Source organism: Roseibium sp. FZY0029 (genome assembly GCF_036350355.1).
Classification (GTDB): Bacteria; Pseudomonadota; Alphaproteobacteria; order Rhizobiales; family Stappiaceae; genus Roseibium.
This window is the reverse complement of sequence record NZ_JAZDVZ010000017.1, coordinates 1-40,932: the sequence shown is the minus strand read 5'-3', so window position 1 is coordinate 40,932 and position 40,932 is coordinate 1. Positions and strand designations below refer to the sequence as shown.

The window sequence follows — 40,932 nt, the reverse complement described above, 5'->3', positions numbered from 1 at the left end:
CTTCGCCAACGAAGTCCCCGGCATTGTCGACCACGTAGGTGTCGTTGCCACCATAGCCGAACATCCGGTCTGCACCGGCGCGGCCGTTCAGTGTGTTGACACCAGCATTACCCAGCAGCGTGTTGTCGAGTTCATTGCCCGCCAGGTAAAGGTTGCCAGAGCCAAGAAGCTGGCCATTCTCGACATTAGGCGAAAGGGTGTAACTCACCGCACTTCGAATAATATCTGTTCCTTCGTTGGTGGCTTCAACGACCTTATCGGCGGTGTTGTCAACAACATAGTTGTCGTTTCCTCGCCCACCATACATCGTGTCAACTCCACGACCACCATTCATTATATCGTCGCCGTTTCCGCCAACAAGGCGGTCCTTGCCGTCCAACCCAACAAGTACATCATCACCGCCACCAGCTTCGAGGAAGTCATCAGACGTCGACCCTTTCAAGTGGCGCGACAAATGATAAATTCTTTCCTGAATTCCACCTGCGGTCTGCCATGCCAGCAACCAACCGTCATCGTCAGTTGCTGAGACAGAATGGTGCTGTCCATAATAGCTAAAGCTGTATCTTCCGGTCATCACATAGGAAACTGTGACCACGTCTCCTTGCGCTGTGCCATCTGCTTCGTAAACACGGAAATTTAGATAATCCGCCCATACTCCACGGATGAAATATGCTTCACGCCAAGTAACAACCCACCCGCCTCCAGAGAGTTCAATTGTTTGAACTGCTACAGGATCTCGAGCGCCGGCATCATCACTCGCCCGAACAATGTCACTACGCTCGGATCCATCTGAGTTGAAAATTTGAAAAAATGCGCCGCCAACTCCGTCCTCTGCACCGGTCCATGAAACGACCCAGCCACCATCTTTAAGTCCACAAACATTCGAATTTTCACTGAACCCATCGGGGCTGCTAACAAGTTGCCGGGGTGAAATAATATCACCGACCGAGTTCATCCGGATTTGATAGGTATATTTATCGGTAGTATTGTCTGAAGCTGTTCCCGCCCATGTGACTAAAACGGTTCCGTCAATAAGGGTCGCAGATGAGAGGTCGAAAACCAACAAACCAGCATATAAGCTGTTCGATGACACAACTGAACCGTTTGCATCGTACGTCTGAAAAGCAATTTGCCCACTATCGTGACCTGCGATCCAGCATCGGGTCCAACCGCCACTCACCTGCGCTATCGTGTAGAACCAGTTTGACGCGGGGATAGTTCCCGAAGCAACTACCTGCCCTTCAATGACTGCAAATTGCATTGATTGGATCGCATCATTGTTCCACTCAAGCCAGGTTGTAACGTGTCCCCCACCATCAAGTGCGGTTACATTTGCGCTGCTTATTTCGGTCCAGCCACCTCCCGCTGGAGTTAAGTTGGAGCGGCTACCTACCAGATTTCCGGTCTTATCGAATAGCTGATAGAAAATTTCAGAAGCAGTTCCCTCGCTGCGAATTTCTCCCCAATGCAGAAGCCAATTGTCATCGGATAATACCTCGACTCCAACGTAACTAAGGCCTTCGGCAAGTGGCGTGTCCAAAGTATACTCCGCAACCATAGAGCCGTCTGCTTCCCGAACGACAACACCTATGCCGGAAATTCCATCAGCTGACGCACCTCCGTCACGGTATGCAGTGACCAAAAGACCGCTTTCCAAGACGGTCGTAATAGGCTGATTAACGACAGGGTGAGCATCTCTCAGCAAATCTCGGTGATAGGTAGAGCGATAACCAATAACTGACATTTATATGCAACCCAAAAAAATCGACCCTTGGTGAAGTTAACTTATAAGGGTATATTTCTAATAATTTTGTTATAACCCTTTGGCGAGATTGTCTGATCTCGCCGACGTCAGCCAAGATACGACGGTGTTGAAGGTGATCCACTATTTATATCGAGAATTCATGAATTCAGCCAGTACTTCCTATGTAGGACTGAATAGCCCCGAGTTCCGTAGACACCTATTGGTTCATGATTGATGTCTGTTTTCGAAGTCGACTGGCGACAGCATGCCGTTTCGGGCGTGCTTGCGGGTTGGATTGTAGAACATCTCGATGTAGTCGAACACATCCTGGCGTGCTTCGTCCCGGGTTCGATAGGTCCGTCGCCGTATTCTCTCTCGTTTGAGCAGGTTGAAGAAACTCTCGGCCACGGCATTGTCATGACAGTTTCCGCGTCGGCTCATGGAATGAACCAGATTGTGGTGACGTAGAAAGCTGGCCCAATCCATGCTCGTGAATTGGGAGCCCTGATCGGAATGGATGAGCACCATGTTCCGAGGTTTTCTTCGCCACACGGCCATGTGCAGAGCCTGGAGGACAAGCTCGGTTGTCTGCCTATTTTGCAAAGACCAGCCAACGATACGACGCGAGAACAGGTCGATGACCACGGCCAGATAGGCAAAGCCCTCCATGGTCTTGATGTAAGGTGATATCGGTCACCCAGGCTGTGTCCGACGCATCAACATCGAATTGCCGGGCCAGGGTGTTGTCGACCACCACAGACGGTTTTCCGACATAAGAGCCCGGTCGACGACCCCGATAACCGATCTGGGCCTTGATCCCGGCCAGCCTGGCCAGTCGTGCGACGCGGTTCAGGCAGCAGGCCTCACCCTGATCCAGCAGATCGTCATGAAGCTTGCGATGTCCATAGACCTTGCCGCTCTCCTTCCAAGCTTCCTCGATCAACCGCGTCTGACGGATGTCTTCTTGGGCCCGATTGCTCAGCGGATGCTTTAGCCAAGCGTAGAAGCCGCTGGGATGGATGCGCAGGCAGCGGCACATCGTCCGCACCGAAAATATGGAGCGATGCTCGGCGACGAACGCGTACCTCACTTTGCATCCTTGGCGAAGTACGCGGCCGCTTTTTTTAAGATGTCACGTTCCTCGGTGACCCGTGCCAGTTCCCGCTTCAATTGCCGGATCTCATCGGACTGATCACTGCTTTGGGAGGTCTCCGACGCGTACTTCTTGCGCCACGCATAAAGAGAATGCGCGCTCACACCCAGCCGCTGTGACACTTCCGAAACCGGATACCCACGCTCGGTGATCTGACGCACGGCGTCGCGCTTGAAATCTTCAGTGAAATTAGCTTTGCCCATGAAGGCCTCCTTGCCTCAAATTTAGGAAAGAAGGCGTCTACAAATCTAGGGGCTATTCAGAATTTGGATTGCACCTGCCAGTTGAGAGGCTATTGTGCGTTATTATGATTGGATGATCCTTCGAAGTTCATGACATTATGTTCGGTTGTGGGGTTACATTTATGGGTTTCGTATTATTCGCCTTGCGCAAGACTCTATACTCTTTCGCTGTTTTGATGATGTTATTTTTGATGTTTATGTATGGTATGATAATGTTTGGACTGTTTACAAACTCATCAGAAATAATGAATTCAAGATATCCAGGTCTAAAAGTTATTCTATATACACTTACGACCTTTTGGATGTTGCCGTTAATTTTGTCGGTATTCTATAACCGGTACTCTCCAGGTGAAGAAAAAGAAAAGTTTCCCATCGCCATGGCAATAATTTTATTGACTACAACTATATTGGGCGGTGTGACGCCTCTATTTCACACTTGGTTGTAATATAGGAAATTGCGTTGAACTCAATCAAACAAATCCATAGGCAATGCAGCAAGGGTCCAATCGCGATCAGACAGCAATATCATTGACCAGTTAATTATGCTTGGAGCCGATCGCGGCGTCACTGCAGATCTCTGCCACCAGAACTGATTCTTCCCCCCGCTTTACGTTCGCCGCCTTCTGCGTATCCGAAAACTTCGATGCCTTCATCAATTCCGCTCCTTCCCAGCCAGCAAACTCGTCGCGGAAAACTCTAACCCAAATCGAGGGAGTTTAACGGGAGCACATCACGTCGCTGAAACCTCACGACACCAGCCCATGCAGGGACTTGTGGAGGTGCAATTTGCCCTCCCCAGCCCTGTCGATCATGGCGCGGAAGTATCCACCTGGGGATGCGATTTGTTCGGGAGCGCGCAAGGCTTTCTCGGCAACGACGACAAGGCAAGCAGCAGCCAGGAATTTTCCCTGTCGTTCGACGGCGTTTTGATAGCCGGCCGGACTGAGGCCGATCAAAATCCGCAAGTGATCCGCGGCCTGACACAGCCGTGACCAGTCGGAGAACGAAAGCCCGATTTCACTTTGCACCTGGGTACAGGCTGCCCGAATAAGACCGATGGACACTCCATCGAGGTTTGTTTCCGGTAATTTGCCTCCCGCCGACCTTGCCGCTTGCGGTTTAGGCAGTTGCAGTTCTGTGCGCCCGCCGCAAGGCTTTCTTTCAAGAGCCATTTCAACGGCGAAGCCGTTGTCAGTAGTTAGGTTAGTGTCTTGCTCGTTAGAGCAAGTCCGTTCGTTATTACTTCTTAGTGAGTCGGTTTGGGTTGTAATAGATATAGGGCTGACATCAATGTCACCCGCGCATGACATTTTATCACTAGATTTGTCGGAGTTGGCTTCGTAGAGGGCCAGAGCTTCTTCATAAAGTCTCCGCAACATCTCGGCCCGTTCTGCCGAGGTCAACTGATCGCGTTTGACGACACTCTGCGCGCTCGTGAAAAAGTTGTGAAACGATGCAGGATCCTCTTCTGCCATGTCGGCGATTGCGCGTGAAAGCCGCGTAATGGTGCGCTTTGCTTCCTGCTCGGCCTTGAGACGACGCTGAAAGGCATCTGCCTGCAGCTTGAAGGCCTCCAGATTGAAACATGCCGGGGTGAAGTCCAGGCCATAGGCTTGCTCGGCCTCCCCTGCCCGGCCGCGATAGACAAAACGACGCCCTGTGGGACTATCACGGTACGCGAGGATCCCCGCTTCAACGAGTTTCTTCAGGCAACGTGTGACTGTGCGCGTGGTTTTGCGAGTGTAGTCTGCAAGACGCTGATTGGAGATTGCCACGACGGGACGCCGACCGGCCTTGAAGTCGTCGCCTTGGACGAGCCCCAAAAGGATATCGAGCACGTGGTAGGCTGTTCCGTCGATGCCAAGCGCCGGCGCAACGCGCTTGAGAACCAGCGAAACATCCTTTTTCAAAACTACAGGTCTATCGTCCCGGGCGGCCAAACGCGCACTTGCAAGTATCCCATGCGTCACCTTTCTGAATGAAGAGACGTTCGAAACAGTAGGCATATAAACCTCCGTTCGCCGGCGCGATTTCGCATCCGGCGTCTATCAATTTGGGAGGTTCAGGTTTGGAAAATCGGCAGAAATCCACCGTTCACGCGAGAAGCCTCTTGCGTGGTGATTCGGGATGCACTACAACGGGATTGCTTAGGGTTCCCGTTGGGACTTTCCCATCTGAACCATGGAATTAGGGGCTATCTGGTTGCAGCCAGATGGTCCCTTTTCATTTGGTCTACGCTCTCTTGCATTCCCCTTTCTCTCAAAGCCAGGCCATCCAGAAGCCCGAAAACTAATTCTGATCACCATCTTGACGAAGGAAATCAGCATGCAACTCCGGGAGCTTCTCGCTGAGCCATCTCGCAAAACGAGCTTCAGCTTTTGGAAACGTCACCATCGATGACGATGTCGTCTCCTTGAACTTACCCAAGAGCTTGCCGGCAGACCTGATCTCGATTTGAGTAGATTTCATCGAGTCTGACTTTTGTCTTCCCTTTGCTGCATGAGAAGCAAGCTTCATACGCTCCGCGCCATCCCCTTCCAGAAAGGACCGATCCTTAACGATCTTGCGGATGCGATCAGCTACCTTTTGATCATCGAACAGCTTTGAAAACTCCACCCATGCCGGTCGCCCTACCCCCTTTGCACGGCCTATTGCATGTACGATATCGTCCGGGATTGCATTGGCGACCTTAAGAAGGACCGAAATATTCGTCTCCTTTTGGCCGAGGATCGGTTCCATGTCGCGCTGCTTGATACCGGCGTTCTTCAACTGAACGGCCCAGAGCGCTTGTTCAATCCAGCTCAAATTTTCACGAACGCCGTTCTCGAGAGACTGCTCCCTGATCAACTCGGCATCGGTGAGATCACGGACATATGCGCGAACTCGGACAGTTTCCGGTCTGTCCGCTTCTCGATGCAATTCCTGGAGAGCCGCCGTCCTGCGATGGCCGTACGCTAATTGGTAACGGCCCTCTTCATTAGGATGTGGGCGGACAAGAACGGGCAATTTCTGCCCTTCTCTCTCGATAGACACTTTCAATTCTTGCAGCGCTGCTGTTGCTTCCGCGTCTGTTTGAAATCGATCGCTGAATGGAGACGGGTCTATCTTGTCAGGGTTCAGCGAGAGCACTGTGTCACCTGACAGACTCGTAAGCGCCTTGCCGACGTTGCCAACTACCGGGGAGCCCATGCGGCGATGGCGTGGCGACTTTGGCACGACTTCGGCCGTGCTCGTCCCCTCACCTTCAGCCATCTGCTGGAGAATGGATTTCTTCATGCCTCTCGTCCCCAAACTCGCTTGATGATGTCGAGAATTTCGTCATTGACCCGGTCGGAGCTCTCACGGGCACGCTTGTAGGCGTCCCTGCCCACTTCTCCAGTCTCCAACTCGTAGAGCGACTTCTTTGCTACGCCACCCGCAGCGATCGCAGTGGACTCCCAGGCCTCGGCAACCAGTACATCTTCTGCGAAGAGACGTCGGATAATGCCACTCATGTATTTTTGCGGTCCGTCATTTGGGTTCACTCTTGTAAGCAGGAACCGTATCCATTCGTGATCGAACTTTGCCCCGAAAGCCTCCAACGTTTCAGCCAGCTCGGAAATCATGATCAGGAACTGATTGCACGACGCGACATCGAGCATCGCCGGATGGACTGTAATTACGAGTGCAGTTGCTGCGTAGAGAGCGGCAAGTGTCGAGTATCCCAGCGACGGAGGCGTGTCCAAAACGACTACATCATAATTACTCTCGACAGAGGCAATCGCGTTTCGCAGGCGTTCGAAGAAAAGTCCGAGCTCATCCCTGTGGTTGTTCGCAAGATAGGAAGGTGTATCAAATTCGAAATCCATCAGTTCCAGGTTTCCAGGAACGATGTGAATTCCGGGGAAGTAAGTCGCTTGGATAATCTCTGCGAACGCCTTGCGGTCGTCGTCATACCGAAGGGCAGCGTAGGCGGTCTCGTTCGAGTCGAGGTCGAATTCGGGCTGGATCCCAAATGTTGAGGTCATCGAGGCCTGTGGATCGAGATCGATGCACAGTACACGGTATCCCTGGATGGCGAGATAATGCGCCAGATGAACCGAGGTCGTTGTCTTGCTGGACCCGCCCTTGAAATTCGCCGTCGCAATCACTTGAAGGCGCTCGCCTACCCGGCGGTGCGGCAGTAGGCGAAGTGCGTCTTCGGGCCGCTGTTCCGCTAGATACTCCCGCAGTTCCCAGACTTGTTCAATGCTGTAAATGCGCTTGTTGTTATCGGTTCTAGTTGGCTGGGGCCCTTTGCCTTCTAGAGTCAAAGACCTAAGAGTGCTTTCCGGAATCCCCAGCAGCTTCACCAGATCTAGGGTCGAGAATGTGCGCCCGAAGACTTTTTGCGACTCTGGTGGATACATCCGCGCACGCATGGAATTCAACTCTGCAGAGAGCTGGCGCGTATAATCCTCAATCTTCTTTGCCGTATCCGGCTTGGGAAGAATGTGTACTGGATTGTCGCTTACTGCCATTCGGCACTCCTGACGGCAAACACCTTGTTGGTGACCTATTTGCCGTCAGGAGTGAATGAAGTCGCCAAAAATTGCAAGGAATATTAGGTTAATGAGAGGTTAACGATGACCTTGTCAGATGTGGCACTCCGAAAGCTCAACGATGCTATATTTGGTAACCGACCTGCCTGCGTAGCAACGTGGCATAACAGACGCAACTGAAATTCTTTCGATATTACAAAAGATTGCCTGATACCTTCGAGTGTTATTGTCGAACAATATGCCAGATCGATTTCTCTACCAAATTGCCGACAAGTCACTCGTTTGCTCGCGTAGGCCGCGTACGAATTCCACAGCTTGAGCCTACTAAGCTCTTATTTGCTCTCTGCGATTGGTGGCCAAGCTGATTCTTTGGCCGGTGTTCATCTGGATCCCGCAGTGAGTCGCCCTTGCTTGCCTACGGCAGGAGCTTCGATATCTCCGATCATCAAACACGCTGCCGAATGGCTTCCTGCGACTACACACGCTCTATCAGGTCAACGAGATGCAAACGGAGAAATGGACAGAAAGGGAAAAAGTTGGCGGGTGGACGTGAGTCCTCGCGGCCGCATGACCAAGCACACGAAGCCGCCGCAGGCCATGTGTACCCCCTTCCCCCGAAATTAAGTGCGAGGGCTCTCACGCCTACTTAGCGCCGGTTAAAATTTTATTCTGGTGCAGCAGCTGTTAGATGTCAGCCCCCTTGCGTGTGCGCGCCAGCCTAGCTTGGCAACATGACGAAGCAGACTGCCTCTTCTTCTGGCATTGCCCACGGTGCCTTGACCACCGAAATCGCCACGGCAGCACCGCCCCACCGGCACAGACATTAGCACGACTAACGCTCCGAAATGCATCAAGATCCTTCCGGTCGGCAAGGTAACAACCCGCGACGGGCGCTTTTGCATTTTCCACGCCGAGGCGTCTGCTGCCAGGTTCAACCCCGACGGCATCGACAGTCCTGTCGACCACGTCCATTACATCTCGAAAAACGACAAGCCGGCTGCAGTTGGCTGAATCAAGAAAATGACAGTCAAAGCGGATGAGTTCCATGGCCGGGTCGACTGGTGGAATGCTTGCAAGGACGTATCGACTGTAAAGTGCCGACATTTCATTTTCCCGCCTTTCCAGATGAGAAGCCACCTGGCTCCATTCCGTCGCTCTTGTGGTGGCAACGGCACGCGCTATGGCGCTTGCCTATGCTTCTCCCGAGACTGAAATAGGGGAAGACCCAATTAAGTCTTTTGTCGAGGCCCTTGGCCAGGGCACGGATGCGGATCAGGCTGCCTGCCTTGCCGCCAGCACGGCTTGTCGACCGGCAAGGTGGATAAATCCGTTCACGACGCAACACTGGCAATACTTTCGGCTGCCATTGAAAAGTGGGGGGGGCTGAGAGCGAATAGCCGTAAGAGGGATATTCACGAGCCGATTGAAGGCGCGCTTGCAGACAAGATTTACTACCCGTGGCAAGTAACAGGCGCTTCACCCTGTTTCTATGTTCTGTTCGCGAGCATGCCCTCGCGCTTTTCTAAGCGGCCGGCATAATCCAACGTATTCGTTTTGATCCGCTGTTGTTGGTTCCTAATATCGCAATCCATCCACAAGCACCGCAATATCCTAGTGTTTACTGGAAATATTGAGGACGGCGCTCATGCAAATTCGATCTAGTGGGGCGCAGGCTTGTTGCGTTCGATCATGCAGCTAAGGCGACTTATCAATTGATAAGCCCCCCAAACAATCGCGAAGCGCACTTTAAAATACATCATGCCGTCATGTTCGCTACTGCTACTTTGAAGCAACCCCAAGAGACGGCACATGAGGCTTGCGGTTCGGGAGTTCGCCGGACTTGAGAACCGCGCCTACTGCGTGCCGTGACCGGGTTGCTCAAACACTTCGACAAATAGGCAAGAGATTGCATTTTGCTGAGCACCACTTGGGACACGAGCAAGAGGCCTTGTCTGCAAAAACTTATCAGCTGATAAGCTTGATCAGCGCGACTGAATGAAAGCCAGTGCACCCAAAAGCTTCGCAGGCCCGACTAATTCAAGCTCAATACGGCTTTGTTTTCGCCAATTATACAAATGTGCTTATACGAAATTGAACCCACTACCGTACGGGTAACGCCCCTCCCCAGGATCAGCCCGGCCCGTCAGGGCTGGTCCGGTCCAGCAGCGGCGATCCTCAATTTCGAAATGTGCAGACTGGCGGCAGTGTTCCTGCCGCCAGTGCTTTGCGCGTTAGGCTGCGGCTCTCAAGCCTTTCAGGTCCGCCATCTTTTCAGAAAGCGTCCAAAGGGCCTTGTTCAGTTTCACATCCTGATCGATGCCTTTGACCGCTCGGGAGGTGGAGCGGCGAAGGCGGCCATGTTCATCGCGGAAACGTGCCTCCAAGCCGCCCCGGATGGCGTTTTCCTGAACGACGTTAAAAGTTGTCCAGAGGTCGTTTTCCCGGTCGCCCGTGCGGCGGGTGTTCAAAAGCTGGCTCGGCTGAATGTGGGTCGCGGTTTCCCCTTCGTTGTCTCCGAAGCGGGCAATGTGCGCAGCCTCCGCAAACACCTGCTTTTCGTCACGGTCGAGGATCAGGCCGCTCCAATCGGCTGGCGCGGCAAGGGCCTTTTCCGCTTCCTTCAACACACGGAACGTGCCGTCAATCACCTTGTGCCGCACGTCGCCGCTGTGACGAACCTTCACGCTTTCGAGGGTGGAGGTCTGGGCGACAAGGGAATTTAGGCACCGGATGCGGAACAACCCGGCCATGATGTCGAACGCGGACGTTCCGTCATTTGCGTTCTTGAGCAGGATTTCGCAAACGGTATCACCAACACAAAACTTGGCATCGTGGTCGAGGCGGCGAAGCCGGATCAGATGCTTGGTGAAGTCCTTCTTGCTGGCATCGCGGGTGCGGCCTTGCTTCACACCAACCGGCATGAATCCTTCGTCTGTCAGCGCACGCAGAACTTCGATGGTAGGGATCGGCTGGAAACGTTCGGAACGGCTCTCATGGGCTGAGACTGCGAAGATAGACGGAGCGCTCCGGCGCATTTCGTCTTCGCTGAGAGCGCGGGCGGAATCAAAGCGTGCGGTGCTGGCATATACTGAGTTCATTGGTTTGCTCCTGTTTCCTGACTTGGCCGGGGTGGTTCGTTTCATTTTCCGCGTCGTCGGAAACGGGGGCGGCGGATCAAGGACCGGAAGCGGGGAGGGGGATCACCCGCGCGCACAAGGCGAGAGCCGCGGAGCGTGGGGACACCCCGCAGGAGGCCGCGCAGCGGTTTATCCTTGATCTAACGGGGGGCGGAGCCCCTACTTTCAAGAGAAAAGCCCGGCTTCTCTGCCGGTCGATCTTTCATGGGGTAGGCGCGCGGGTCAGGTTCGGAGAAGGAACGCGATCGGGCCGGTGGGCCGGCGCGACCCTGTTGCATTGGAGGACCTGGGCCGCGCGCCGTAGGGGCGAAGCCCCTCCCCAGGATCAGCCCGGCCCGTCAGGGCTGGTCCGGTCCAACGGCCTATCGGCAAGCCTTCATATTGATTTTTCGGCTGAAACTGCTAACATCTTTCTAGGAAAAGGGACGACAGGTTTCCCTGTCGTCCCTTTTCCTAGATAGTGAATTGGACCCGGATCACGATTTGCAAGGTCGTCCGGGTCTTTTTCATTTCTAGGGTAACGCTAATGGGTATGAACCACATCGCATTACCTCCGATTTGAAAGCAAGGCTGTTGCCTCAGCCGGGTAAGCCCATCCCACCCGGTCGCACCGCTTGCCCGGCGCTGCTGCTTCCGCCCTCAAAACTGATTGGCTCACCGATAGCACATCTGGCGGTCAATAGATTAACGAGAGGTTAACCTCTCATCCCACCATACAAGGACTCGTGCGCCTCTTGGATCGCGTCGAACGCCTCTGTCTGGATGACTTCGTCATTGCTGCAAAGCTCGGGCATTCCAAAGCGTGCAGCGGCCAACTCCCGAAAGTCCCGATAGTCGTCTGCGGCGAGGATTTGGCACTGGATGGCGACCGAGCGCACCATACTGGACACCTCACCCACCCACGCCTCTTAGATCCGTCCCACGCGGATGCTATCGAAGCGCTCAGCTGCGAGCCGCAAGGCATTGTTGAATTTCGCTTTCCGGCGCACTAACGGCCAATAGTCTGCGGCGTTTGCATCGACGCTAGGGATCGTCTTCGTTTTCAGCATGTCGAAACCTCCTGTCGATGGATTAGCGGAACGCAAAGCCGGGTTGACTGGCTTGACCGAAAATCGAGATTTCGAGCCGAACAGCTTCTTGCAATTCCAGCCGGTACGTACGCGCGCTCCGCAGAAGTCCAAGGCGGGACGAACACCCCTCAAGCATCCGGCAAGAGCCGAACAGGGAGAACAGGACGGCCCGGCCAGTAACCGGCTTCACGCCCATTTTTCCGACATAGTATTTCCGCCCGTTGGCGTTGACGGCCTCCGGCTCCTCGCTTGCCCTGATTTGTCGATAGAGTTTCTTCCAGTCGGTGCGGTTCATTTTTGTGCTCTTCGTTCGCGGCGTATCGCCTTTCATTTTCCGCGTCCTCGGAAACGGGGGAGCCGGGTCAAGGACCATGGCAGGGGAGGGGGATCACCCGCACACACAAGGCGCAGCTGCGGAGCGTGGGGATACCCCTGCCATGGCCGCGCAGCGGTTCATCCTTGACCTGGCGGGGGCGGAGCCCCTTTCAGCAAGCAAAAGTCCGGCTCTGGCCGGTCATTGTTCCAGGGGTAGGGGAGCGGGTCACGTCTGAAAAAGGAACGGGGTCGGGCCGGTGCGCCGGCGCGATCATGTTGCTTCGGAGGATCTGGGCCGCTCACCGTAGGGGCAACGCCCCTGCCGAGGATCAGCCCGGCCCGTCAGGGCTGGTCCGCTCCCGAAACAGGGGGCAGGGGCATCCAAAGCGTTGCATCGGAGCCGTACCCGTTGAGCATCTTGCAGCCGGTTGTTCCTAGGATACCCGAAAAGGAGCGATTTCTGTTCTAGTCGAACGCACTCGAAACCGGGGCCGCTTTCGAAGGAAAGCGGCCCCGTGTTGTCCGGATGCATGTTCAGATTCAGCCGGGCCCTCGCCGAGACGTGACGCCAGATCGCCTTGTCCTGCTGCTTCTGACCCGCTCAGATATATTCGTCACCGGGAACGCAGACCGCTCTCCGGTCGTCAAACAGAAACTCGGAAATGTGCCTCATCATGTTGGCACGCCCACCATTTGTATGGAATCCCAATTTGTTCAGGCCGTTGGCATACTGTTTGAACGTGGGGTCCGGCATGTGGGGATTGGGCGTCAAAAAGAGCTCCTGATAGCGGAAAACCGGTTTGTATCCGGCAAACGACAGTCCGATCAGTTCCCGGGCCAGCACCTTCGGAACTTGGTGGTGCTGGTTCCACAGCATTCCAATATTCCGGTTCATGAATTCCTGCCAGGCCCATGTGGGATAATCGATCCGGATGCCCTGTTTCTGGGCCTCCCATTGCCTGGCTTCTTCCTCGCACTCACGCCAGATGGCGGCTTCGCGTGCTTCAAGCGCAATGTGGACTGTCTGATGGCCCGTCGCCGCACCGATGATCAGGGCGTCATTCAGAATCGGAGTCCAGGCCTTTTCGCTCAGAATGCTTCCTACGCCTTGCACCGCTACCGGGTTTCTTACCACCGGTCTCTTTGCCCCGCCCTGGCCCTCGCCCCTGCCTTTCCTTCGCCGGTATTCTTCCTGCTGTGCAATCCAGACCGTTTGCTGATCCTGAATGCCGTTTGCCGCTGTTATCCCGAAATTGGCGATCAGTTCCTTGCAAGTCCGGATACTGGCCCCCCCGAGAATCGTCATCTTCAACTGATCCCGTGCGGTCGTCTGGTAAAGCCGGAAAGCGGCATCGATATAATAGTCCATGTGATTGGGTTGGTCCCAGCGCGTCCAATGGGCAATCCAGGCATTATCCGCCCTGTAGACGTCTACGACCTCATTGATCTCTTGTCTGAATTGCTGAAAGTTAAGTGGCATATCAGGTCTCTTCGAGAAGTTCGGGATGTCCTTGAACCACATGCAAGCCTATGAAGGGAAGGGGCCTGTGACCTGCGACACAGCAGACGTAGGCTGTTGGATTATTTAAACAAAAAGCTGTTGATGCGCTTTTCATACGTCGAACTTGATGGGCATCACGACGAGGAAGGTATGGGTGGCCGAACCAATCATCACAACGGCGGTTCGGAGAAATTGGGGCAGACCGGCACGTCGAAAATCAGTCGTGATATCCCACGTGATCACTCTAGGTGGTCGACCCGAAGCTGATCGCCAAACACCCGCACCGTTTCCCGGCTTTTCTCGGCAAGATTTTCTCCACCTTGGCGCGGAGCAATAGGGAGCGCGAGGTCCGGGACCATCTATGGATCGGAAGACACGATACCGGGTGAGGGGCCATGGAACCGTTCGAAACCTGCGATGGGAGCAGCTTAACCCGGCGATCGCGCTAAGCTGGCAGAGCAAATAGATCCATCTGATCCCATTCTTCGCCTCTCCCGAAAGCGTACGGCGGATCCGCTAAACCCAGAACGCCATCGAGGCGCTGAACTCGAAGTTGCTGTATCTGGTTCTCAATTACACGGCCGCGGAATGGAAGTAGCTGCCTCGCAAGTGGTTCGGGGCCGAGACCAAATTCGCCGTCAAATTCGGCAAACGGTTCGTCAGATAGTGAGGGAGACAGGCCTCAAGCACAAATTAACCGACAGTCCGTCGCACGACCCGCTCGAGAAATAAAATCGAAGAAATCTTTGTATAGGTCACATTGCACAAATAATAAATGGCATGTAAGACGCTTCATCGTATTATTATCAGAACAACTATTGGCCTCCTCTCCCACAAGAGAGCCTGCCCATAAGGATAACCATGACCAATACACCAGAGAACGACATCGCCCTGGAGGCGGCCTGTATTGAACTCACCAGCGATATCGTTTCGTCATACGTGTCCAACAACACGGTTGCCGCTGCTGATTTGGCGGGCCTGATAGCGTCCGTGCACAAAGCACTCGTTTCTGCCGCGCAGAAGACCCAGGAGCCGGAAGTTGTTGAGGTCGTGCCGGCGGTGCCGATCAAGAAGTCCGTCGGAGGCGATTTTATTATCTGCCTGGAAGACGGCAAGAAGTTCAAATCGCTGAAGCGGCATCTTCGGACCCACTACGACCTGACGCCGGAAGAATACCGGGCCAAATGGAACCTTCCGGCGGATTATCCGATGGTTGCGCCAAATTATGCAGCGGCCCGTTCAGAGCTGGCCAAGCAAATGGGACTAGGTCAGCAAAGAGCTCAAAAAGGCAGGAAACCGACTAAAAAGTAGCTCTAATAGACAAGGCCTCGAACTGAAGCGCCTGAACTTGATGCGGGTTCGGTCAAACACTGCATGTGCCGAGGATCTTGACTTTAATGCTACTGGGTAGCACTTTCTTGTAGAAGGAGACCACCCGTGAGCATTAAATCCTCCATTTCATTGACCGAACAGCAGGATGCCTTTGCGCGCTCTCTTGTTGAGTCCGGTCAGTATTCAAGCCTGAGTTCGGTTCTGCAGCAGGGCCTTGAGCTTCTGCGCCAGAAAACCGAGTTGGAGTCCCTCGAAACACAGGCTCTCCGCGAACTCATCGGACAGAGGACGAATGGTCCTGCTGTATCTGCAGCAGAAATGGAAACCCGCGTGGAAGCGATGGTCGAGCGAAAGCGGCGTGGCCTGCGTGTGGACCCTTGAGTATTCGAACGCCGCTGAGCGCGACTTTGAGCTGATCTTCGATCACCTGTTTCAAACCTATGCCGATCTCGGGGAAGATCAAATCGCAGCCTTCGAACGCGCGGCCGAGCGCGTCAGGTCCATCCGGTCCACCATCGATCGGCTCGCGGAAACTCCGTTCATAGGCACGCTTCGGCCGGACATCCTGCCGGGCCTGCGGTTCGTGCGCCGCGATCAGGCCGCAGTGTGGTTTCTTGCCGATTCATCCGACAACAAGATCTTTGTTGCCGCCATTTTCTTCGGGGCTCAGGACCACATCTGGAAAATGCTGACCCGCCTGCTGTCTGACTGACCGCCGATCTTGTGCCTGTCCGCACCCGGTCACCCGAGCATTCAGACGGACCAACGTCTGCTCCGACCCACAACATTGTAACAGCTGGAGGCCGGGCGAGGGAGCGGAGCAGGAGGCCGACCACCTGATCAAGCCCACTTAGAGCATTGCCTGAAGCACTTCGGCTGTTGCCGGCATACGCTTCAGACTTGCCAGGATTCTCGTTCGCCACGCTGGACCGGTCTCGCTCGCCAACTGATAAGCTTCGATCAGATCGTCGGGTCTGGTTTCGCTCAAGGCTTCGATCAGAAATGCCGCCTGTGCACGGTCCTTATGGGCTTTGAGTGCGTCCGGTCCACCCTGTCTTCTGTCGGCGACAATCAGCTTGTGGATCGCGAAACGTTCAGGTCGCGGGACCTGCACCAACACTCCTGATCTATACAGAAAGGGAACACGAATTGGCTCGGCAATCAGGTAATTGAGGAAATGTAAGCTCTGTGCATTGACCCCAAGCGCAGGAAGATCGCGGATCCCCTCATCCTCTTCAAAGGAAGGCGTCAGGAATTCCACCAGCGTCTGGCGATTTGACTGTCGCCAACGCCAGGTTTTGTCGCTCTCAAGTGTTGGCAGCGGATCAAATTGAAGTTCGGAAAAAACCTCTGCCAACGGAGGTTGGACCGTATCAGCGAGAGCGAGGGATAAGCGCTCGAAACTCGCAATGTCGATATCGTCTGTCGTTGCCGATTGATCGAAGCCGATCCGAACGCCAAGCTCACCTTCATAACTGCGAAAGGCGTGCGTGCCGACGATCGTTCCCCCGAGACGAAAGACACCGGCCTTCGCCATTGCCGAGACGACCTGACCGGATCCCACATCCGCAAACAGATACCCCTCGGCCCGCAGCACGCGCATCAACCTGGCGCGCTCGCGATCCGCCTGCTTGGCAGCCTCCGCGATTTCAGATTGCCTGTTCAACCGGCTGCGCAGTTCCGGAGTGTCTTCACCGATGTATCGGTCGACAGTTTTGTTGCCGATGCGGAAGTGATCATACCAGTAGGTTTTTGCGCCAACCGTTTTGGATCTCGGTACGCCCCGGAGGTCCGAAACGACACCGTCGATCAATGAGCGTCGCAGATCCGTCCAGGCTGCGATACCGATTGGGCTATGGTAGCTCACCGACATTCTTACCCCACATACCTTTTTTCGTGGGGTAATCCTAACATAGAAAATACCCCACAAACTAATTATTGTGGGGTAGGTTTCAATTAAAGCTTACACGTAAATTTTTCCAAACATAGGTTTCAATCTACTTGTTCGGATGAAGCAGAACACTGCCGCCATATTCAGGAATAAATAACACTGAAAAGTCGTCAGAGAAGGAATTGGCGTCATTTTCCATTTTTGAGATTACTTTGTAACATTTCCCGCATTTACGGCCCGCTCTACTCTCACCACATCGACGAAATTCATGTCGGCGTTATCAAGTTCAAAAAAACAACTACAAGGAAAAATTCTTATTACGCGTATAATAACATCTTTTTATTACTTAAATTTTCTCGCAGTTCGCCAATTAAACGCGTCGGTTTAATTCACTCTCAACCAACGGTTTCTTTTCTCTCCCTACGTAACGATGTAAAATAAATCTTTATTTAATTGATTTTAACGGTCGATGGGTCCGTGCATTCATTGCAGCAAATAGAACTGGTCGGATGTCGTTCAACATCCGGCCAGATCGACGTAGATCCGTATTTCACCCGAGCATTCTGGCAGACCGGCGTCTGCTCCGTCCCGCATCATTGTAATAGCTGGAGGCCTGGGCGAGGGAGCGGTGGCGGGACTGCTGCATGGCGTCCTGAATGGGGATATCGCGGTTGGCGGCCTCGGTCAGGAAACCGGAGCGCAGTCCATGGGCGGAAAACTCCACCGGGTCGAGCCCGGCCAGAACGCAACGGCTTTTCACGATTGAATTGACCGATTGGGGCGTGAGACCGCGCGCCTTGACATTGCCCCAGCGATCGATCGCCCGGAAGACCGCGCCCTCGTCGATATCTGCCGCTTCCAGCCAGGTTCTCAGCGCCTCGACCGGACGCCCGATCAGCAGCACCGCGTTGTCGTCGGAAGCGTCTTCGGTCTTGGTGCGTCCAAGCCGCAGGCTCGCTGCCGGCAGCAGGGGACTGTCTGGGTCGGCGGGATCGGCGGGCAGGGGATCTTCCCAGACAACCTGGCTGAGGCGCAAACCAGCGAGTTCGGACCGCCGCCGCCCACCGGACGCAAAGCCTGCCAGCAAAAGCGCCTTGTCGCGCAGATCTGCAAGAGAGGGTGCGGCAAGATCCGACCCGTTGCAGGTCGCAAGCAATCGCTCCAGCAGATCCGCGGTCACCGCCCGCCGGCTTTTTCGCGCCTTTGGCCGGCCGGCAACGCGGCTGGCCAGTCGCAGGGCCGAGCGCACGTCGGGGGCAGAGAAGGCAGCTTCAAGTCCGCGCCAGCGATGCAAGGTCGACCAGGAGGCAAGCCGCCTTTGAACTGTTGCGAGCGCGTGAGGGGACCGGTGCGCGCCGTCCCCCTTTGCCTTTCTGAGAAGCTTCAAATCCTCCAGAGCAAGGGCAACGTTCTCAGGCATGCCATGGGCTGGATCGATTTTCCGCCGTTCCGGGTCCCACAGGTGATGTGCGATAAACTTCAGGATCAGCGGCACCGGCGCCGGCCAGGGCAGGGGCTCTCCCGTGGCCGCCAGGCACCAACCTTCCAGATAGGAACAATCGGAGGTGAGGGCCCTGAGGGAATTTTCGCCAATGCCTTCCCGTGCCAGGTGGCGCAGGGTGGCGATGTCCTCCTCGCTGAGCAAGGCCACCAGCTGATCGGTGCGATCCGGACCGGCAAGGGCCGGCAGTATGGCGGCAAGCGAATCCAACGCTTCCGTCTTGCGCGCTGCGCTTTCGTCAAGGGATGCGGAAGGGGAGGGAAGGGAACGATTGGGCATGGGCTGTCAGGCTCGAAAGGATGGACCGGAGCCTTCATTCTGGCATGCGGCCTCGCAAAAGTCTAATCATCGATAATAGGTTCTTATCACTGCTTATAATCTGACTCTCGAAGATATCCATGTGATGATACTTTTTTGCTTGTTGATTATCGTTAATGAAATATTATCAGCCGATGTCAATGGTTTACGATCTCCACAAGTCCCTGAAATCACTGGATTGGCTCGATCTGGCCGACCCGCTCGATCGCGCCAGCCGGTCACTGACCCGAGCCGACGAGAGATTGCGCCGGACACATGCGCTGGAAGACGGCGTGCGCAGCCGGTCCCACCTGTTTGAGACATGTGCCTCCATGGCCCTCGATGGAGACCTCGTTCATCTGGAGGACCTTGTCCTGCACGACGCCGGCACCGACAGACGCGCACCCACCCACGAATTGACCCGGGCTGCCAGGTTCCTGGCGCTCCGCAGACGGGTCGACCGGCAAACCCCGGACAGTGTCTTGAGCCGCGACGGTCTACTGGCACTTGTGGGTCGGCCGACAGAAGACACCGAGTTCGAGACGACGACAATCAGAAACTCGGGGGAGGGGAGGGGAGGGGACCTGCCGCCTCAGCCTCGCGCCAACAGGACACTGCCGACACGGAAAAGAATCTCTTTGCCGAAATCGACGCCGTTCTGGAACGCTCCAGACAGCTGGCACAGGGTACCGTCCCGGAAAGACCTGTCTCGTCCCGCCAATCCGGAGACATACCGTCCGTACACTTCTCTCGGTTTTCGGAACGGGGTGACCGTCTGGACGACTGGCTCACTGTCCAAAAGGAAGCTGAAGTCCTGAAATTGCCGCCCGTTCTGGCGGCGGCGATTTTGCTTGATGCATGGCAGGTGCTGCAGCCGCTGGACGGATGGCCGGAACTTGGCCGCCTGCTGTCGGCTGTCTTCCTGAAAGCACAGGTGACCACGTCTCATTTGCCGAGCCTGTCAGCGGGATTGCGAAAGTCGCCCTTTCGCTGGCGCCGCAAGGACACGTTCCAGGTGCGTATCGCCGGCTTGCTGTCCGGTTTTGAAAAAGCCGCCCAGGAAACCATGGATCAGCTGGACCGGCTATCGATTGCCCAGGAGCAATTGGCACGCCATTGCCAGTCTTGCCGAAGCCACTCCAGGCTGCCGGAGTTTGCCCGGATGTTCCTGTCCCGCCCCCTGGTGACCATTCCCATGGCCCGCCAGGACCTCGGCGTCACCGCCGCCGCCGTCGACCGCATGATCCGCCAACTCGGCCCCGCGCTCCCCCGCGAGCTTACAGGCCGAGACAGATACAGGGCCTGGGGTATCCTGTGACGTCTGATTGAGTGATCTTCCCGAGGAAGATCCCATGGAACAGGGATCAGGCACAACGCCACAGCCTCATTCCGGGCGATACCCGCGCTTATGCTTTAGTGCCGCCAGCTTCTGCTGATGCGCCAGAGCCGATGACACATCCGCAAACAGATCAAGCCGCGTTCGACCCCAGGTGCCCAGGCGTCCCCATGTCCGGCGAACGGCAAATCCGCCGAACAGGGTGCGCTCGACCGACAGGTGGTAGAACCGGTTCATGTTCCGGCCCGGGTCCACGCGTTTGAGGAGAAGGAGATCGTCATCTGGTTCCATGACCGCAGTGTCGAAGATCGCCGAACTGCGGTCCAATGAATCATTGGAATCGATGCGTAGGAACGGATTCATTACTGCGATGGTTGGAATAGATACCCAGCCACGCAGTCGTGACAATCAAAGCCGTCCTTGCGTGACCAGAGCGCGGGTTCGCTTCAACGTGGACTTAAGTCCGGCGCTGTAGCCGTTTTGTTGGCGTCAAACTGCGCCTGTTCTGCTTGCTGTCAACGCAGTCACCAAGCTTTGCGCCCTCGATCCAGATCTCAGTCTGTCGATCGCCGTTAACATTCTAAAGGAGTATCGGATAGACTGGACCTACTGGCAAGTTACCCCCAATCCGCCTGGGCGGTTTATCGCAGGGCGGTAAGTAATCTATCCGCTTACAGGAAAAACCACCAACCCAAAGACCGTCCGAAAATTTGCGATGATGCGCATATCGCCATAAGCTTGAAATTCTACCATCTGCTGAATGACTTCATCCATTTGCAGAAGCTGGATTCGATACCCTCACAGCTAGACCTGTTTTGATTGGTAGGAAGGGCAAGTCTCTTGCCCTTCTGCCACATGGCGAATGTGGGGGACGCGGGAAAGCGAATGAGCGCAAGGCTCCGCCTAAGCTTCGGTTCCCGGTGTCCCACGAGGGGGCAACGCCGCAAGTCTTTAAGCCGATTTTGTCCGTTGGAGCAGCCAAAATCGGCTTACCCGTTCCCGCTAAGGTGCAGGAGACGGGATCTGGCTACGCCAGTGCAACTCGGTCTGGATAGCGGCGAGCTTGGCGCAGATTGCAGGTAAAGCCTCAGGATCAATTTGCGGGCAGGTCAGGGCGCAGAAAAGCAATCTCTGCAATCCATGAAGCGCTTGATCACTGAGCCTTCTAAGTTCATTTCGTCCTATTCATCCATTCATGTGAGCCTCCGTTTAAGCTTCGGACCCAGACCATCCGGGTCGCCTTGCTGATCGGAGACGCGCATGCCTCTGAACGGCGATAACACCCATCAGGGGCGCAACATCCAACGTGGAGCAGGAAGGCACCGTATTCCTTGTCTTTCGCAGATTCAGTGCACGCCAGAACCGATATCGCCATAGACCCAAGGGGACAGGGGCAACAGAAACGGCGCGTTGTTTCAGATGGTTTGGCTTCGAGTGCTTGAGAAGTTGGTGATCAACTTTAGATGGCGAAACATCGCCTAAACACCACGCCTTCTCAGTGGGAATAATAGCCAATTGACAATTATGGACGCGCGATTTGGTGTATTATATGTATTTTATAAAACTTCATCTGCAGGCATAGGCGCATAAAAAGCGATAACCAGTTTTTTACTTTCTTATATTTAGCACTTTTGAGAAAAACTCTCAATTTTAAGAAAAGAATTTGCAATTCACAAAATATTTAAGTAAAATAGTCCTTGGTATTATCAACAGAATTTTGATTTTGTAGAAACGGTAACTCAATATGCGCATTGAAACTGAGGTAGACTTTCCGCAATATGAGGTTGCGTGATTCGGCAGGTCTTAACAATGAGTTAACTAGGTGCGTCTATGTTGACATGGTATTGCATGGCAACGTGACGATTGTGCTAACTAAAGGAGACAGCAAATGGAAAAACGTGAGAAAAAAATTGAAGATGCGGCAAATGACTACAGTAAATATTTTTCAGAATTAATTAAAGACAACGGCGCAAAAGTAAACGAAGAAAACATTCGTGAGATAAAAAAGATTGTATCTGAGGAATTTGAACAAACTTACGCTCTACGTTAAACTGAAAATGAGAGTCGGCATGTAAATAAAGAATATGTATGCGCTCAATAATAGAGATACCGCATATAGGGTTCCGGTAAAATATCTTGTTTTTGGTTTTGCCTTTAGTTTGCTTGCCCAACTGCTGGCCGAGTTTGATATAATTCTTGAATGATTTTCCACCAAGCTTTTTGTCGCTTCTTCTTTGGCGATTTCATGGATAAAACGTTCAATTAGTGAACGGTTAAGATCGCTAATCTCTAGCGCTTCGCTCGCATCCTTTTGTTCGTCTTTTTCCAAGTTCTGAATTACGTTTCGCATTCCGAAAATTTCATTTCCGCTCTCAACTAGAAATGCATGATAGGCCTTGTAGGTCTCGTGTTTCCTAATATCTGCAGGACAGAGTAATAATACTATTACTGTCGAAATAGAGAATAATAGTGCAGACAAATAAGCAATAAGCATTGATAAAGGAATGCGTAATTCAAGAATACTAGGATAATGCTCCAAAAGTCTCACAAAAAATAGGCCCTTGAGAGTTGAAAGAAATATTCCAAATAACGGAATAATAATAGTTGCGTAAATACCAATCGCGGACAGAGGTGTTTTACTTAATTGATCGAGAGTGTCCCAGTCAAAAAAGCGTTTGTCACCAATGCGTCGTGCTGTTTCGGTCATGAAACGGGGCGCTGAGAAACTCAATTGTCTGCGTTCTCAAGCTCAAAATGGGCTTCAATATGTTCAATAATTGCAGGAATATTGTCGATCTTTTTAGGGTCTACATCCTTCGGATAGGAGCGAATTTTTTCAGCAAATTCTTTTGAAGAATAAATATTCGCAATTTGGTGAGCGATATCACGGGCAAGCTCCTCAAGGTCAACGCCTATTTCATGGGGATGAATGCTTCCTTGAGAAACTGTTTCTAGCAATTTCAGGGTTTTAGTTTCAGACTTTCTGCGAAAATTCTTTTTTTGGCGCCCATTCGACCATTTTCGCTGCGTGGAAATTTTTGTCATCATCAAACTCCATAAAAACGTTCGATAAATTTAGCGAGTATTTCCTTGTTCACATAGTCCTTCGTCGCGGCCTCGATCTGATCGATCGATGCGGCAGGATCAGAAATGATGCACAATGTTGAACCATTGTAAGCGTGATGGCGGTCAAATCTTCCAGCAGCTTTGTCACTTTCGAACTGAACGACGATTGCATTAAGTTGGCTCTTAGTTAGTTTGAGTTTCTTCATTGACGAATTCCCAGCATGTATCTCAATCAAGACCGACTCTATTTGTGCAAAAAAACAACCAGAGGGCAAGGATTGTTTACAGCGCAATTGAATCAGCCCTTCCGTTGCAGAGCTTGAAGGCACCTATATGCGAGGTTGTGGGTTTAGCGCATGCCGTTGAATTTCTTTGGCAATCATCCCCGAAAACCAATGGGTTGAAAATTAGACTTCTCCGGCCTTTGATGCGCTTGGAGAACGAGATGAAGAAATCAAGCTTCACGGAAAGCCAGATCCTGGCAATTTTGAAGCAGGGTGAGAGCGGCGTGCCGGTTGCCGATCTGTGTCGGGAGCACGGGATCAGCAACGCGACCTATTACAACTGGCGATCCAAGTACGGCGGTATGGACGCGTCTTTGTTGGCTGAAATGAAGGCCATGGCTGAGGAGAACCGCTGCCTGAAGAAAATGTATGCCGAGATGGCGATGCAGAACGAACTGCTGAAGGACGCTCTTGGAAAAAAGCCTTGAGGCCGTCTCAGCGTCGGGAGATGGCCATGAATGCAATTCATCTGCGAGGTGTAAGCATTGCGCTTGCCTGCCGCACGTTCCAGATCAGCGAAAGCTGCTATCGCTATGAACGCAAACTGGGCGTCGAGAATGCCGAGATCACGGACTGGCTGGTGCGGTTGACGACAACACATCGCACCTGGGGCTTTGGATTGTGTTTCCTTTATTTGCGCAATGTCAAAGGCTTCGCGTGGAACCACAAGCGGGTCCGGCGGATCTATCGTTCGCTCGAACTGAACCTGCGCATCAAGCCGAAGAAGCGTCTGGTTCGGGAAAAGCCGGAGCGGTTGACTGTTCCCGATGGCCCAAACATGACCTGATCGATGGACTTCATAGCGGATCAATTGGCCGACGGGCGCAGCTTCAGGACCTTGAACGTTCTGGACGACTTCAATCGTGAGGGCCTGGGCATTGAGGTGGCCATTTCCATTCCATCCCTTCGGGTTATCCGCACTCTGGAGCGGATTATCGAATGGCGCGGCCGGCCGTTGAATATTCGGGTGGACAATGGCCCGGAAAACGTCAGTGCAGCACTGCAGATATGAGCCTCGAGACGTGGCATTGGGCTGGAGTACATCCAGCCCGGTAAGCCGCAACAGAACGCCTATGTAGAACGCTACAACCGAACTGTCCGCCATGAATGGCTCGGATAGTACATATTCGAAACGATTGAGGTGGCACAGCACCAAGCCACGCGCTGGCTATGGACATACAACAACGAGCGGCCCAACATGGCCATCGGTGGCATTACACCCGCAAAGAAACTGAAAACAGCGGCCTGAATTCCAGTTTTAAAACCCACAAAAAATGGGACGATTACCGTAGACCCGGTTCATGTTCCGGCCGGGGTCCACGCGTTTGAGGAGAAGGAGATCGTCATCTGGTTCCATGACCGCAGTGTCGAAGATCTCCGAACAGCGGTCCAATGAATGATTGGAATCGATGCGAAGGAACAGATTCAAATGGATGATGGGCGGGTGGCAGCTGTGAACAAAAAATATCTTGGCCCTCAGATCGCCAATTTCGGTCACAATATTCGCTTCATTAGAAAATTTACACTCAACGTGAGAACACGTTCTACACGAATACTGACACGCGGCACCAACACGCCACCATGAATCATTAGTATTCTAGTAATTCCTCGAGAATATGCATGTTAAAAAGATCTACTTTTAGCTTTCTCTGTCTCATCGCTCTTAACATAGCGAGCGCAAATTCTAGCGAGATTAAATATTGGCACTCGGAACACTACAGAGGATTTGAGCGCAGCAACTTTCGCAAATTGACAGATGACAATTCTAAAACTGATATAACGGAAATAAGACTATGCTTCGACAATCGTCCATTGTCAGAAAATCAGTCAGGCCTTGCTACGAGAAAGGACAAGGCAGATTTCTGTCAGCATTTCAGAGATGATCCGCTCTTAGAAAATTCAATTGACCCATCAGTCAGCAAACAAATCCGCACGGGCGTAACAATCACTAAAAGCGAAGACAAAATCTATACTTGCGAAGCAGTCTTCACGTCCCTGTCCGTGATTACGATGTTGGAGCATATATCCAGAGACACCACTTTAAGCGAAACTGATATAAAACCCTATTTTACGTCAGGCAATACGCTGAGCAACTTTCAAAAGGTGCAAAAAGTGTTGCTGGGCGATGATTATATAAATCTTCATTGGAACTATGCTGGAAAGCCTCGTGTTTCGTCAGCATCTATTCCAGAGACTAGCCAATGTTTTCAAAAGGCTTTCTTGTTTTATTGGGAAAAGCTCGAAAATAGCTGTATTGACGGCGTTCTTTCTATGAGAAAAAAAGACCCCGGCAGCATCGAATACCGGCCCGTTCTAAAGGCAAATTACAGCGACCTAAGAGACATGTTAAAATTTTGCAAGAAAACATGAATATTCATTGAAGATAAAAAAGCACTGCATCTATAGATATAGATACGCTTCCCCAATCCTTTGTCCAGCTTGACGTAGACTCAAGGGATTGCATTGGCCCTGTTGAGCCTGACGGAAGACGGGAGCCAACCTGCTTCAGCTGGTCGGTCCAGATGAAGGATGCGAACTGGCTGTCCTAATCTATATTCAAGGTCTCGGGAGGTGACAAACCCAGCACCCAACAATTTTGTTGGTTTCGGTATGTCGGTTAGATCAGGCCGCCAAACGTCTCAAGATTGGACAATCGACGGTTTATAGATTGAACACAAAGCAGTGGCGGAACAAATGAACTCAACAGGCAAAAACGCAACGTCAACTCAAGAAAAACGATTTTTGCAGAGGACCTGACATCTCACGCCATGGTAGCATAATCCAGAATTTCTAAGTTTTGCTTCTTAAAAACTTAACAAGTGCTTTTCAGGCGATTTATCGCAAATCATATGTTTTTCCGCGAGAATTCGGCGTTTACAACCTAGTCCAGCCGTGTAAATTTATCTCCTAAAAGTTGCAATCAAATTGGGAATTGGGTGGGTGAAAACTTCGGACATCGTGGGATGGTGATAGGGATATGAAAGCCAGCACCGTGCTTTTGTGCCCAGCATCACGGTCTTCATTTATTGAAGGCAATCACACACCTCGAAGCGCATGAACTCCCAGCCAAATGAAGGAACAGGACATTGGATATGAGCACCGCGAACGGCCCCGGCACAGGAAAGGGCCGAAAAGCAACGGCGTCCAAGACAAGCCCCTCAGACAACCCCGGTGCTCACCAGAAAGCCGCCGAGACCCTCGAAAGCGCCAAGCAAAACGTTGTGCGCATGACCGCAGTTGGCCACGCCTGCTGGTTGATGAGCCGGTCTCCTTTGCACAAGCATATGATGATCACCGATATCGAATGGCTGGTACTACCGCCAATCATGCTGAACCAGTTCCGGCTCTGGCAACACAACGGTATGCCGATAGGTTTCGCCAGTTGGGCTTATCTAGGTGAGGAAGCCAGCGAGCGAATTGTCGAAAAAGGTATTCGCCGGCTAATGCCGACCGATTGGAAGTCAGGAACGGATCTTTGGTTAATCGACTTCATCGCCCCTACGGGTGGTCAGGACGAGATGATCAAGGAACTGCGAGAAAACATCTTCAAAGGCAAACGTTTCAAATCGCTGCAGCCTTTGGCAAACGGCAAGGTTGGCGTGAAGGAGTGGTGAGCTAACAGGATCAAGAAAGTGTTCTTCCTACTACCTCCCGTACTAAATTTTGTGGCTCTTGCTTTGCCTTTACTTATTTGGGCGATTTACGACTATTTCTGCTTTTATCGAAGTGAGGAATACCTAGAGCCACGAAACAAGTATAAGAAATACTGGAAATACAGGGCGCTGGGACCACGAAATCCAAAGTATCCTGTCTATTTCGCTCTTCTTGCATGGGCGATACTCATGTTTATTCCGCTGCGCTAAGGTTTTAAATTATGTTGAATGACCTTGAATTGCTGAGCAATGAGCAAATACTTCAAGCTGCTCTGGAGTTGGGTTTTGATGGAGATGGCTCCAGAGTGGTGGGGCTCTATACTGAGGTGTCGCGAGATATCATAAGTAGCCCATTGTTCGGTGGTGGGGGTGAATATGTATATTTTGTCGGTGTTGATCTTGAGACTGGTGAGCGAGTTGTAGCCCACTATGGTGGTGTGTCTTTGGGAGCGGGTGTTACATTAATACCTGGCACTAATATTGGTGGCGGTGCTTTTGCTTTCACAGGTATACCCTCCGCTTTGGGCGGGTGGTCCGCTGGCGCGCAAATGTCTGCGGGTGTGACCGCTGGCGTATCTGTAAATCTTGATGGTTCTGGTGTACTTGCACTGGCAGGGACCAATTTGTCAGCGGGTGCAAACGTTGCTGCAGGTTATACCTACTCCGTAGATGTTGCTGGTCAGAATGTATTTTATTTCGGAACTGCAGAATATGCAGAGCTTATTCGCACGAATTCTGCGTATAGTGATGCATTAAAGAGGGTAAACGACGGTGAATACGTAACAATAAAATTTGCTCTTGATGATGACGGTTACTTTCTGGAACAAGAGCTAAGGCCTGTTAGAACGGTTCATCTTGATGGCTCGCAAACCATGACAATCACGGTGGTTGAGACAGTCGTAGACGCAGATGGGAATGAAGCGCCCCAACAAATCCGTGCACAATATTTAGCTGAGAAGGATCGAGTTTGGCAGTATTCGTACGATCCAAAAAACCCTGGAATTGAAATCCCGAAAGACTACTGTTTTGCGGCTGGTACGGTTGTCACGCTAAAGAATGGTGCTGGGCGTCCCATCGAAGACATACAGATAGGAGATCAGGTTGCGGCTTTCATCGAAGCCGAACAAGTCGGCTCAATCGCGGTTGGTGCAGATGCGGCAATTGTTGCGCATCATGCAATTCAAAGCGCAACTGTCACCGATCTGATCCGTAACACGAACCAGAAACTCATCGAGGTCAATGGCGTCAAAGTAACACCAGGCCACCGGTTCTATTGCGCAGACGGCGAATTCCGGGAAATCGGCACTCTGAACATCGGCGACCTTTTGGTCGATCTCGAAGGCAATCCGGTGCCGATCACTTCGATCAAAGATGTTCCCGGTCTGCACGACACCTACAATCTCACCGTCGCGGACTTCCACACCTATGTGGCAGGCGGCTACCGCGTCCACAACGACAGTCTATTTTACCCACAGTCAGAAGAAGGGATGCTGATTGACAGCATCATGGACCAGGTGTCCGCTATTATCTTCGATGACAACCCTTGGGGCGATATCCTGATCGGATCCGCTATGCGTTCGATCGGCAGTGTGACTGCTGACGTTCTGTTCGGGGATGACGAGTTTTCGGCGGAAATCCTCCTTGGGCGATACGCCATCAACGTTATCGGTGGTGTCGGCGGTTACGCGGCGCGCATGCTGGTGGAAGAAGCCGGAGAAGAACTGGGCTTGCCGGACGAAGTGACAGGTGCGCTGTCAATCTTTGCCAATCAGGCAGGCACCGAGCTTGCAGAATATGCCGCGTTGACGTTCATTGCAGAGGTCGCAACTCCCGGGTCCGCGTTGTCAAACGAAGCCACGGAAGCCTTGGCAAATCAGAATGTCGGAGCGTTCCTGCAAGGAGCGGCGGTAGCGGCCATCGGGTCCTTTGCGGCACAGCAACTGGCTGAGCTCATCGGGATTGACGACGAATACTCCGCGTTTTTGACTGCACCGACACGCGCTACGGTCACACAAATTGGCAACAATATTGCCGACGGTATCCCGTGGCATACCAACGTGGCCAATGTTGCGCTCAATGCCCTGGGAAGCGTTGCCGGTGCTTTCCTTGCCAACGAGATCGGCCAATTCGACACGTATACGGAGCAGTTGGGTTCTTCGATCGGCTCGGCGATCGGCAGCCAGATTGGCCAGTTCCTGATCCCGATACCGTTTGTCGGCGCATTCCTCGGCTCACTTGTTGGCGGCTTGATTGGCGGCTATATCGGCGGGCTGTTTGGTGACGACCCAATCGGATACGCCGAAATGGCGTTCGATACAGCAACTGACTCCTTCTATATCTCCGCGGTTTATGGCGAAGACAAAAACGCCGAACAGATTGCGAAGGATGTGGCGGAAAGCGCAGAGGACACGATCGAGTCCCTGCTCGATACCATCAACGGCGATGTTCTGAACGAAAGCATTTCGACCAGAACCTTTGAATATGACGATGGCGACTTTGCGCTGGAACGCAATGGCGATCGGATTACTTTCGGCGAAGATGCCGAACGGATGATCAACCGTGCCGTGGTCGAGATACTGGCGGAACTCAAGATTGCCGGTGGCGATCCCTATCTCAAACGTGCGCTTTCTCTGACTCTGGAGCGGATTGTTGATGGCGAGATCCCCGATCATGAACAAGCGACTTCGGGTATCCTGGAAGACAAGATCAACACACTTGCTCCAACATCAGTTCTGAACCAGCTCCAAGTCGGCGACCTGGTATCTTTCGACAATGCCCTAAGCTACCTTACGAACAGCTTGATCGTTGCTCAGGAATACAAGAAATACTTGGAGAACATTCAGGAAATCAATGCGTTGATCGCCGCAGATCCGGAAAGCGAATTTGCCATAGGTTGGCAAATTACATTGGCGCAAGCTTTTAATCTCGGGCTTCATCGTCGTCACGAGTCCGATTGGAACGGCGGTTGGGATTGGTGGCTGGGTGATAAGGACGTTTCCGCGGACGACGTCAGGTTCAGCTACCTGGAGGGGGAACGTTGGTTTCTTACCGGAGGAGATGATGACTTTGAGGTGACCGGCGATTCTATCGCGCATGGCGAAAAGGACACGATAGGTGGCACAGACGGTGCCGACATCATTGCCGTCAATCATGACCGCTACGCGACGTCTTCGAGCGGGGGAGAAGCTGGTGCCGACATCGGCATGAACGGCACCGTTCAGGACGACGAGACCTTGATCGGTTTTGCTGCGCGACTGCTCGGGGGCGACGGCGATGACCTTATCATCGGTGGGGATCTCGGCAATGACCTGTTCGGCGAGGCCGGAAATGACAAGCTGATCGGGGGGGCTCTGGATGACTGGCTCTACGGCGGCAGCGGTGACGACATCCTAATTTCCGGCGGCGGAAATGGCAACGTTCTCGACGGCGGCGATGGAAATGATCGCGTGTTCGGCTCGGATGGTGAAGACTGGCTGATTGGCGGTGACGGCAACGATGTTCTGCGCGGGGCTGAAGGCAACGACATTTTGGATGCCGGCGCCGGCCGGGACCAGGTCGATGGAGGCCAGGGCGACGATACCTACGTCTACCGGACCGGTGACGGTCTCACCATCATGGGAGATAGCGGCCAGGACTCGGCCGATAAGCTTCTGTTCGGCGAAGGCATCGATCCGGCGGATCTGACCATTGCGCGCTCCGACAACGGACTCGACGTGATCATTACCTTTGCCAACGGCGAACCGAACGACAAGCTAGTGCTGCGTGGCATGCTGACAAACGGGCACGGGGGCATCGACCTCGTCCGTTTCTCAAACGGCATCGAATGGGATCGAGGCGCAATTATCGCGGCTTCGATCATAGCGACCGCGCAAGGCCTCACTGCAACTGGTACAAGCGCTGACGAAACCATTGAAGGCAGCAATTATTCAGACGACCTTTCCGGCGGTGCTGGCGCGGATATCCTTGAAGGAGGCGAAGGGTCCGACGTCTATCGTTTCAACCGCGGCGATGGACAGGACGAGATTGTCGATCGCGGCATGCTGGGCGATATCGACCGCGTGGTCTTCGGTTCGGACATCGCGCTGACGGATCTTAGTTTCGAACGCAGCCAGGATTCCGTCAATAAACTCATCATCAGGATCAATAACACTACGGACACGCTAGCCATTGACATTCGTTCTAATGGCTGGGGCGACGGCGTGGAGTTTTTCCAGTTTGCCGATGGTACAGAACTATCTCTGACCGACATCAATCGGATTTATCTTGGCCACAATACCAGTGACGGTGACGACTTAATTCTCGGTTTTGATAGCTCGGAGGTCATTTCCACCGGTGATGGAAACGATACACTCTCAGGTGGTCGCGGTAACGATTATCTCTTGGGTGGCGTCGGTGACGATACTTACCTTTTCCAAAAAGGTGACGGGTTCGATATCATTGATGATGCGCTCGGCGCAGACGTCCTGCAATTCGGCGACGGCATCGGCCCAGACGATATCCGGCTGTCAGCGAGTCTACTGAATGAACGTTCTCTCATTCTGGAAGTCCCTGGAAGTGGTGACCGCGTCGAGATCATCAATGGCCTGGACAACACAGTTTTCGACACTATCGAGCAGATAAGGTTTGCCGACGGAACAATTTGGACGATCGAAGATGTCCAACAAAAACTGTCCGAACAAAGCTCTAGTCGCTGGAGCGACTATGTTGTCGGCACCGACTATGACGACGTCATTTCAACGGGCGACGACGATGACCGGGTTTACGGCCACGACGGTGACGACCTGATCACTGGCGGGAAAGGCGATGATGTCCTCATCGGTGGGAATGGTTCGGACACATATATCTATAATGAAGGCAATGGCCGCGACATCATCCATACGCAGCATTCAGGCAGTCAGGACGTCGATCGTGTCGTCTTCGGCGAAGGTATCACCACTGACAACATTGCGGTCGACAGGCTGTGGCGCAATCTTGACCTGCGTATAACGTTCTCGGACGGCGACTGGCTGACAATCCTGAGTGGCGGCGAAAGCCGCAACAACTATTACATAAATGAATATGAATTCGCGGACGGAACCATCCTTGACCGTGAACACTTTTACGACCTTGCCCGGGCCACTTGGACTAGTGGCGCGAACGACATCGTCCATGGGTTCAGCTCCGATGATTTTATAGACGCTGGGGGTGGTGACGACCGCGTCTACGGGAACCACGGACAGGACGAAATTCGAGGAGGCATTGGCCGAGACGCCCTCTTTGGTGGCTATGACGATGACACCTATTTTTATAATGTGGGTGACGGCATTGATACCATCTACGAAGGCAACGCAACAACCGATGGCGATGCCCTGTCTTTCGGTACTGGGATTACAGCCGCATCTTTGGACGTCGAAAGAACTTTCCGGAACTTGAATGTTCGTATCACGCTTGACGACGGCAACTGGATAACGATCGATCAGGGCGGAGAGACACGCTGGAATACCGGGATTGAATTCTTGCGCTTCGCAGACGGAACCGAACTTTCCCGTGAAGAATTCTTTGATCTCGCCCGAGCAACTTGGACAAGTTCAGGCAATGACATCGTGCACGGGTTCAATTCAGCCGACGTGCTGCAAGCCGGTGCAGGCAACGACTTCGTGTACGGCTATCGCGGCGAAGACGACATTACCGGTGGCGCCGGTGACGATATCCTGTCGGGTGGGTCGGATGGCGACATCTATCGCTATGCTCTTGGAGACGGAAACGACACAATCGTTGAAGGTGCTGAAACTGGCATTGATACGTTGATCTTTGGGGCGGGCATTACAACAGACAACATTTTAGTTGAGCGGACTGGCCGCAGCCAAAACTTCCGCATTTCCTTTGAGACTGGCGAATGGATTCTTATTCGGGAAATGGCGGAAACCCGGTGGGGTTACGGGATCGAAGAATTTCAGTTCGCTGACGGAACCGTCCTTGACCGTCAGCAATTTTACGATCTGGCCAGCGCAACCTGGACAAGCGGGTCGAAAGACATCGTGTACGGTGTCAACTGGACCGACGTTATCACCGGCGGCGCTGGCGACGACCGTCTCAGCGGCTATAGCGGCAGTGACCATCTGACAGGCGAGTTGGGCAACGACTATCTAGCCGGCGGTTCCGGCGCAGACAGCTACTATTTCAATCTAGGTGACGGATACGACATCATTTGGGACGAAAAAATCAGCGGAGGTTCTGCTGATACCCTCGTTCTTGGTGCAGGTATTACGGCTGAGATGATATCGGTGGTGCGGGTGCCTTGGCACTCCAACTCTGTCCGCCTGAACCTCGGCAACGGCGATGCAATTCAGCTGATTGATCAGCTTGGCAGCTACGATGGCGGCGTTGAGACAATCGTTTTCGGCGATGGCACAGTGTGGACCGCAGACGATATTGCCAATGCTATTAGCAGTAGCGGCAGCACTGCGACCGGTGGACCGTCCGACGATGAATTCAGTTACACGCGTGGGGATGGGCTAGCCTATTTTGACGGAGGTTCAGGCGACGACCATATAAACTTCAATAATGTTGGGCTAAGTGAAATTGACTTCGGCTTTGACCCAACAGACACCAATCGTCTCACTTTGTCAGTTCGAGGAACCAATGATGAGGTGTCTGTACTATCGATTGAGACCGTCAGTTTCGACGGTGGCGGTGATGTTTCCCTGCAAAATCTCTGGAACCAAGCCCTTGCCCAACACAGTACTGCCGGCGACGATTATTTGATCGGCAGTAGCTACGGAGACACAATCTCGACAGGTGACGGCGATGACGTAATCCATTCGCTCCACGGCGATGATTTGATAACTGGCGGGAAGGGAAATGATCAAGCTTTCGGTAGCTGGGGCGACGACACTTACACCTTCGGCTTGGGCGACGGCATCGATTACTTTGATGGCGGCTTTGACAATGACACTGTTTCTTTTGGTTCAGGCATCACTCTGTCGGACTTAGAGCTTAGCTACGACATTACCGATTCCGAATATCTTATGATAGCCATCCTAGGAACAAGTGATCGGATCGGAATCGACGAAGTTGAGAACATTCGCTTCAGTGATGGATCCACCATTTCCTATGCCTCGCTGACCCAAATGTATGTCGATCAAAATTCGACCTCTGGCGATGACTACATCAACGCGTTTGACACCTCCGAGACGATTTCGGCTGGCGCAGGCAATGATCAGATATACGCCGATCATGGCGATGACACGATTATAGGCGGTACCGGCGACGACTATACGATTGGTGGCTGGGGAAATGATATTTACATATTCTCTCGTGGCGACGGTCGTGATGTATTCGACGGTGATGTCGAAACAGACACATTGCGCTTTGGGCCAAACATTGCTTCCACTGATGTAACCGCGTTCACAGACGTGACTGATGCGTCTTATGTCACTTTCGCTATTTCTGGCACTTTCGACCAAATTAGCATTGTAAATGTTGAGCGGATTGAATTCTCGGATCGAACTCTCAACAGTCAAACTGAAATCTATCAGTTCTTCGTTGATAAACAAGTCACCGCCGGTGATGACTATATCAATTCCTTCAAGACCAGCGAAATCATCAATTCTGGTGCAGGAGATGACCAGATTTACGCCGATGAGGGAGATGATCAAATCTCGGGAGGGACAGGCGACGACTACGTTGAAGCCTCTCACGGTAATGACACCTATACATTTAATCTCGGAGACGGTCGCGACATTTTTGATGGCGGATTTCATACGGATACGCTGATCTTTGGCGAGGGTATTGCTTACAAAGATATTATTCTTGGGCGAGATGAACTCTCCAACGAAATGATCTCGCTGAGCATAACCGGAACAACGGATGTCGTTACGATCAAAGACACTGAAATTGTTCAGTTTGCAGATGGTACATCCTGGACGATTAATGAGCTTTACCAGCGTTATGTCGATCAGGTGTCGACGAGCGGTCATGACAGGATCTTCGGTTTCGCAGGCAGTCAAACAATCGACGCTGGTACGGGCGACGACTGGATCAACGCAGGCAGCGGTAATGACACAATCCGAGGTAGGACGGGCAACGACCATGTGCTCGGCGGTTTGGGCAACGACGTCTATATCTTTGAACGTGGAGACGGAAACGATGTATTCGAAGGTGGACTAGGCACCGACATTGTTCGATTTGGAGCCGGAATATCACTCGCCGACCTCGTGCTCACGACCGACAATCGTAACAGCAACTTCGTCCTGATTTCGATCAGCGGGTCGAATGACAGTGTCAGTGTCAAAGATGTTTCCAGAGTTGAATTCAGTGACGGCAGCAGTGTGTCTTTTTCCAGTCTGATCCAAACTGCACTGCTGTCATCCGATTCAACAATCGACGTTCTCGGTACTGTCGCGTCCGATCAACTTGTTGGCACGTCAGGCGATGACCAGATCGTCGGCCATGGTGGAGACGACACGCTGATTGGTGGGCAGGGCAGCGACACTTATCGGTATAGTCTCGGAGATGGCAGTGACAGGATCGTCGATGCGCAAGCTGGCGGAATCGATGTTCTTGACTTTGCTGCGGGTATTTCCCCGAACGATGTCAGAGTACTTGTCTCTCCAGCTGACGCTTTGGATTTGATTATCGAAATACTAACTGACGGCAGCCAAATCATCTTGGTTGGCCAGCTGGCATCGACAACGACAGGCATTGAAGAGGTCCGATTTGCAGATAACACAATTTGGAACCGTTCCGATCTGACTGGTGCCGCCGAAAGCGGCGACGCGACGATCGGCGGTGACGTGCTCTATGGAAGCATTTGGGCCGACACACTCGACGGCGATAAGGGTAATGACGTTCTCCGCGGAGGTCTCGGCAATGATGACTATCTCTTCGAGCTTGGTGACGGCGAAGACGTCATCGAAGAAACGGGTGGAGACCAGTCAATTGATCGCGTCATGTTCGGAACCGGGATTGTAGCGCAGGACCTTCAATACAGCCGGGTTGGGAACCAGAAACAGGATCTACTTATCCGCTATTCCGGTGCTGATCAGATCCTTGTGAAAAACCAGTTCGAACCGGGTTCCGCCGGAATTACGTCAGTAGTGCTGTTTGACGGTAGTCAGATAGACATTTCCCAAATCCAAACGGCCTTGTTGGCGTCTGCAGGTACTGCAAACACCGATGAAATTCTAGGGTTCGACGGCGCAGACACGCTTCAGGGTTTGGCCGGAGACGATACACTGGACGGCAGGGTTGGTGGTGATACTTACCTCGTTAACTCTGGCGACGGTCACGACATCATTAAGGACACTGGTCTTGACGATAGCGTCGACACGCTACTGTTAGGTGACGGCATTTCTGCTTCGGATGTGCGGATTGAACAAAGGCAAGACGGCACATACGTGCTGAGGGATGAGGCGTTGACCTGGTCTGTCAGCCTTTTGAACCTTCCGGAAAGGCCGTATGGCGGCCTGGAAACGATTGAGTTCGAGGACGGAACAATCTGGCAGACCACTGACCTTGAACAGCTTTACTATGCCACATCAACTCGTATCGGTGGTGACGGTCAGATTTTCGGCAATAGTAACGATAACACGATCGTCGGGGGCGACAGCGACGAGACCATCTATGGCTATCGCGGCGATGATACGCTGATCGGTGGGGAGGGTGCAGATATCCTTCTTGGCGGGGACGGAAATGACACGCTGATCGGTGGGATGGGTAATGACACTTTGGAGGGCGGTCTTGGTCTGGACAGCTACGATGGTAGCGAAGGTGAAGACACCGTCACGTTTGAATATTCCGCGGCTGACTGGATAGTCAATCTCTCGGCTGGAACTGCGGCAACAACCGCAAACCCAGATGGTGAAGAAACGCTCATCGGCATTGAGAATATTCGCGGTTCTGAAAACAGCGATGCGATCACGGGCGATGGAGCAGCCAACAAACTCTTCGGTAATGGTGGCGCTGACACCTTGATTGGCGGTGCAGGTAACGATCTGCTTGATGGTGGAGCTGACGCGGATGCCTTGACCGGTGGTGTAGGAAATGACTTGCTTCAGGGTGCTGCGGGCAATGATACCTATCTCTACAGTGCCGGAGACGGCCAGGACAGCATTCGTGAAAAGGCAGACGAAGGGACAGCTGACGTCCTTATTCTAGGACCGGGGCTGCTGGCCTCGGATATTCTGGTCACACAATCCAACGATGACGTTGCTGATGTCACTCTTTCATTCCTCGACGGCGGTTCAGTCACACTTGAGGATCAATTTGCGTCTCCAGGCGAAATCGGTGTTGAAATCATCCGGTTCGACGACGGCACCGAATGGACAAAAGATCAACTGGCCGAAATTACTCTAGAACAGGCATCAACCGCGGGAGATGACACCATCTGTGGTTTCAATGATCGTGGAGACATCATCAATGGAGGGGCCGGCAATGACACGATCAACGGCGGCGCCGGCGACGATAGTTACGTCCACAATCTTGGAGACGGTAACGATGTTCTGACGGAGCTCACCGGTAACGGCGACGTTGACAAACTAGTCCTCGGCACAGGAATTGAACCAGACACGCTTCAGGTCTTTCGAGAAAATGCGCAAACCTTCGATGCCTATATTGTTTTTCCGGATGGATCCTGGATCGTCCTTACTGACCAGTACAGAATGGACGCGGGTATCGGCATTGAATTTTTGGAATTCCAGGACGGTACAGTCTGGAACAAGACGGAGATTGAGGCTCGAACCACATTCAATGCAAAGCCAACAGCTGTGGCAGACAGTTTCGAGGTCTTGCTAGACGGGCCTTCTTTTGAGCTCTCAGGGGAGACAATTCTCTCCAACGACTCCGACGACGGTGTGTTGACGCTGCTCTCTGCAACATCTGATGCCAACGGCACCGTGGAACTAACACCGGAAGGCAACCTGGTTGTTACCCCAGTCGACGGTTTCACCGGCGACATGGTGATTACCTACACCGTCGGTGACGGTTTCTTCCAGACTGAGGGCACTATAACGGTTTCCGTTTCGGGTATTGTTGATCCTGAAACCGACGATAACATCGTCGGTACGGACGATGACGACTTGATGTTCGGCGGTAAAGGCAACGATACACTCAACGGCGGTAAGGGCGACGACACATATGTCTACCGGTTAGGGGATGGGACCGACAAAATTACGGAAACCTACTCAAACGGCAGCCTCGATCGATTAGAACTGCGTGACGGAATCCTTGCAGGCGAAGTCAGTGTCACACGGACATCAAGTGACATCGACGACATCACCCTCCATTTTTCCGATGGTGGTTCCGTTCTCTTGGACGAACAGTTCTACGACTCCTACAACCGAACACAGGCAGGTGTTGAAGAGATCACGTTCGACGACGGGACCGTTTGGGGAACCACGGATCTGATGGCTGCTTATTTCCGCACTGTACAGACTGGAGGTGCAGACACGATCATTGGCTTCAACAAGGGCGATGACGTGATTGACGCCGGTGACGGCAACGACGATGTGTCTAGTTACGGCGGCAACGACGTACTGACAGGGGGACACGGTGACGACACCCTCCGTGGTGGGTCTGGCAACGACACCTATGTCTATCGACTAGGGGACGGTAACGACACGATTGAAGAGAGCTACAGTGCAGGTGTTGCCGACAGGCTCGAACTTGGGGCTGGAATCAATGTGGCAGATGTGACTGTCACACGCAGCTCAAGCAATAGAAACGATGTAACGTTGCACTTCTCCGATGGTGGATCGGTCCGCCTAGACAGTCAGTTCTATGATGCCTACGGCAGAACGCAGTCCGGCGTGGAACAAGTCGTCTTTGATGACGGAACAATCTGGGGTGCCACTGAGATCATGTCGCGATATTTCGACAATGCTCTCACCGACGGAGATGACACCGTCGTCGGCTTCAACCAGGGAGATGACGTGATTGATGCCGGTGCGGGAGATGACACGATTATCTCCTATGGCGGGGCAGATATCATCACGGGAGGGCTCGGCGACGACGTGATCGATGGCGGCTACGGAAATGACGTCTACGTCTACAATCTCGGTGACGGCCATGACACCATCTCTGAGTCCTACGACAACGGCGCGGAAGACAGACTTGAACTCGGGGTCGGCATTCTTGCCACCGAGGTTGGTATCCGAATGTCGGCTACCGATCCAGACGATGTTACGCTGGTATTTGCCGATGGCGGCACCATCACACTGGACGAACAGTTCTACGACTCCTACAGCCGTAAGGAGTCTGGTGTGGAGCAGATCGTCTTTGCCGACGGTACTGTTTGGGACCACGCCGATCTTTTGGCGATGCTGAATAATGGAACTCCTAGTGACGACACCCTGATTGGTGGCACTGGAAATGATGTTCTCAACGCGGGTGCTGGAAACGACACAGTCTTGGGGGGTGCAGGCAACGACACCCTCCACGGAGGCGACGGAAACGATGTTCTCAACGGGGGCACGGGAGACGACACCTTCGTCTTCCGTTCAGCAGAAACTGGCCATGACACAGTAACCGATTTTGCTGCAGGCGCAGGCTCGGAAGACGTTCTGGAGTTCGAAACAGGCATTTTCGCGGACATGGCGGCGGTCATTGCTTCTGCCTCTGACGATGGTACGGACACAACCATTGCGGTTGACAACGATACGTCAATCACTTTGCAGAACGTCCTCGTTAGCCAGCTACACCAGGACGACTTCCAGTTCGTGTAAACGAAGCTGAACCTGTCAGACGCTCTTCAAGCCTTGAGGAGCGTCTGACTTCTTCCCCTGGAATGTCCCTCCACAGCAGTGCCTTCTCGCACGAGTGCCTTGTTCCCCCTGAAGTCTGCCTCAGCCGGCTCCCCGTAAACCTTCGAAACCCATGCTAAACTCAAAGCAATCTTCGTCCGGTTCTCAAGCCTCCCGCGATAATCCGGTTGCCCTGGCTTTCCGCCCGGTCTACGCGGCCTTCTGGGGCGTTGCTGTCGTCAGTTTCGTCATCAACATTCTGATGCTGACCGGACCTGTTTTCATGCTTCAGGTCTACGACCGCGTGCTTGCCAGCGGATCCATTCCCACGCTTGTGGCGATCGGTGCGCTGGCCGTCGTGCTTTACACCTTCTACGGCCTGCTCGAGGGCGTGCGAAGCAGGCTTCTGGCGCGGTTGGGACAGCGCGTTGATGCGAGACTGTCCGGGATCGTCTACCGCGTCTCGAATGCTCTTCCGGTACGCCTGGGGCGCAAGGCGGCCAAACTGCGCCCGGTACAGGATCTGGACACGGTAAGGCAATTCCTGTCCGGGCCGGGGCCCGCGGCCATTTTCGATATTCCCTGGTTGCCGCTTTACCTTGGGATCGTCTTTCTGTTTCACCCGGTCCTTGGGTTTGTGGGGCTTGGCGGTGCGTTGGTGATCGTCGTTCTGATCGTCCTGAATGAGCTGTTGTCCAGAAGACCGGCAGAAGAAGCTGCCAGTCATGCAGGGCGTCGCTCTTCCGACGTGGAAATCGGGCAGCGCAATTCCGAAGTTGTTACCGCGATGGGCATGCAGGATGCGCTGACCGCCAGATGGGAGACGCAGAACGGCGACTATCTGGCAACCCAGCGGCGGGCTGCCGACCGCACTGGCCTGTTCGGCACAGCGATCAAGACCATCCGTTTCATTCTCCAGTCTGCCATTCTTGGTGTCGGCGCGTGGCTGGCGATCAAGCAGGAAATTACCCCTGGCGTCATGATCGCCGCGTCCATCATGACGTCCAGGGCACTGTCGCCGATTGAACAGGCGGTTTCCCAATGGCGTGGGTTTGTTGCCTGCCGCCAATCTCTAAGGCGCTTGCGTGAGGTTTTGTCTGTTGCCGAGACTGAGGTCGACAAGATGGATCTGCCGTTGCCGACAAAGAAGATTTCCGTTGAGCAGGTGTTT

At 53.2% G+C, this 40,932-nt stretch carries 24 protein-coding genes and 3 pseudogenes; 12 read left to right on the top strand and 15 right to left on the bottom strand.

The features are described from left to right. The 9 genes and pseudogenes from V1T76_RS28685 to V1T76_RS28645 all read right to left on the bottom strand — a co-directional run. A partial coding sequence (locus V1T76_RS28685; protein WP_330564086.1) for a calcium-binding protein occupies positions 1-1,744 on the bottom strand: 1,744 nt, incomplete at its 3' end. A gap of 225 nt (positions 1,745-1,969) precedes the next feature. Next, positions 1,970-3,100: pseudogene (locus V1T76_RS28680) on the bottom strand (IS3 family transposase). Positions 3,101-3,885: 785 nt separating this feature from the next. Then, positions 3,886-5,145 (bottom strand): plasmid replication protein RepC, encoded by a 1,260-nt coding sequence (gene repC, locus V1T76_RS28675; RefSeq protein ID WP_330564085.1) that lies wholly within the window; start codon positions 5,143-5,145, stop codon positions 3,886-3,888. Between the two features lie 283 nt (positions 5,146-5,428). Continuing rightward, the gene (gene repB / locus V1T76_RS28670) at positions 5,429-6,415 is read right to left on the bottom strand and encodes a plasmid partitioning protein RepB (RefSeq protein WP_330564084.1); all 987 of its coding nucleotides are present in this window, start codon (positions 6,413-6,415) and stop codon (positions 5,429-5,431) included. Continuing rightward, positions 6,412-7,638, bottom strand: coding sequence for a plasmid partitioning protein RepA (repA, locus tag V1T76_RS28665; RefSeq protein ID WP_148581930.1), 1,227 nt, complete (start codon positions 7,636-7,638; stop codon positions 6,412-6,414). The genes repB and repA overlap by 4 nt, the downstream gene beginning before the upstream one ends. A 2,252-nt stretch (positions 7,639-9,890) precedes the next feature. After that, positions 9,891-10,757, bottom strand: coding sequence for a DUF932 domain-containing protein (locus V1T76_RS28660; RefSeq protein ID WP_330564083.1), 867 nt, complete (start codon positions 10,755-10,757; stop codon positions 9,891-9,893). 947 nt (positions 10,758-11,704) lie between these two features. After that, positions 11,705-11,845 (bottom strand): hypothetical protein, encoded by a 141-nt coding sequence (locus V1T76_RS28655; RefSeq protein ID WP_330564082.1) that lies wholly within the window; start codon positions 11,843-11,845, stop codon positions 11,705-11,707. Positions 11,846-11,867: 22 nt separating this feature from the next. Next, positions 11,868-12,161 carry a hypothetical protein gene (locus V1T76_RS28650; protein WP_330564081.1) on the bottom strand — a complete coding sequence of 98 codons (294 nt, stop codon included), beginning with the start codon at positions 12,159-12,161 and terminating at the stop codon, positions 11,868-11,870. Positions 12,162-12,782: 621 nt separating this feature from the next. Continuing rightward, positions 12,783-13,661 carry a hypothetical protein gene (locus V1T76_RS28645; RefSeq protein WP_330564080.1) on the bottom strand — a complete coding sequence of 293 codons (879 nt, stop codon included), beginning with the start codon at positions 13,659-13,661 and terminating at the stop codon, positions 12,783-12,785. Positions 13,662-14,100: 439 nt separating this feature from the next. Here V1T76_RS28645 and V1T76_RS29080 point away from each other — a divergent pair. The 4 genes and pseudogenes from V1T76_RS29080 to V1T76_RS28630 all read left to right on the top strand — a co-directional run. Next, positions 14,101-14,349: pseudogene (locus V1T76_RS29080) on the top strand (transposase); the annotation flags it as partial. 194 nt (positions 14,350-14,543) lie between these two features. Beyond that, positions 14,544-14,993: a MucR family transcriptional regulator gene (locus tag V1T76_RS28640; protein ID WP_330564079.1), complete on the top strand. Its 450-nt coding sequence runs from the start codon at positions 14,544-14,546 to the stop codon at positions 14,991-14,993. 126 nt (positions 14,994-15,119) lie between these two features. After that, positions 15,120-15,395, top strand: coding sequence for a ribbon-helix-helix domain-containing protein (locus V1T76_RS28635; RefSeq protein WP_330564078.1), 276 nt, complete (start codon positions 15,120-15,122; stop codon positions 15,393-15,395). Next, on the top strand, positions 15,382-15,726 hold the full coding sequence (locus tag V1T76_RS28630) for a type II toxin-antitoxin system RelE/ParE family toxin (protein ID WP_330564077.1): 345 nt from the start codon (positions 15,382-15,384) through the stop codon (positions 15,724-15,726). Before V1T76_RS28635 ends, V1T76_RS28630 begins: the two co-directional genes overlap by 14 nt. 138 nt (positions 15,727-15,864) lie before the next feature. On the opposite strand, the gene V1T76_RS28625 is transcribed toward V1T76_RS28630, so the two are convergent. Continuing rightward, positions 15,865-16,887, bottom strand: coding sequence for a nucleotidyltransferase family protein (locus V1T76_RS28625; RefSeq protein ID WP_330564076.1), 1,023 nt, complete (start codon positions 16,885-16,887; stop codon positions 15,865-15,867). 568 nt (positions 16,888-17,455) lie between these two features. Further along, positions 17,456-18,685 (bottom strand): tyrosine-type recombinase/integrase, encoded by a 1,230-nt coding sequence (locus tag V1T76_RS28620; protein WP_330564075.1) that lies wholly within the window; start codon positions 18,683-18,685, stop codon positions 17,456-17,458. Positions 18,686-18,864: 179 nt separating this feature from the next. Here V1T76_RS28620 and V1T76_RS28615 point away from each other — a divergent pair, with 179 nt between their 5' ends. Further along, on the top strand, positions 18,865-19,521 hold the full coding sequence (locus tag V1T76_RS28615) for a hypothetical protein (RefSeq protein WP_330564074.1): 657 nt from the start codon (positions 18,865-18,867) through the stop codon (positions 19,519-19,521). Positions 19,522-19,523: 2 nt separating this feature from the next. Next, the gene (locus V1T76_RS28610; RefSeq protein WP_330564073.1) at positions 19,524-20,021 is read left to right on the top strand and encodes a DUF1612 domain-containing protein; all 498 of its coding nucleotides are present in this window, start codon (positions 19,524-19,526) and stop codon (positions 20,019-20,021) included. Positions 20,022-20,087: 66 nt separating this feature from the next. On the opposite strand, the gene V1T76_RS28605 is transcribed toward V1T76_RS28610, so the two are convergent. Then, positions 20,088-20,330: a WGR domain-containing protein gene (locus V1T76_RS28605; RefSeq protein WP_330564072.1), complete on the bottom strand. Its 243-nt coding sequence runs from the start codon at positions 20,328-20,330 to the stop codon at positions 20,088-20,090. A gap of 1,597 nt (positions 20,331-21,927) precedes the next feature. Between V1T76_RS28605 and V1T76_RS28600 the strand changes: the two genes are divergently transcribed. After that, positions 21,928-22,089, top strand: a complete 162-nt coding sequence (locus V1T76_RS28600; RefSeq protein ID WP_330564071.1) for a hypothetical protein — start codon at positions 21,928-21,930, stop codon at positions 22,087-22,089. On the opposite strand, the gene V1T76_RS28595 is transcribed toward V1T76_RS28600, so the two are convergent. The 3 genes from V1T76_RS28595 to V1T76_RS28585 are packed head-to-tail and all read right to left on the bottom strand — an operon-like array spanning position 22,081 to position 23,311. Then, positions 22,081-22,746 carry a hypothetical protein gene (locus V1T76_RS28595; RefSeq protein WP_330564070.1) on the bottom strand — a complete coding sequence of 222 codons (666 nt, stop codon included), beginning with the start codon at positions 22,744-22,746 and terminating at the stop codon, positions 22,081-22,083. The two genes, V1T76_RS28600 and V1T76_RS28595, sit on opposite strands and share 9 nt — an antisense overlap. Positions 22,747-22,766: 20 nt before the next feature. Then, positions 22,767-23,087 (bottom strand): hypothetical protein, encoded by a 321-nt coding sequence (locus V1T76_RS28590; RefSeq protein WP_330564069.1) that lies wholly within the window; start codon positions 23,085-23,087, stop codon positions 22,767-22,769. Next, positions 23,087-23,311, bottom strand: coding sequence for a hypothetical protein (locus tag V1T76_RS28585; RefSeq protein ID WP_228873678.1), 225 nt, complete (start codon positions 23,309-23,311; stop codon positions 23,087-23,089). The genes V1T76_RS28590 and V1T76_RS28585 overlap by 1 nt, the downstream gene beginning before the upstream one ends. Before the next feature lie 239 nt (positions 23,312-23,550). Between V1T76_RS28585 and V1T76_RS28580 the strand changes: the two are divergent. The 5 genes and pseudogenes from V1T76_RS28580 to V1T76_RS28560 all read left to right on the top strand — a co-directional run. After that, positions 23,551-24,638 (top strand): annotated as a pseudogene (locus V1T76_RS28580) (IS3 family transposase). Between the two features lie 371 nt (positions 24,639-25,009). Beyond that, the gene (locus V1T76_RS28575) at positions 25,010-25,759 is read left to right on the top strand and encodes a hypothetical protein (protein ID WP_330564068.1); all 750 of its coding nucleotides are present in this window, start codon (positions 25,010-25,012) and stop codon (positions 25,757-25,759) included. A 722-nt stretch (positions 25,760-26,481) separates the two neighbouring features. Continuing rightward, positions 26,482-27,003: a toxin-activating lysine-acyltransferase gene (locus V1T76_RS28570; protein ID WP_330564067.1), complete on the top strand. Its 522-nt coding sequence runs from the start codon at positions 26,482-26,484 to the stop codon at positions 27,001-27,003. Positions 27,004-27,263: 260 nt separating this feature from the next. Further along, entirely contained in the window at positions 27,264-39,743 is a 12,480-nt protein-coding gene (locus V1T76_RS28565) for a calcium-binding protein (protein WP_330564066.1), read from the top strand. A gap of 151 nt (positions 39,744-39,894) precedes the next feature. Next, the coding region (locus tag V1T76_RS28560; protein WP_330564065.1) for a type I secretion system permease/ATPase at positions 39,895-40,932 on the top strand (1,038 nt) is incomplete at its 3' end.

Coding starts and splice junctions, on each gene's coding strand:
- V1T76_RS28605 (WP_330564072.1), bottom strand. CDS start 20,330: ATGGAACCAGATGACGATCTCCTTCTCCTCAAACGCGTGGACCCGGGC.
- V1T76_RS28645 (WP_330564080.1), bottom strand. CDS start 13,661: ATGCCACTTAACTTTCAGCAATTCAGACAAGAGATCAATGAGGTCGTA.
- V1T76_RS28590 (WP_330564069.1), bottom strand. CDS start 23,087: ATGATGACAAAAATTTCCACGCAGCGAAAATGGTCGAATGGGCGCCAA.
- V1T76_RS28620 (WP_330564075.1), bottom strand. CDS start 18,685: ATGCCCAATCGTTCCCTTCCCTCCCCTTCCGCATCCCTTGACGAAAGC.
- V1T76_RS28655 (WP_330564082.1), bottom strand. CDS start 11,845: ATGCTGAAAACGAAGACGATCCCTAGCGTCGATGCAAACGCCGCAGAC.
- V1T76_RS28660 (WP_330564083.1), bottom strand. CDS start 10,757: ATGAACTCAGTATATGCCAGCACCGCACGCTTTGATTCCGCCCGCGCT.
- V1T76_RS28650 (WP_330564081.1), bottom strand. CDS start 12,161: ATGAACCGCACCGACTGGAAGAAACTCTATCGACAAATCAGGGCAAGC.
- V1T76_RS28570 (WP_330564067.1), top strand. CDS start 26,482: ATGAGCACCGCGAACGGCCCCGGCACAGGAAAGGGCCGAAAAGCAACG.
- V1T76_RS28575 (WP_330564068.1), top strand. CDS start 25,010: ATGTTAAAAAGATCTACTTTTAGCTTTCTCTGTCTCATCGCTCTTAAC.
- V1T76_RS28565 (WP_330564066.1), top strand. CDS start 27,264: ATGTTGAATGACCTTGAATTGCTGAGCAATGAGCAAATACTTCAAGCT.
- V1T76_RS28615 (WP_330564074.1), top strand. CDS start 18,865: ATGGTTTACGATCTCCACAAGTCCCTGAAATCACTGGATTGGCTCGAT.
- repA (WP_148581930.1), bottom strand. CDS start 7,638: ATGGCAGTAAGCGACAATCCAGTACACATTCTTCCCAAGCCGGATACG.
- V1T76_RS28625 (WP_330564076.1), bottom strand. CDS start 16,887: ATGTCGGTGAGCTACCATAGCCCAATCGGTATCGCAGCCTGGACGGAT.
- V1T76_RS28640 (WP_330564079.1), top strand. CDS start 14,544: ATGACCAATACACCAGAGAACGACATCGCCCTGGAGGCGGCCTGTATT.
- V1T76_RS28595 (WP_330564070.1), bottom strand. CDS start 22,746: ATGACCGAAACAGCACGACGCATTGGTGACAAACGCTTTTTTGACTGG.
- V1T76_RS28585 (WP_228873678.1), bottom strand. CDS start 23,311: ATGAAGAAACTCAAACTAACTAAGAGCCAACTTAATGCAATCGTCGTT.
- repB (WP_330564084.1), bottom strand. CDS start 6,415: ATGAAGAAATCCATTCTCCAGCAGATGGCTGAAGGTGAGGGGACGAGC.
- repC (WP_330564085.1), bottom strand. CDS start 5,145: ATGCCTACTGTTTCGAACGTCTCTTCATTCAGAAAGGTGACGCATGGG.
- V1T76_RS28600 (WP_330564071.1), top strand. CDS start 21,928: ATGGAAAAACGTGAGAAAAAAATTGAAGATGCGGCAAATGACTACAGT.